The sequence below is a fragment of the Serratia sp. LTN-2 genome, assembly GCF_059740205.1.
Map to the genome: position 1 here is coordinate 52,583 of NZ_JCAXDO010000016.1, position 56,322 is coordinate 108,904.

At 60.4% G+C, this 56,322-nt stretch carries 53 protein-coding genes; 22 read left to right on the top strand and 31 right to left on the bottom strand.

Annotated elements, in window-relative coordinates; translation table 11 throughout:
* From AC6BYQ_RS22780 to rfaD, 6 genes are all read right to left on the bottom strand, one after another.
* On the bottom strand, positions 1 to 523 hold a 523-nt coding region (locus tag AC6BYQ_RS22780; RefSeq protein ID WP_498057570.1), incomplete at its 3' end, for an SDR family NAD(P)-dependent oxidoreductase.
* A gap of 19 nt (positions 524 to 542) precedes the next feature.
* Positions 543 to 1,775, bottom strand: a complete 1,233-nt coding sequence (locus tag AC6BYQ_RS22785) for an O-antigen ligase family protein (protein WP_498057571.1) — start codon at positions 1,773 to 1,775, stop codon at positions 543 to 545.
* Positions 1,772 to 2,935 (bottom strand): glycosyltransferase, encoded by a 1,164-nt coding sequence (locus AC6BYQ_RS22790; protein ID WP_498057572.1) that lies wholly within the window; start codon positions 2,933 to 2,935, stop codon positions 1,772 to 1,774. Before AC6BYQ_RS22790 ends, AC6BYQ_RS22785 begins: the two co-directional genes overlap by 4 nt.
* Complete coding sequence (rfaC, locus tag AC6BYQ_RS22795; RefSeq protein WP_498057573.1) at positions 2,932 to 3,897, bottom strand: lipopolysaccharide heptosyltransferase RfaC; 966 nt, start codon at positions 3,895 to 3,897, stop codon at positions 2,932 to 2,934. Before rfaC ends, AC6BYQ_RS22790 begins: the two co-directional genes overlap by 4 nt.
* 2 nt (positions 3,898 to 3,899) lie before the next feature.
* Positions 3,900 to 4,946 (bottom strand): ADP-heptose--LPS heptosyltransferase RfaF, encoded by a 1,047-nt coding sequence (gene rfaF / locus AC6BYQ_RS22800; protein WP_432525949.1) that lies wholly within the window; start codon positions 4,944 to 4,946, stop codon positions 3,900 to 3,902.
* Between the two features lie 22 nt (positions 4,947 to 4,968).
* Positions 4,969 to 5,898 (bottom strand): ADP-glyceromanno-heptose 6-epimerase, encoded by a 930-nt coding sequence (gene rfaD, locus AC6BYQ_RS22805; protein ID WP_063918322.1) that lies wholly within the window; start codon positions 5,896 to 5,898, stop codon positions 4,969 to 4,971.
* A gap of 240 nt (positions 5,899 to 6,138) precedes the next feature.
* On the opposite strand from rfaD, the gene kbl reads away from it, so the two are divergent.
* Complete coding sequence (kbl, locus tag AC6BYQ_RS22810) at positions 6,139 to 7,335, top strand: glycine C-acetyltransferase (RefSeq protein WP_498057574.1); 1,197 nt, start codon at positions 6,139 to 6,141, stop codon at positions 7,333 to 7,335.
* Between the two features lie 9 nt (positions 7,336 to 7,344).
* The gene (gene tdh, locus AC6BYQ_RS22815) at positions 7,345 to 8,370 is read left to right on the top strand and encodes an L-threonine 3-dehydrogenase (RefSeq protein ID WP_016929697.1); all 1,026 of its coding nucleotides are present in this window, start codon (positions 7,345 to 7,347) and stop codon (positions 8,368 to 8,370) included.
* Positions 8,371 to 8,410: 40 nt separating this feature from the next.
* Here tdh and AC6BYQ_RS22820 read toward each other — a convergent pair whose 3' ends face one another.
* The 3 genes from AC6BYQ_RS22820 to gpmM are packed head-to-tail and all read right to left on the bottom strand — an operon-like array spanning position 8,411 to position 12,255.
* Positions 8,411 to 9,364, bottom strand: coding sequence for a divergent polysaccharide deacetylase family protein (locus AC6BYQ_RS22820; protein WP_309530744.1), 954 nt, complete (start codon positions 9,362 to 9,364; stop codon positions 8,411 to 8,413).
* A 2-nt stretch (positions 9,365 to 9,366) separates the two neighbouring features.
* Positions 9,367 to 10,701 (bottom strand): murein hydrolase activator EnvC, encoded by a 1,335-nt coding sequence (envC, locus tag AC6BYQ_RS22825; protein ID WP_498057575.1) that lies wholly within the window; start codon positions 10,699 to 10,701, stop codon positions 9,367 to 9,369.
* A gap of 9 nt (positions 10,702 to 10,710) precedes the next feature.
* Complete coding sequence (gpmM, locus tag AC6BYQ_RS22830) at positions 10,711 to 12,255, bottom strand: 2,3-bisphosphoglycerate-independent phosphoglycerate mutase (RefSeq protein ID WP_019452216.1); 1,545 nt, start codon at positions 12,253 to 12,255, stop codon at positions 10,711 to 10,713.
* Positions 12,256 to 12,552: 297 nt separating this feature from the next.
* Here gpmM and AC6BYQ_RS22835 point away from each other — a divergent pair, with 297 nt between their 5' ends.
* The 5 genes from AC6BYQ_RS22835 to cysE all read left to right on the top strand — a co-directional run bounded on the left by AC6BYQ_RS22835 (position 12,553) and on the right by cysE (position 15,736).
* Entirely contained in the window at positions 12,553 to 12,987 is a 435-nt protein-coding gene (locus tag AC6BYQ_RS22835; RefSeq protein ID WP_015379424.1) for a rhodanese-like domain-containing protein, read from the top strand.
* 28 nt (positions 12,988 to 13,015) lie between these two features.
* Positions 13,016 to 13,264, top strand: a complete 249-nt coding sequence (grxC, locus tag AC6BYQ_RS22840) for a glutaredoxin 3 (RefSeq protein ID WP_019452217.1) — start codon at positions 13,016 to 13,018, stop codon at positions 13,262 to 13,264.
* A gap of 57 nt (positions 13,265 to 13,321) precedes the next feature.
* On the top strand, positions 13,322 to 13,792 hold the full coding sequence (gene secB / locus AC6BYQ_RS22845) for a protein-export chaperone SecB (RefSeq protein ID WP_004931139.1): 471 nt from the start codon (positions 13,322 to 13,324) through the stop codon (positions 13,790 to 13,792).
* Positions 13,792 to 14,811 carry an NAD(P)H-dependent glycerol-3-phosphate dehydrogenase gene (gpsA, locus tag AC6BYQ_RS22850; RefSeq protein ID WP_019452219.1) on the top strand — a complete coding sequence of 340 codons (1,020 nt, stop codon included), beginning with the start codon at positions 13,792 to 13,794 and terminating at the stop codon, positions 14,809 to 14,811. The genes secB and gpsA overlap by 1 nt, the downstream gene beginning before the upstream one ends.
* A 103-nt stretch (positions 14,812 to 14,914) precedes the next feature.
* A complete protein-coding gene (gene cysE / locus AC6BYQ_RS22855) occupies positions 14,915 to 15,736 on the top strand; it encodes a serine O-acetyltransferase (protein WP_004931135.1) in 822 nt (273 codons plus the stop codon).
* Positions 15,737 to 15,797: 61 nt separating this feature from the next.
* Here cysE and AC6BYQ_RS22860 read toward each other — a convergent pair whose 3' ends face one another.
* From AC6BYQ_RS22860 to cpxR, 5 genes are all read right to left on the bottom strand, one after another.
* Entirely contained in the window at positions 15,798 to 16,469 is a 672-nt protein-coding gene (locus AC6BYQ_RS22860) for a DUF3313 domain-containing protein (protein ID WP_498057576.1), read from the bottom strand.
* Between the two features lie 104 nt (positions 16,470 to 16,573).
* Positions 16,574 to 17,347, bottom strand: coding sequence for a CHAD domain-containing protein (locus AC6BYQ_RS22865; RefSeq protein WP_498057577.1), 774 nt, complete (start codon positions 17,345 to 17,347; stop codon positions 16,574 to 16,576).
* Between the two features lie 61 nt (positions 17,348 to 17,408).
* Positions 17,409 to 17,882 (bottom strand): tRNA (uridine(34)/cytosine(34)/5-carboxymethylaminomethyluridine(34)-2'-O)-methyltransferase TrmL, encoded by a 474-nt coding sequence (gene trmL, locus AC6BYQ_RS22870; RefSeq protein WP_019452222.1) that lies wholly within the window; start codon positions 17,880 to 17,882, stop codon positions 17,409 to 17,411.
* Between the two features lie 43 nt (positions 17,883 to 17,925).
* The gene (gene cpxA, locus AC6BYQ_RS22875) at positions 17,926 to 19,320 is read right to left on the bottom strand and encodes an envelope stress sensor histidine kinase CpxA (protein ID WP_019452223.1); all 1,395 of its coding nucleotides are present in this window, start codon (positions 19,318 to 19,320) and stop codon (positions 17,926 to 17,928) included.
* Entirely contained in the window at positions 19,317 to 20,015 is a 699-nt protein-coding gene (gene cpxR / locus AC6BYQ_RS22880; protein ID WP_004931124.1) for an envelope stress response regulator transcription factor CpxR, read from the bottom strand. The genes cpxA and cpxR overlap by 4 nt, the downstream gene beginning before the upstream one ends.
* Positions 20,016 to 20,163: 148 nt before the next feature.
* Between cpxR and cpxP the strand changes: the two genes are divergently transcribed.
* From cpxP to AC6BYQ_RS22900, 4 genes are all read left to right on the top strand, one after another.
* A complete protein-coding gene (gene cpxP / locus AC6BYQ_RS22885) occupies positions 20,164 to 20,643 on the top strand; it encodes a cell-envelope stress modulator CpxP (protein ID WP_063918327.1) in 480 nt (159 codons plus the stop codon).
* Between the two features lie 133 nt (positions 20,644 to 20,776).
* A complete protein-coding gene (gene fieF / locus AC6BYQ_RS22890; protein ID WP_154747628.1) occupies positions 20,777 to 21,679 on the top strand; it encodes a CDF family cation-efflux transporter FieF in 903 nt (300 codons plus the stop codon).
* A gap of 231 nt (positions 21,680 to 21,910) precedes the next feature.
* Positions 21,911 to 22,873 carry a 6-phosphofructokinase gene (pfkA, locus tag AC6BYQ_RS22895; RefSeq protein ID WP_004931116.1) on the top strand — a complete coding sequence of 321 codons (963 nt, stop codon included), beginning with the start codon at positions 21,911 to 21,913 and terminating at the stop codon, positions 22,871 to 22,873.
* A gap of 186 nt (positions 22,874 to 23,059) precedes the next feature.
* Positions 23,060 to 24,049 carry a sulfate ABC transporter substrate-binding protein gene (locus tag AC6BYQ_RS22900; protein ID WP_025160374.1) on the top strand — a complete coding sequence of 330 codons (990 nt, stop codon included), beginning with the start codon at positions 23,060 to 23,062 and terminating at the stop codon, positions 24,047 to 24,049.
* Positions 24,050 to 24,114: 65 nt separating this feature from the next.
* Here AC6BYQ_RS22900 and tpiA read toward each other — a convergent pair whose 3' ends face one another.
* Together tpiA and AC6BYQ_RS22910 are read right to left on the bottom strand one after the other, a co-directional pair.
* Complete coding sequence (tpiA, locus tag AC6BYQ_RS22905) at positions 24,115 to 24,882, bottom strand: triose-phosphate isomerase (protein ID WP_025160373.1); 768 nt, start codon at positions 24,880 to 24,882, stop codon at positions 24,115 to 24,117.
* A gap of 127 nt (positions 24,883 to 25,009) precedes the next feature.
* Positions 25,010 to 25,594 carry a DUF1454 family protein gene (locus tag AC6BYQ_RS22910; RefSeq protein ID WP_019452228.1) on the bottom strand — a complete coding sequence of 195 codons (585 nt, stop codon included), beginning with the start codon at positions 25,592 to 25,594 and terminating at the stop codon, positions 25,010 to 25,012.
* A 199-nt stretch (positions 25,595 to 25,793) separates the two neighbouring features.
* Here AC6BYQ_RS22910 and AC6BYQ_RS22915 point away from each other — a divergent pair, with 199 nt between their 5' ends.
* Positions 25,794 to 26,213 (top strand): DUF805 domain-containing protein, encoded by a 420-nt coding sequence (locus AC6BYQ_RS22915; protein ID WP_019452229.1) that lies wholly within the window; start codon positions 25,794 to 25,796, stop codon positions 26,211 to 26,213.
* A gap of 12 nt (positions 26,214 to 26,225) precedes the next feature.
* On the opposite strand, the gene fpr is transcribed toward AC6BYQ_RS22915, so the two are convergent.
* The gene (gene fpr, locus AC6BYQ_RS22920; RefSeq protein WP_019452230.1) at positions 26,226 to 26,972 is read right to left on the bottom strand and encodes a ferredoxin--NADP(+) reductase; all 747 of its coding nucleotides are present in this window, start codon (positions 26,970 to 26,972) and stop codon (positions 26,226 to 26,228) included.
* Between the two features lie 3 nt (positions 26,973 to 26,975).
* Positions 26,976 to 27,587, bottom strand: coding sequence for a helix-turn-helix transcriptional regulator (locus AC6BYQ_RS22925; protein WP_019452231.1), 612 nt, complete (start codon positions 27,585 to 27,587; stop codon positions 26,976 to 26,978).
* Between the two features lie 297 nt (positions 27,588 to 27,884).
* On the opposite strand from AC6BYQ_RS22925, the gene emrD reads away from it, so the two are divergent.
* The gene (gene emrD, locus AC6BYQ_RS22930; RefSeq protein WP_074053582.1) at positions 27,885 to 29,069 is read left to right on the top strand and encodes a multidrug efflux MFS transporter EmrD; all 1,185 of its coding nucleotides are present in this window, start codon (positions 27,885 to 27,887) and stop codon (positions 29,067 to 29,069) included.
* Positions 29,070 to 29,099: 30 nt separating this feature from the next.
* On the opposite strand, the gene glpX is transcribed toward emrD, so the two are convergent.
* The 3 genes from glpX to AC6BYQ_RS22945 all read right to left on the bottom strand — a co-directional run bounded on the left by glpX (position 29,100) and on the right by AC6BYQ_RS22945 (position 32,634).
* A complete protein-coding gene (gene glpX / locus AC6BYQ_RS22935; RefSeq protein ID WP_197668375.1) occupies positions 29,100 to 30,110 on the bottom strand; it encodes a class II fructose-bisphosphatase in 1,011 nt (336 codons plus the stop codon).
* Positions 30,111 to 30,237: 127 nt separating this feature from the next.
* Positions 30,238 to 31,746, bottom strand: coding sequence for a glycerol kinase GlpK (gene glpK, locus AC6BYQ_RS22940; protein ID WP_019452234.1), 1,509 nt, complete (start codon positions 31,744 to 31,746; stop codon positions 30,238 to 30,240).
* Between the two features lie 42 nt (positions 31,747 to 31,788).
* Entirely contained in the window at positions 31,789 to 32,634 is an 846-nt protein-coding gene (locus tag AC6BYQ_RS22945; protein ID WP_025160371.1) for an MIP/aquaporin family protein, read from the bottom strand.
* A 523-nt stretch (positions 32,635 to 33,157) separates the two neighbouring features.
* On the opposite strand from AC6BYQ_RS22945, the gene zapB reads away from it, so the two are divergent.
* Positions 33,158 to 33,397, top strand: a complete 240-nt coding sequence (gene zapB, locus AC6BYQ_RS22950; protein ID WP_004931092.1) for a septal ring assembly protein ZapB — start codon at positions 33,158 to 33,160, stop codon at positions 33,395 to 33,397.
* 60 nt (positions 33,398 to 33,457) lie between these two features.
* On the opposite strand, the gene rraA is transcribed toward zapB, so the two are convergent.
* The 7 genes from rraA to priA form a co-directional block, all read right to left on the bottom strand.
* Positions 33,458 to 33,943 (bottom strand): ribonuclease E activity regulator RraA, encoded by a 486-nt coding sequence (rraA, locus tag AC6BYQ_RS22955; protein ID WP_019452236.1) that lies wholly within the window; start codon positions 33,941 to 33,943, stop codon positions 33,458 to 33,460.
* 75 nt (positions 33,944 to 34,018) lie between these two features.
* Complete coding sequence (locus tag AC6BYQ_RS22960; protein ID WP_498057578.1) at positions 34,019 to 34,936, bottom strand: 1,4-dihydroxy-2-naphthoate polyprenyltransferase; 918 nt, start codon at positions 34,934 to 34,936, stop codon at positions 34,019 to 34,021.
* Between the two features lie 96 nt (positions 34,937 to 35,032).
* Positions 35,033 to 36,367 carry an ATP-dependent protease ATPase subunit HslU gene (hslU, locus tag AC6BYQ_RS22965; RefSeq protein ID WP_004931086.1) on the bottom strand — a complete coding sequence of 445 codons (1,335 nt, stop codon included), beginning with the start codon at positions 36,365 to 36,367 and terminating at the stop codon, positions 35,033 to 35,035.
* 12 nt (positions 36,368 to 36,379) lie between these two features.
* Complete coding sequence (gene hslV / locus AC6BYQ_RS22970) at positions 36,380 to 36,910, bottom strand: ATP-dependent protease subunit HslV (RefSeq protein ID WP_004931085.1); 531 nt, start codon at positions 36,908 to 36,910, stop codon at positions 36,380 to 36,382.
* 102 nt (positions 36,911 to 37,012) lie between these two features.
* Entirely contained in the window at positions 37,013 to 37,948 is a 936-nt protein-coding gene (gene ftsN / locus AC6BYQ_RS22975; protein ID WP_063918330.1) for a cell division protein FtsN, read from the bottom strand.
* Between the two features lie 65 nt (positions 37,949 to 38,013).
* The gene (gene cytR, locus AC6BYQ_RS22980) at positions 38,014 to 39,042 is read right to left on the bottom strand and encodes a DNA-binding transcriptional regulator CytR (RefSeq protein WP_019452238.1); all 1,029 of its coding nucleotides are present in this window, start codon (positions 39,040 to 39,042) and stop codon (positions 38,014 to 38,016) included.
* A gap of 291 nt (positions 39,043 to 39,333) precedes the next feature.
* On the bottom strand, positions 39,334 to 41,529 hold the full coding sequence (priA, locus tag AC6BYQ_RS22985; RefSeq protein ID WP_025160369.1) for a primosomal protein N': 2,196 nt from the start codon (positions 41,527 to 41,529) through the stop codon (positions 39,334 to 39,336).
* A 200-nt stretch (positions 41,530 to 41,729) separates the two neighbouring features.
* On the opposite strand from priA, the gene rpmE reads away from it, so the two are divergent.
* Positions 41,730 to 41,945, top strand: a complete 216-nt coding sequence (gene rpmE / locus AC6BYQ_RS22990) for a 50S ribosomal protein L31 (RefSeq protein ID WP_004931078.1) — start codon at positions 41,730 to 41,732, stop codon at positions 41,943 to 41,945.
* Positions 41,946 to 42,022: 77 nt separating this feature from the next.
* Here the strand turns inward: rpmE and metJ are convergent, their stop codons facing one another.
* Positions 42,023 to 42,340 (bottom strand): met regulon transcriptional regulator MetJ, encoded by a 318-nt coding sequence (gene metJ / locus AC6BYQ_RS22995; RefSeq protein WP_004931076.1) that lies wholly within the window; start codon positions 42,338 to 42,340, stop codon positions 42,023 to 42,025.
* A 304-nt stretch (positions 42,341 to 42,644) separates the two neighbouring features.
* Here metJ and metB point away from each other — a divergent pair, with 304 nt between their 5' ends.
* From metB to metF, 3 genes are all read left to right on the top strand, one after another.
* Positions 42,645 to 43,805, top strand: a complete 1,161-nt coding sequence (metB, locus tag AC6BYQ_RS23000) for a cystathionine gamma-synthase (RefSeq protein WP_060441468.1) — start codon at positions 42,645 to 42,647, stop codon at positions 43,803 to 43,805.
* A 2-nt stretch (positions 43,806 to 43,807) separates the two neighbouring features.
* On the top strand, positions 43,808 to 46,243 hold the full coding sequence (locus tag AC6BYQ_RS23005) for a bifunctional aspartate kinase/homoserine dehydrogenase II (RefSeq protein WP_025160368.1): 2,436 nt from the start codon (positions 43,808 to 43,810) through the stop codon (positions 46,241 to 46,243).
* A gap of 228 nt (positions 46,244 to 46,471) precedes the next feature.
* Positions 46,472 to 47,368 (top strand): methylenetetrahydrofolate reductase, encoded by an 897-nt coding sequence (gene metF / locus AC6BYQ_RS23010; RefSeq protein ID WP_019452242.1) that lies wholly within the window; start codon positions 46,472 to 46,474, stop codon positions 47,366 to 47,368.
* 112 nt (positions 47,369 to 47,480) lie between these two features.
* Here metF and ppc read toward each other — a convergent pair whose 3' ends face one another.
* Together ppc and argE are read right to left on the bottom strand one after the other, a co-directional pair.
* Positions 47,481 to 50,117 carry a phosphoenolpyruvate carboxylase gene (ppc, locus tag AC6BYQ_RS23015; protein ID WP_063918421.1) on the bottom strand — a complete coding sequence of 879 codons (2,637 nt, stop codon included), beginning with the start codon at positions 50,115 to 50,117 and terminating at the stop codon, positions 47,481 to 47,483.
* Between the two features lie 259 nt (positions 50,118 to 50,376).
* Complete coding sequence (gene argE / locus AC6BYQ_RS23020) at positions 50,377 to 51,522, bottom strand: acetylornithine deacetylase (protein WP_019452244.1); 1,146 nt, start codon at positions 51,520 to 51,522, stop codon at positions 50,377 to 50,379.
* 216 nt (positions 51,523 to 51,738) lie between these two features.
* On the opposite strand from argE, the gene argC reads away from it, so the two are divergent.
* The 4 genes from argC (at position 51,739) to argH (ending at position 56,225) form a co-directional block, all read left to right on the top strand.
* Positions 51,739 to 52,743: an N-acetyl-gamma-glutamyl-phosphate reductase gene (gene argC, locus AC6BYQ_RS23025; protein ID WP_498057579.1), complete on the top strand. Its 1,005-nt coding sequence runs from the start codon at positions 51,739 to 51,741 to the stop codon at positions 52,741 to 52,743.
* Between the two features lie 20 nt (positions 52,744 to 52,763).
* Positions 52,764 to 53,537 (top strand): acetylglutamate kinase, encoded by a 774-nt coding sequence (argB, locus tag AC6BYQ_RS23030; RefSeq protein ID WP_498057580.1) that lies wholly within the window; start codon positions 52,764 to 52,766, stop codon positions 53,535 to 53,537.
* Between the two features lie 25 nt (positions 53,538 to 53,562).
* Positions 53,563 to 54,783, top strand: coding sequence for an argininosuccinate synthase (locus AC6BYQ_RS23035; protein WP_019452247.1), 1,221 nt, complete (start codon positions 53,563 to 53,565; stop codon positions 54,781 to 54,783).
* Between the two features lie 68 nt (positions 54,784 to 54,851).
* Positions 54,852 to 56,225, top strand: a complete 1,374-nt coding sequence (gene argH, locus AC6BYQ_RS23040) for an argininosuccinate lyase (RefSeq protein WP_043140965.1) — start codon at positions 54,852 to 54,854, stop codon at positions 56,223 to 56,225.
* Positions 56,226 to 56,322 lie beyond the last annotated feature (97 nt).

The following is a 56,322-nucleotide window of genomic DNA, read 5'->3' on the forward strand; positions in this document are numbered from 1 at the left end:
GGATGGTGATGGCGAAATCCGGTTCCGCTTTCGCGAAATCCTGCAGGATCTGCTCCACCATCAGTTTGGAAGTGCCGTAAGGGTTGGTGGTGCCCCCGGTGCGTGACGTTTCACGCAGTGGAACCTGTTCCGGCGTACCGTAGACCGTGGCGGAAGAGCTGAAAATAAACTGGTGCACGCCGGCCTGGCGCATTTCATCCAGCAAGACCAGCGTGCCGCCGAGGTTATTCTGATAGTACTCCAGCGGTTTGGCAGTGGATTCCCCGACCGATTTCAAGCCGGCGAAATGGATGACGGAAGAGATGTCATGCTCGGCGAAGATGCGCTTTAGCGCCGTTCGGTCCTGAACATCATCAGGATAGAAAATGGCTGCTTTGCCCGCGAGCTCCGCAACGCGCTGCAGCGAAGCCGCAGAGGCGTTCGCCAGGTTATCCAGCACCACGACGTCTTCATTGCGTTCCAGCAGCGCCAGCACGGTATGCGAACCGATATACCCGGCGCCGCCAGTCACTAAAATAGCCATTGAGCCTCCTTCACGTTGATTATTTTTCGTTTGGGCCTGCGTTCGCGGTTGCTGAAGGCGACAGGCACAGGTAAATGGCCAGCAGCAACGTCAAGTTGGTCACATAACGGTGATCGATGAACAAGCTATCCACCATGCCAATCACGACCGTAGGCAGCAGCACCAGCAGCAAGATGGGCCGCGCCGTGGCGCCAAGGCGGCTGGCGTAAAACGTCAGCAGGTAAAACAGGACGACTGCCGCCAGACCGATGAGGCCTTGTAGAGAGCCCGCTTCAATCACATCGTTATGCAGGTGGAACACCAGGTTGCGCAACGCTTCAGGGTTACCGCCTTCGTTCCGGTTGATGTAATCGGTGGCCGAAGCCAAACGGGTGGCAGTGCTTTGGCCGTTAGGGTGCTGGAGGATCGCGTCGATGCCCGCTTTCCACATGCTGATGCGTGAACCCACTGACGAGTTGCCGTCGCCTTTTTGATAGTTGCCCAGCTCGGTAGCGGTGCCAATCAGCCGGTCAGTGGCATTGCTGAAGAAATGGTTGGTGATAACGGCGGCGAGCAGCGCAATGACGCAGGCGATCGCCATCGTGCGGAGTGAGATATGGTGTCTGCGGCCAAACATCATCAACAGAATGACTGGGTAAAGCAACAGTGAAGAGCGCGTTTCGGTCAGTAAAATCAGCCCGAGAGTGATCAAAATGACCGCCGCGATGACCAACGATTTGCGGCGCAGGTTCAACGATGCAATGACATGTATCGTCAGCAGCGACTGCAAAACGTAAATGTAGGCGGTCATGGTGGAAACCGTCTTGATTTCCAAACGTACGCTCGGGTTTTTCAGGTAGTAATACAGCCCCATGTATGAGGTGTAAAAGAAGCCGACGACGATCAGCACCTTAACCATAAGCAGCGTTTTTCGGCCCCAGCTGTCGCGCAGCGTACCCAGCGCCAATATCAGCGCTGCGCCCACCATCAGCCGCAGCGATGTGGTGAGGTAGTCCTCATCGGCCTCCATCATGCTGACGGCCGGAAAACGCCAATGCCAGAGGAGTTGGCTCAGCCCGACGATAAACACGCCAAGCGCAACTATCGCTGCTTCACGCGGAATGCTGCGTGGGCGGCGTATAAGCAGGGTAATGACGGCAATGAGCGCGGACAGATAAAACGCGTTGCGGTTAAGCGTGGTGTCAGTCAGGGGGGTTGAGACCGCGATGGCGGCTAAAACGAATGCAAGCGTCATGGCATTGATGGTTTTCATTTGGCGAAGCATGCGAAACCTCGCTCCAGTGCCTGGACGAACTGAGCGTAATCAAAATGATCGCGGGCGTGTTGCAGCGCGTTGTTGCTCATGGTCAGGTACTGGTTTTGCGTCAACACGGCGGCAATTTCGCGCGCACACGCCTGCGGTGACAGCACCAGAGGATCCATCATGCGTTGGGTCACTGCGTTGAACACCTGATGCGGGAAGTCGATGTCGATGCCGGTCAGCGACTGATACTGCGCGAAAGTCAGCGTGGGGGTGATGCCGATGCCGCATTTACCGTCGGGGATCACTTCCGGCTGGCCATCGATCAGCGGGAATATCACCGGGACGCCGTGGAATAGCGCCTCCATGCAAGACAAGCCAAAAGGTTCGGTGACCGGCGAGCTGATATAGAAATCGATTTTCGCGAAGAATTCCGTCAGGTCCTGGCGGAAACCGAGGAAGCGCACCTGCTGTTGCAGGCCTAATTTTTCTATCAGCGCTCGCAGCACGTCCTCATCGGGCCCTTTGCCGGCGATATGGAGTTCTGCGTCAATGTTCATTTTCAGCAACGCCTGCAGCGTCAGGATAGATACGCCGATGCCTTTGAGAGAAACCAGGCGAGAGGCGGTACCCAGGCATATCCGTGGGCCGGGCGGTTGCGTTTTGGGCGTTACGGCGGCGGGTGGCGGCACGCAGTTGCTGACAATCTCGATCGGGCAGGTGAGCTTGAAGCGCTCTTCCATCACGCGTTTCGAGGCGTGGCTGACGGCGATGCAGCCGTCCACTTTTTCAAAGAAGCCGAGTGTTTTTCGGGTTAACGGATAACGCCATGAGCAGCCATGATCGTAATAAAGGGTTTGGCTGCCGCGGATTTTACGCGCCAGATTGGGGACGAAATCCCAGAAGATCACCAGGTCGGCTTGCTGCCGTTCGATTTTTCGCAACAGCGCCGCTTTACGCATAAATACAGGGTATTTCAGCGAGCTGCCGCTGACGATCCGGTTGGCGAACGTCAGCGGCGTATCGCCCAGTTCACGCGCGATCTCTGCGCCGATCTTGTTGCTGATGCACAGGATGCTGTCGCTGCCTGAGGTGGTGTTGGCCAGGAATTGCAGAAATATTTTCTCAGCCCCGCCCATTTTTTCCAGATTGATAACGTGCAGCCGTTTCATAGCGTTTGTTCCTGCAGCAAAACGAATACCTCGTGGGCGGAGAGGGATCCCATATGGCGATCGTTGGCAACGAGCGACCGTTGATTCTGCCCGTAGCCGCCGATCAGGCCGGGATCGGTCGGCCCGAACAGCGTGATGTTCGGTTTGTCGAGCGCGGCGGTCAAATGGCTTAGCCCGGTGTCGACCGAGACCACCCCTTTGGCGCCGGCCAGCACTTCGGCCACCTGCTGCAGGCTGAGCTTCGGCAGCACCTCGACATGTGAAAAACCTTCCGCCAACCGCAGCGCGCGCTGATGTTCATGCTCTGCGCCCCACGGCAGTTTGATCTTCAGTCCGCTGTCGGCCGTCAGCGCGATCAGCTCACGCCAGTTTTGCTCCGGCCAGTGTTTATCGTCACGGGTCGTAGCGTGCAAAAACACCAAATACTGTCCGGCATCGGCCGGCGGACTGCTGAGAAAACGCGCGGCGATGGCGTAATCGCCGTAGCTGCCCGGTTTGTCGTAACCGAGGCTTTTGGCGAACAGCTCGCGCGTGCGTTCCACCGCGTGCTGCTGTTTGTCTATCTCATGGCGAACGTTGTAGAACCAGCTGGCGAACGGCTCGCGTGCGCTCTTGCAGTCGGGGCCATGCTTGTTGCCCTTGGCGATGCGCGTGATCAGCGCGGCGCTTTTGATCAGGCCCTGTGCGTCGATCACCACATCGTAGCGGCGTTCTTGCAGCGCGCGCTTGAAGTCGCAGCGCTGCTGCCGGGTGTCGTTGCCGAACCAGTTTTTACGCCAGCGGCGAATGGCCACCGGGATCACGCGGTCCACCGCCGGGTGCCAGGTGGGGATTTGGCTGAAGCCTTCTTCCACCACCCAGTCGAAGCGGATATCGGGAATGGCCTGCAGTGCGTCGGTCAGGGCGGGCAGCGTATGCAGCACGTCCCCCATCGAGGAGGTTTTTACGATTAACACCTGCATGACTATTCCTCGCTGGCGACAAGCAACGGCGTCAGCGCGTCCAACACTTGCTGCGGCTGAATATCGATCAAACTTTGGTGGTATCCCTGATCGGCATCGCCTTTACGCACCTTGTGGTAGCCGCTGATCAAACGGATAACGCGCGCCTTGTCGGAGAGCGGCGGCGTGAAGTCGGGGCTACTTGGGCCGTACAAGGCTATCAGCGGTTTGTTCAACGCGGCGGCAACGTGCATTAAACCGGAGTCGTTGCTGACCACCGCCCGACAGGCCGCGATCAGGATAACCGCCTGCTCCAGCTGGGTTTTCCCGGCCAGGTTGAGGCAGAAATCGCGCGCGTCGTCCTGCAATGCGGCGCGGATCTGTTCACCGGCTTCGTGGTCTTTCGCCGAACCGAACAGCGCGACCTGATAGCCGCTCTCGATCAGCTGCTGAGCCAGCGTTGCGTAGTGATAATGCGGCCAGCGCTTGGCGGGGCCGAACTCCGCGCCCGGGCAGAAGCCGACGATCGGTCGGCTGTCGGTCAGGTTAAAGGCAGAAGTGGTTTCGGCGATCTCTTCGTCGCTCACCTGCAGCTGCGGCCACAGCAGCGGCTGCGGCAGATCGTCGGCGCGCTGAATGCGGCCTTTGTCATAGGCCAGCGCCACGTAGCGCTGCACCATCAGCGGGAAGGCCGCCTTGTCGAGCACGCGGACGTCGTTCAGCAGGCCGTAACGCATTTCGCCTCGCCAGCCGGTGCGCTGCGGGATATCGGCGAAGAAGGGCACTAGCGCGGATTTGAACGAGTTGGGCAGAACGTAAGCGCGATCGTAACGGTTGGCGCGCAGGGCGCGCCCCAGGCGGCGGCGCTCGCCGAGCCCCAGCGCGCCGTGGCCCAGCGGCATCGCCAGCGCCTGATTGACTTCCGGCATGCGCGCCAGCAGCGGGCGGCACCAGGCCGGCGCCATCACATCGATCTCCGCCGACGGGTATTCGGCCTTCAGGGTGCGATAGAGACTTTGCGACATCATCATGTCGCCAACCCAAGAAGGGCCGATAACCAGTATTTTCATACCCAGCGTTAGTTCCTTCAGCTTATGCGGTGCGGTTCAACCAGGCCATGTACTCTTTCACGCCTTCGGCGACCGTTTTGAACGGTGCGTCGTAGCCGGCGGCGCGCAGCTTGGTCAGATCGGCCTGGGTGTACGCCTGATAGCGGCCCTTCAGCTTCTCCGGGAACTCGATGTATTCCACCGCGCCCTTCTGGTGGAAGTCCACCACCGCGTCGGCCACCGCCTGGAAGGTTTCCGCCCGGCCGGTGCCGCAGTTGAAGATGCCGGATTTGCCGGTTTCCCAGAACCACAGGTTGACCGCCGCCACGTCGCCGACGTAGATGAAGTCACGCTTGAAGTTTTCGCTGCCGGCGAACAGTTTCGGGTTTTCGCCGCGGTTGATTTGGGTGTTCAGGTGGAAGGCGACGCTGGCCATGCTGCCTTTGTGGCCTTCGCGCGGGCCGTAAACGTTGAAGTAGCGGAAGCCGCAGATCTGCGAGTCCGCTTCCGGCAGGATCTCGCGCACGTACTGATCGAACAGGAATTTGGAGTAGCCGTACACATTGAGCGGCGCTTCATATTGGCGCTCTTCGATGAACTCTTCGCGGCCGCCGTAAGTGGCGGCGGAGGAGGCGTACAGGAACGGAATTTCGCGATCCAGGCAGTAGTGCAGCAGGTCTTTGGAGTACTGATAGTTATTGTCCATCATGTACTTGCCGTCCCACTCGGTGGTCGCGGAGCAGGCACCTTCGTGGAAGACCGCTTCGATATCACCCAGATCGTCGCCGGCCACGATGCTGGCGATAAAGTCTTCTTTATCGACATAGTCGGCGATGTCCAGATCGACCAGGTTGACGAATTTGGTGCCGTCTTTCAGGTTATCCACCACCAGGATATCGCGATATCCCTTGTCGTTCAGTGCCTTAATGATGTTGCTGCCGATCATGCCGGCGCCGCCTGTGACGATAATCATTGGGTTACCCCTGCTAAGCTGCCTGGTGGAGCACAATGCCCCACGCTCAATGGCGGTTATCATAGCATTTCATGCCGCGGCAAACAGCGTAAGGGCTCCGAATATCCCGCATTGCCATTGAAGTCCGCTTTTTGCCGTGATATCTGCTGCAATTTTAATATTCTCTCCCGCGCATTCTCGTCAGTTTGGTTACAAATCAGTAAAATATGCCGCAAATAGCCCAATCCTGGAGATAACCGAATGTCAGCGTCTTTTTATCAGCAGTTGGAACAACAGCTTGCCGCCACTCGTAGTGAAGGGCTGTTCAAGGAAGAACGTATCATCACCTCCGCGCAACAGGCGGATATCGCCGTCGCCGACGGCAGCCATGTGATCAACTTCTGCGCCAATAACTACCTGGGCCTGGCCAACCATCCGGCGCTGATCGCCGCCGCCAAGTCGGGGATGGACAGCCACGGTTTCGGCATGGCGTCGGTGCGCTTCATCTGCGGCACCCAGGACAGCCACAAACAGCTGGAACAGAAACTGGCGGCCTTCCTGGGCATGGAAGACGCGATCTTGTACTCCTCCTGCTTCGACGCCAACGGCGGGTTGTTCGAAACCCTGCTTGGCCCGGAAGACGCCATTATCTCCGATGCGCTGAACCACGCGTCGATCATCGACGGCGTGCGCCTGTGCAAGGCCAAGCGCTATCGCTACGCCAATAACGACATGACCGAGCTGGCCGCGCAGCTGAAGCAGGCTAAAGCCGACGGCGCGCGTCACATTCTGATCGCCACCGACGGCGTATTCTCGATGGACGGCGTGATCGCCAACCTGAAAGGGGTGTGCGATTTGGCGGACGAATATCAGGCGCTGGTGATGGTGGATGACTCCCACGCAGTAGGCTTTGTCGGCGCCAACGGGCGCGGTACTCATGAATACTGCGAAGTGATGGGCCGCGTCGATATCATCACCGGTACGTTAGGCAAGGCGCTGGGTGGCGCTTCCGGCGGCTATACCGCCGCCAAGAAAGAAGTGGTGGAGTGGCTGCGCCAGCGTTCGCGCCCGTACCTGTTCTCCAACTCGCTGGCGCCGGCGATCGTCGCCGCGTCGATCAAAGTGCTGGAACTGCTGGAAGAGGGCGATGCCCTGCGCGATCGCCTGTGGGCCAACGCGCGGCTGTTCCGCGAAAAAATGACCGCCGCCGGCTTCATCCTGGCCGGCGCCGATCACGCCATCATCCCGGTGATGCTGGGTGAGGCGAAGCTGGCGCAGGAGTTCGCCAATGCGTTGCTCAAGGAAGGCATCTATGTGACCGGTTTCTTCTATCCGGTGGTGCCGAAAGGCCAGGCGCGCATTCGTACCCAGATGTCCGCCGACCACACCCCGGAGCAAATCGAACGCGCAGTGGCGGCGTTTACACGTATCGGTAAGGATCTTGGCGTTATTGCATAAGGTAAAACCATGAAAGCACTGTCAAAACTGAAAGCGGAAGAAGGGATTTGGATGACCGACGTGCCTCAGCCGGAGCTGGGCCACAACGACATCATGATCAAAATCCGCAAAACCGCGATCTGCGGCACCGATGTGCATATCTACAACTGGGACGAGTGGTCGCAAAAAACCATTCCGGTCCCGATGGTGGTCGGCCATGAATACGTGGGCGAAGTGGTGGCGATCGGTCAGGAAGTCAAAGGCTTCAGCATCGGCGATCGCGTGTCCGGCGAAGGGCATATCACCTGCGGCCATTGCCGCAACTGCCGCGGCGGCCGCACACACCTGTGCCGCAACACCGTCGGCGTGGGCGTGAACCGTCCGGGCAGCTTCGCGGAATACCTGGTGATCCCGGCGTTCAACGCCTTCAAGATCCCGGATAACATCTCCGACGAACTGGCGTCGATCTTCGATCCGTTCGGTAACGCGGTGCACACCGCGCTGTCGTTCGATCTGGTCGGGGAAGATGTGCTGGTGTCCGGCGCCGGCCCGATCGGTATCATGGCGGCGGCGGTGTGCAAACACGTCGGTGCTCGCCATGTGGTGATCACCGACGTTAACGAATACCGTCTGGAACTGGCGCGCAAGATGGGCGTGACCCGTGCGGTGAACGTCAGCAAGGAAAACCTCAGCGACGTGATGGCCGAACTGGGCATGACCGAAGGGTTCGACGTCGGCCTGGAAATGTCCGGCGCGCCGCCGGCCTTCCGCACGCTGCTTAATGCGATGAACCACGGCGGCCGCATCGCCATGCTGGGCATTCCGCCTTCGGATATGTCGATCGACTGGAACCAGGTCATCTTCAAAGGGCTGTTTATCAAAGGGATTTACGGTCGCGAAATGTTCGAGACCTGGTACAAGATGGCGGCGCTGATCCAGTCCGGCCTGGATTTGACCCCGATCATCACCCACCGTTTCTCGATCGACGAGTTCCAGCAGGGCTTCGACGCCATGCGCTCCGGCAAGTCGGGCAAAGTGGTGCTGAGCTGGGATTAATCTCGGCAGACGTGAAAAGGGCCGGAATTCCGGCCCTTTTTTATGCTTGCGGTTTGGCTTGCGTCCAGTGCTGCCAATGACGCTTGATGAAGGTCACCGGTGGCGAAGTGGCGATGCTGTCGGCGATGACGCCCAGCGCGGTGCCGGCGTTGGTACTTTCCTTCGGCGGTTTGACCTTGCACTGCTTGATGCCGCCGCTGAACGGGTTCTTCGGCTGCGGTTTCTGCGGTTTAACCGGCGGTGGGACGTAGCTGCCGCCGCCGTTGCCCTGCGGTTCGTTCAGCAGTGCGCTCGGCTTGACCAGCACGATATCGGCGGGCAGCGACGGCAGCATCTGCTGCAGCACTTTCACCGTCGCCGGGCGCGGGTGGCCAATGGCGATGGCGGAGCCGTTGCGCCGCGCCAATTCGACCGCGCGGTTGAACTGACGGCGGATGTCGGCCTCGTTTGCGGTATCGTCGAGGAACACCTTGCGTTTGATCACTTTCACGCCGGTGCCGGCCGCAGCGCGGGTTGCCTGACTGCTGCCGATGGTCATGCTGTCGAGGAAATACAGACGATAGCTTTCGAGCGCCTGCATCACTTTCTGCATGCCCGGCAGGCTGGAGGTCATGGCGCTGCCCATGTGGTTGTTCATGCCGACCGCATAAGGCACGTTGTTCACCGCGTTGCGGATGATGCGCTGGATCTCTTCGCTGCTCATGGAGGGCTGCAGAGTATCGCGCTCCAGCGGCTGCTTGCTGAGCGGCGCCATCGGCATGTGGATCAAGACTTCGCGGCCCTGGCTGTGGGCGCGGGTGGCCATCAGGCGGGCATGTGGCGCGTTGGGCAACACCGCGACCGAGATCGCCGTCGGCATTTGCAGCACCGCGTTTTCTTCGTGAGGGCGGTAGCCCACGTCATCGATGACGATGGAGAGTTTCCCTGCCTGCGCAGCGTAAACCTGCAGCAGACAGCCGATTAACAGAGCTGTACGGGTTTTGACATAGCGCAAATCTATCTTCCCAACCACGGCAGTGGGTTAACCGCCTGTCCCTGACGACGGATTTCGAAATAGAGCGACGGCGTTCCCTGGCCGCCGCTGGTGCCTACCAGAGCGATCGGCTGGCCGGCGCGCACCTGCGCCCCGACGTTGACCAACGCGCTTTGGTTGTAGCCGTACACGCTCATGTCGCCTTTACCGTGTTCGACCACCACCATCAGGCCATAGCCTTGCAGCCAGTCGGCCAGCAGCACGCGGCCATCGGCGACGGCTTTCACTTCGCTGCCTTCGCGGGCTTCAATCACCATGCCTTTCCAGCGTAGCTCGCCCTGCTGCGGTTCGCCAAAGCCGTGCAGCGTGCGGCCGCGCACCGGCCACATCAGCTGGCCGGCCGGACGACCGAGGCCGCCGGTACGCGCCATCAGCGAGCGATCGGCTTCGCTCGGTTTGTAGGTGGTGCCGGTTTTCTTCGCCTGCTGTTCCTTGATGCGCACCTGTTCGCGCACCTTGGCCGCTTCACGCGCTTCGCGTTCGGCGCGCGCACGGGCTTCGCGCTCCGCCCGGGCGATCTTGTCGCGCATGCGGGCTTCGTTCTGGCGCAGTTCCACCAGGCGTTGTTGGTCTTTTTCCAGCGAGGCTTCCAGCGCGGTCAGCGTTTGCTTGCGGGCGCCGCGCGCCTGCTCCAGCTTCTGCTGCTGCGTCTGTTGCTCGCCCAGGAGGGATTTTTGCTGGCCCTGTTTGGCCACCAGCGTGGTTTTTTGCTTCGCCAGTTCAGCGCGGGTCTGCTTCAGCTCTTCGATGGTTTTCTGACGCGCTTCGTTCAGATAGCCGAAATAGGCCAGAATACGTTCGCTGCGCTGGCTTTCTTCACCGCTGAGGATCAGCTGCACGGCGCTGTGCTGCCCTTGCCGGAAGGCGGCGTCGAGCTGTTTGGCGAGGAGGTTTTGTTGGGTCGACTGCTGCTTTTGCAGCTTGGCGATCGAGGCGTTCAGGCCGGAAATGTCCTTGCCCAGCTGGGTGAGCGTGCCCTGGGTGTCGCGCAACTGGCGGCTGGCCTGGGCGATGGTTTTTTCCTGCTGACGCAGCTGATCTTGCAGCGAGCTGCGCTGCTGTTGCTGCTGCTTCACCGCTTTTTCTTTCTCGGCGATGCTCTGCTGGATGTCTTTCAGCTGGGATTTATTGTCTTCCGCCGCCTGGCCGGCGAGCGGCAACAGCAAGACGCCAGCGCAAAATACGCTGGCGCACATGGCGGTGAACGTCCTTGGCGCGGTGCGTTCAGGCAGCGTTCGGCTGCCTGCGTTTGCGCTTCGGGTTACCCTTGATAGTGCAAAAAACGCCTTCTCCCTCATGGAGAAGGATTATTCCACGATGAACAGCGGCTTACCAGTCATCTCTTGCGGGATTTCCATTCCCATCAGTGTTAGCAGGGTTGGCGCGATGTCCGAAAGCTTGCCGCCTTCGACCGCCCGCGCCGGTTTGCCGACGTAAATCAGCGGCACCGGCAGGCTGGTGTGGGCGGTGTGCGCCTGCCCGGTGGCCGGATCGCGCATCTGTTCGGCGTTGCCGTGATCGGCGGTGATCAGCAGCTGGCCATCGACGTCGCGCACGGCGTCAACCACCTGAGCGATGCACGCGTCCAGCGTTTCCACCGCTTTGACCGCCGCTTCATACACGCCGGTATGCCCCACCATGTCGCCGTTCGGGTAGTTGCAGATAATGGCGTCGTATTTGCCGCTGCGGATGGCGCTCAGCAGCTTGTCGGTCAGCTCGGCGGCGCTCATCTCCGGCTGCAGATCGTAGGTGGCGACCTTCGGCGAGTTGACCAGCACGCGGTCTTCGCCCTTGAACGGCGCTTCCACGCCGCCGTTATAGAAGAAGGTGACGTGGGCGTATTTTTCGGTTTCCGAGATGCGCAGCTGGGTTTTGTCGTGCTTCATCAGCCATTCGCCGAAGGTGTTGGCCAGCGACGCCGGCGGATAGGCGCAGGCGGTCGCGATGTCGGCAGCGTACTCGGTCAGCATCACGAAATCGCCGAACTGCACCCGCTTGGCGCGCGGGAAACCGTCAAAATCCGCGTTCACGAAGGCGCGGGTGATCTGGCGCGCGCGGTCGGCGCGGAAGTTCATGAAGATCAACGCGTCGCCGTCCTGCATCGCGGCATCGGCCTCACCGGCGGCGCGAATGACGGTCGGTCTGACGAACTCGTCGTTTTCACCGCGTTCATAGGCGGCCTGCAAGCCGGCAGCCGCATCGTCGGCCAGGTAGTCGCCTTTGGCCGCGGTCAGCAGGTCATAGGCCAGCTGCACGCGATCCCAGCGGTTGTCGCGGTCCATCGCGTAATAACGCCCGATCAGCGAAGCGATGCGCCCGACGCCCAGCGCGGCGAAGGCATCGCGGCAGCGTTGCAGCGGGGCTTCGGCGCTGCGTGGCGGGGTGTCGCGCCCGTCGAGGAAGGCGTGCAGATAGATGGCTTTGGCGCCGCGCTGGGCGGCCAGCTTGATCATGGCCAAGATGTGCTCGTCGTGGCTGTGCACGCCGCCCGGCGACAGCAGGCCCATGATATGCACCGCCTTGCCGGCCGCCACTGCCTTGTCGACGGCGGCAGTCAGCACCGGGTTGGCGAAGAAGTCGCCGTCGGCGATCGCTTTGTCCAGCCGGGTCAGATCCTGATACACGATGCGCCCGGCGCCCAGGTTGACATGACCGACTTCGGAGTTGCCCATTTGCCCGTCGGGCAGGCCGACATCCAGCCCGGAAGCGGCGATCAGCGTATGCGGCTGCTCCTTCCACAGGCGATCCATCACCGGGGTGCCGGCGTTCAGGATCGCGTTGTCCTCCCGCTCTTCACGGTGGCCGTAACCGTCCAGGATCACCAGTACCATCGGTTTTTTGTTGCTCGACATTGCATTGACCTCTTATGAACTTTTTAAGCTGCGAATAGCCATGCGCCCGCCGCAAGCATGGCTATTCGCCCTCGAAAAACCGGCTGATTTTACACCGCCGCCGGCGATAAATAGCCCAAAGAGATCAAGGTTGCGGCGAATCGCGCGGGCTTTTATGCTCTAACGTCGGGAATTTCTCAGCGCAGCCCGCAGTTTCTACAATCGCGCTTGCTTATTGGCTGTATTTGCCGCACTCGGCAGGTATACTCTGGAACCTTGACTTATTTATCCCTTAACTGACGGGAGTTGTTACACCCCATGCTGCAAGAAATTATGCCATTCGTAAGCAGACACCCTATTCTGAGCCTGGCTTGGATCGCTCTGCTGGTCGCCGTGATCGTCATGACGTTCAAAAGCCGTTTCTCCAAGGTCAAAGAGATCGCCCGCGGTGAAGCTATTCGCCTGATCAACAAAGAAGAAGCCGTGGTGGTCGACACCCGCAGCCGCGACGATTTCCGCCGTGGTCACCTGGCCAACGCCATCAACCTGACCGCCAGCGAAATCAAAAACGGCAGCCTGGGCGAGCTGGAAAAACACAAAGCGCAGCCGATCATCGTCGTGTGCGCCAACGGCACCGCCTCCCGCGAGCCGGCGGAGAACCTGAGCAAGGCCGGTTTTGAAAAGGTGACTATGCTGAAAGACGGCATTGCCGGCTGGAGCGGAGAAAACCTGCCGCTGGTGCGCGGTAAGTAACCGTTTAACCTATTTGAGGTGGCAATCCATGGCTAACATTGATATCTACACCAAAGCGACCTGCCCGTTCTGCCATCGCGCCAAGGCGCTGCTGAACAGCAAGGGCGCGGCGTTTAACGAGATCGCCATCGACGGCGATAGCGCCAAGCGCGAAGTGATGATCGAGCGCAGCGGGCGCACCACCGTGCCGCAGATTTTCATCGACGGCCGGCATATCGGCGGCTGTGATGATTTATATGAACTCGATGCTCGCGGCGGCCTGGATCCGCTGCTTTAAGCCGCTTGCCGGTTCATCGAGTGTCAATAAGGACGTTTAACCAAGGGTATTACTCACATGTCAGAACAAAACAGCACTGAAATGGCTTTCCAGATCCAACGTATTTATACCAAGGACATCTCCTTCGAAGCGCCGAACGCGCCGCAGGTTTTCCAGCAGGAATGGCAGCCGGAAGTTAAACTTGATCTGGATACCGCGTCCAGCCAGCTGGCTGACGAAGTGTATGAAGTGGTACTGCGCGTAACCGTGACGGCGACCCTGGGCGAAGAGACCGCGTTCCTGTGCGAAGTGCAGCAGGCGGGCATCTTCTCGGTAGCAGGCATCGAAGGCACGCAGCTGGCGCATTGCCTGGGCGCGTACTGCCCGAACATCCTGTTCCCGTATGCGCGTGAGTGCATCACCAGCCTGGTTTCCCGCGGTACCTTCCCGCAGCTGAACCTGGCACCGGTCAACTTTGACGCGCTGTTCATGAACTATCTGCAGCAGCAGGCGGAAGGCGAAGGTGCCGCACCACATCAGGATGCCTGATGAACACCGTCAATGCTTCAATGACTGTCATCGGTGCCGGCTCGTACGGCACCGCATTGGCCATTACGCTGGCGCGTAACGGCCATCCCGTGGTGTTGTGGGGACATAACCCCGCGCAAATTCAAACGTTGCAGCACGATCGCTGCAATCAGGCGTTTCTGCCCGACGTTCCTTTCCCCGATACGCTGTTGCTTGAAGCCGATTTGGCGCGTGCGCTGGCTGCCAGCCGCGACGTGCTGGTGGTGGTGCCGAGCCACGTGTTCGGCGACGTGCTGCGCCAGCTGAAGCCGCATCTGCGCCCGGACGCCCGCATCGTATGGGCCACCAAAGGGCTGGAGGCGGAAACCGGCCGCTTGCTGCAGGACGTGGCGCGTGAAGCGTTGGGCGAGGCGATCCCGCTGGCGGTGCTCTCCGGGCCGACGTTCGCCAAAGAGCTGGCCGCCGGCCTGCCGACGGCGATCGCGCTGGCGGCGACCGATGCGCAGTTCGCCGACGATCTGCAACGGCTGCTGCACTGCGGCAAGAGCTTCCGCGTCTACAGCAACCCCGATTTCATCGGCGTGCAGCTTGGCGGCGCGGTGAAGAACGTGATCGCCATCGGCGCCGGCATGTCCGACGGCATCGGTTTCGGCGCCAACGCTCGTACCGCGTTGATTACACGCGGGCTGGCGGAAATGAGCCGTCTGGGTTCTGCGCTGGGCGCCGATCCTTCGACGTTCATGGGCATGGCGGGGCTGGGGGATCTGGTGCTAACCTGCACGGACAACCAATCGCGCAACCGCCGCTTCGGCATTATGCTGGGGCAGGGCAAAGGCGTGCAGGAAGCGCAGGACAGCATCGGTCAGGTTGTCGAGGGCTATCGCAATACCAAAGAGGTGTTGGCGCTGGCGCAGCGGCACGGCGTGGAAATGCCGATCACCGAACAGATTTATCAGGTGCTTTACTGCCATAAAGACGCCCGCGAAGCGGCGCTGAGCCTGCTGGGGCGCGCCCGAAAGGACGAAAAGCCCAGCGTGTGACATAAAACGATATGCCGGGGCAGCATGCTGACCCCGCAAATGACCTGGGCCGCTTCGCGCTACCGTGTGAAGCGGCCCGTTTGGCAAGGCAGAGGGGAATGTGATGTCGTCAGAAGAGTTGGAACAGGTCTGGAACAGCATTAAATCAGAAGCGCGAGCACTGGCTGATTGTGAACCGATGCTGGCCAGCTTTTTCCATGCGACGTTGCTCAAGCACGAGAATCTGGGCAGCGCGCTCAGCTATATGCTGGCCAACAAGCTGGCGACACCGATCATGCCCGCGATTGCGGTACGCGAGGTGGTGGAAGAGGCCTATAAGTCCGACAACCAGATGATCGTTTCGGCGGCGCGCGATATCCTCGCGGTGCGGCTGCGCGACCCGGCGGTCGATAAGTACTCCACGCCGCTGCTTTACCTGAAAGGGTTCCATGCGCTGCAGGCTTACCGCATCGGCCACTGGCTGTGGCAGCAAGGTCGGCAAGCGCTGGCTATCTACCTGCAAAATCAAATTTCCGTCGCCTTCGGCGTGGATATCCACCCGGCGGCGACCATCGGCTGCGGCATCATGCTCGACCACGCTACCGGCATCGTGATCGGTGAAACGGCGGTGGTGGAAAACAACGTCTCTATCCTGCAGTCGGTCACTCTGGGCGGCACCGGTAAAACCAGCGGCGACCGTCACCCGAAAATCCGCGAAGGGGTGATGATTGGCGCCGGCGCCAAAATTCTCGGCAATATCGAAGTGGGCAAGGGCGCGAAGATCGGCGCGGGCTCGGTGGTCTTGCAGGCGATTCCGCCGCACACCACCGCCGCCGGGGTGCCGGCGCGCATCGTCGGGCGGCCGGAGAGCGATACGCCGTCGATGGACATGGACCAATACTTCAACGGCACCAATCACGGTTTTGAGTACGGCGACGGCATTTGAGCGCCGCTGGCTGAGCCATTCAGGGGGAGCTTCGGCTCCCCCTGTGTTTTTCAAACGGCGTTCAGCCCTGTTTCGGGAAGTTGGTGATATCGGTGACGATGTCGTCGATCGCCGCCTTGACGTCTTCCGCCGTGACCGGTGAGCTGTCGTTGCTAACGGTTTTGCCGTAGGCCTTGCGCACCACTTCCATCACCGTTTTACCGGTATCCTGGTCGATCAACTCACCTTCGATATACAGCGTGGTGTTTTGCGTCCGGTGGCCGGTGGCGGCCATGGTGCTGGCGACCACGGCGGCGACAGGCACCACTTCATAGAACTTCATGTCTTCGTTTTCGGCTGAAACGGCAGTGATGGCGAGCTTGGCCACCAGTACGCGCGAGCCAGCCGGGCTTGGCAGAATGGTAAAGCGGTTCTGCAGCGCAGTTTTAATTCGCTGGGTCGCATACGCCTTAATCTTGTTCAGCGTTTCCTGGCTGACTCGCGCCGTGGGTTTCTCCGCCGGGAAATAGACCACCGGTTGGAAGTAGAGGCCGCGATAGTTGGATTCCTTGTAGCTTGGGTCTATCCAGCGCAGCGTTTTATGGCCGCTTGGCGAGGTGGTTTCCTGCAGTTTGCTGTAATCGGACAAGAAGCCCGAATATTGAGATGTCTGGGTGACTTTGGACGAACAGCCCGCCAGCAACAGGCCCGCTGCCAGAACCGTCATGGCAACGCCCAAGCGTGGTTTCTTCATATGCTTTCCTATGATGAGTGGTGATTACCCTTAAAAAACATAGCGCATTATCTGCGCCGCAGCGGGCGTTTTCGGGGCCGGGCGTGCCCTGTCGCGGACTTTTATCAGGATCGTGATACGCCGCCGGTTTTCGCCGCTAGCGCCGGTGATAAGGCGGCGAGTACGGCATCCGCTCTGGCCAGTGCCTGGCGTTGCTCGGCTTGCCACTGGGGCAACAATGGCCAGAGATCCGCCTGGTGTTCGGCCTGCAGGCACCAGACTTCTCGGTCGTGCCACTCGCCGAGGGCGTTTTGCGCCGCTTTCAGACTTGCCGCTGCGCAGGGAGAGAGGGGGAGGCGTTGCGGATAGGCTTCGGCCGCGTAGCGCAGGCGTTTGATCAGCAGCCGCAGGCGGTGGCGATCGTAGCCTGTATCGGCCAACGCCCGGCGCAGTTGTCGTTGCTGGCGCTGCAGGCGTCGGTTCAGACGGTGTTTGGCGGCGGGCCGCGCAGTGCTTCGAAAGCGGCGCGGCCAGGCATGCAGCAGCGAGGGAAAATCGATGAGCTGCGGATGGGCGAGCAGTTGGCGGCAGCGGGCCTGAAAATCGCTCTGGCGCGCGTTCGCCTGCCAATCCAGGCGATGGCGCACCAGTTCGGAGATCAGCACCTCGAGATCGCGCAGCGGCGTCGTGAGCCTGCTTAACTCGGCGGCGGCCCGATCGAGCCGCGTTGCGCCGGGGCTGCCGCGCAAAGGGCGCAACAGGCTGCGAATGCGCCGCAGACAGACGCGCAAGTCGTGCAGCGCTTCGCTGTCAGGCGCTTGCTGCAGCCGCAACAGCGCCGCGTTCAGCGCCAGCTCGAGCCGACGAAGCTGGGTGACAATATCTTCGACGAAAGCCATGTACCGTTCCTGGAAAGAGCATCGCAGCGATGCCACTTCCAGTATGGCGCGTCGTCGCGGATTACGCCTTGATCAACGCGCCGGCATAGTCCAGCTGCCGCCAGGCCTCATAAACCACCACCGCGACGGCATTCGACAGGTTCATGCTGCGGCTTTGCGCCTGCATCGGGATGCGGATTTTTTGCTGCGCAGGCAGCGCATCAAGGATATCGGCGGGCAACCCGCGGGTTTCCGGGCCGAACAGCAGGTAGTCGCCGGCCTGATAGCTGACGGCGCTGTGCGCCGGGGTACCCTTGGTCGTGAGGGCGAACAGCCGCTGCGGATTTTCGGCGGCGAGGAAGGCGGCGTAGTCGGCATGACGGCGGACGCGGGTGAACTCATGGTAGTCCAGCCCGGCGCGGCGCAGGCGCTTGTCGTCCCACGGAAAACCCAGCGGTTCGATCAGGTGCAGATTAAAGCCGGTATTGGCGCACAGGCGGATGATATTGCCGGTGTTGGGTGGGATTTCAGGTTCAAATAAAACGATGTTCAGCATGTTGCAGGCCCCTCGTGAACGAGGGGCGCAGGATAGCAAACTCTTACTGTTCTGTCTTAGCCGATAGGCGTTGATGATGCAGCGGCAGCCACAGCACCAGCCTCAGCCCGCCCAGTGGGCTGTCTTCCGCCTTCACCCAGCCGCGATGCTGGTTGACCGCTGCCTCGACGATAGCCAGGCCGAGGCCGGTGCCGCCGGACTCGCGGTCGCGCGCTTCATCGGTACGGTAGAACGGACGGAAAATCTGCTCGCGATCTTCGGCGCTGACGCCGGGGCCGTCGTCATCCACTTCAATGGTTACGCCCTGATTGTCGGCGCTGAACGCCACGGCGATGCGGGTATGCGAATAACGCAGGGCGTTGCGCACGATGTTTTCCAACGCGCTGTCGAGCGCACTCGCGTTGCCGAACAGCGTCCACGGGCCGGGCGGTGCGACGATCTCCAACTGTTTGCCCATCTGTTCCGCTTCGAAACGGGCGTTGTCCAGCACGTCGGCCCACAGTTCGTTGGCCTTCAGCTGTTCGCGCGCCAGTTCGCCCTTCTGCTGTCCGCGCGACAGCGCCAGCAGATCGTTGATCATCGAATCCAGCCGCTGCGCTTCGGTTTCGATGCGCGCCAGCTCGTGGCCTTCACCGTGACGGCGGCGCATCAGCGCGGTGGCCAGCTGCAGGCGCGTCAGTGGCGTGCGCAGCTCGTGCGAGATGTCCGAGATCAGCCGTTGCTGGGCGTTCATCATGCGTTCCAGCGCGCTGACCATCTGGTTGAAACTGGCGCCGGTGGCCAGGAATTCCTGCGGGCCGGCCTCCAGCTCCGGGTGCTGCTTCAGGTTGCCGCGCGCCACGTCATCGGCGGCGTTCTTCAGCTTGCGCGCCGGTTTCGCCAGACTCCAGGCCAGCCACAGCAGCAGCGGGGCGCTGATCAGCATGGTGACGATCAGCAGCAGCAGCGGCCGGTCGAACATCAGGTTGATGAAATCGGATTGCGGGCTGTTGGCGGGGCGGATCAGGTACAGCTGGTAGTTGTCTTCGCCGTCGCGCACTGCGAACGGCCCCACCAGCTCGACGCGACCGTACTTTTTCTTCTTCGGATGATCCGAGTTGTCGGATTGGCCGATGAAATTGCGGACGATCTGCATTTCGTTGCGCTGCGCGCCGATCACCCTGCCTTCGCTGGTGACCAGCAGCAGGCGCTGGCCCGGCGGCGCCCATTTGTCGATGGCGCGGAACAGGCGGCGCCACCACATCAGATCGTTGGCCGGATCGTTTTGCAGTTCGGCCTCGACGTGTTGTTCCAGCATCAACCCCTGCCGCTGCTCGCTGTCGAGCAGCGAGGTCATTTGGCGGGAGTCGAGCTTGGGCACCATCAGCACCAGCATTAGCACCAGGGCTAACGTGAACCAGAAAATGGCGAAGATGCGTGCCGTCAAACTATTGATCATGTTGCAGATACCATCAAATAACCGCGCCCGCGCAGGGTTTTGAACCACGGATGCCCGTCTTTGCGATCCGGCAGCTTACGCCGCAGGTTGGAGATGTGCATGTCGATGGCGCGATCGAACGGGGTCAGGCGTTTGCCTAACACTTCCTGGCTCAGCAGTTCGCGCGACACCACCTGGCCAAGATGCTGCGCCAGCAGGTACAGCAGGGTGAATTCGGTGCCGGTCAGATCCAGCACCTGGCCGTCGAAGCTGGCCTCCTGGCGGCCGGGGTTCAGCTGCAGGCCATCGACATCCAGCGTCGGGGCGCCGCTGTCGACCTGCTGTTGCTGTTCGCTCCAGTTGGAACGGCGCAGAATGGCGCGGATACGCGCGACCAGTTCGCGATCGTTGAAGGGTTTCGGCAGGTAATCATCGGCGCCCAGCTCCAGGCCCAGCACGCGGTCCAGCTCGCTGCCGCGCGCGGTCAGCATGATGACCGGCGTCTGGTGATGCTGGCGCAGTTCTTTCAGCGTATCGATGCCGTTTTTTTTCGGCATCATGATGTCGAGCAGCAGCAGATCGACGGAGCTGTCCAGCAGCGACAACGCCTGCTCGCCATCGTGCGCGACGACGATATTAAAACCTTCCATTTCAAGCAGTTCTTTTAACAGCGAGGTCAACTCGCGGTCGTCGTCAACTAACAGAATCTTGTTCATTATGATTTACCTCCAGACGCAAAATACGTCATCAACTGTTGCCATTCCATGACTTTACGTAGTTTTACATGCACTGACGCAGGTTTTCAGGTGTAGCGGTACACTGCTCCTCGTTGATTCGCAAAGTGAGAAAGCTTGAGGAGTTGAAATGCGTAAGGCGACCGCATTAGTTATGGCATCACTGCTGGCAATTGGTTCGACCGCTGCCTTCGCTGCCGACACTATACCGGATGCAGCCCAACCTCCCGGCAACGACGCGATGACCCGAATACCCGGCCAGCACCACATGTTTGACGGTGTCAGCCTCAGCGAACAGCAGCGCCAACAAATGCGCGATTTGATGCGCCAGGCCCGGCACGATCTGCCTGGTGTCAATGTAGCTGAAATGGAAGCCATGCATAAACTGGTGACCGCAGAGAAATTTGATGAAGCCGCCGTGTATGCCCAGGCGGAAAAGATGGCCCAACAGCAGGTCAAGCGCCAGGTGGAAATGGCCCGGGTGCGCAACCAAATGTATAACCTGCTGACGCCAGAGCAAAAAAGTGTTTTAGACCAGAAACATCAGCAGCGTATGCAGCAGATGGAGCAACAAATTTCTGGTTTGCAACAAGCTTCTGCCCAGAAGTGAAGTACGACTGAGTAGTCCCCTGTTTTTCCTTGCCATAGACACCATCCCTGTCTTCCCCGCCATGATGGCGGGGTTTTTTTTATCCGGCATTTCGCTATATTGAGCGCCACACCTTTTGACCGGGGCCCCCATAATGGAACAGCGCTATGCACGCCTGGTGAAGTCCGCTGCGTTGGCCGCTACCGCGCTGGCGTCGTCGCTGCTGTTGATCAAAATCGTCGCCTGGTATCACACCGGTTCGGTCAGTCTGTTGGCGGCGCTGGTGGATTCGCTGGTCGATATCGCGGCATCGCTGACCAACCTGCTGGTGGTACGCTATTCGCTGCAGCCGGCCGATGCCGAACACACGTTCGGCCACGGCAAAGCGGAGTCGCTGGCGGCGCTGGCGCAAAGCATGTTTATTTCCGGTTCCGCCCTGTTTCTGTTCCTCACCGGCTTTCAGCATCTGTATGCGCCGCAAACGCTGCGCGATCCCGGCATCGGCGTCGTCGTGACGGTGATAGCGCTGGTCAGCACCCTGATTTTGGTGACTTATCAACGCTGGGTGGTCAGAAAAACGCGCAGTCAGGCGGTGCGCGCAGATATGCTGCATTATCAGTCAGATGTCATGATGAATGGTGCTATTCTTATCGCTCTTGGGCTAAGCTGGTACGGCTTCCAGCGGGCGGATGCGCTGTTCGCGCTGGGCATCGGCGTTTACATCCTCTATAGCGCGCTGCGCATGGGCTATGAAGCGGTGCAGTCGCTGTTGGATAGGGCGTTGCCGGATGACGAGCGCCAGGCGATTATCGAAGTGGTTTCTTCCTGGCCCGGGGTGAAAGGCGCGCACGATCTGCGCACGAGGCAGTCGGGGCCGACGCGTTTCATCCAGCTGCATCTGGAGATGGACGACACGCTGCCGCTGCGCGAGGCGCATCGGTTGGCCGATCAGGTGGAACAGGCGTTGCGGCACCGTTTTGCGGGGGCAGACGTCATCATTCACCTGGATCCGTGCTCCGTGGTGCCGCCGGGTAGGCGGGGGCATTGGGAGCTATAATCAGATAGAGGCACAGATCGAAGTATTATCATGAATATCTGAGTTAGCTCAGCGTGCCATGCGGTGTTTTTACCGTTATATTGCGTGACTTGAATCAATTCAGCTGGGTGTTTTTGATATAATATCCAGCAATAAGCCGTAAAGCTGGTTTTCTGCAGCCGGAGAGGTTCCAAGACGATCGGCGGAGACAGAATTCTTAAGAAATTGCATCTACACAGTTCAGAGGTAGTCATGATCAAGAAAATCGGTGTACTGACGAGCGGCGGTGATTCGCCGGGTATGAACGCTGCAATCCGCGGCGTTGTGCGTTCTGCGCTTTCAGAAGGTCTGGAAGTTTTTGGTATTTACGATGGCTACCTTGGCTTGTACGAAGATCGCATGGAGCAGCTGGACCGCTATAGCGTGTCTGACATGATCAACCGCGGCGGCACCTTCCTCGGCTCGGCCCGCTTCCCGGAATTCAGGGATGAGAACGTGCGCGCCAAGGCGATTGAAAACCTGAAGAATCGCGGCATCGACGCGCTGGTGGTTATCGGCGGCGACGGTTCCTACATGGGCGCCAAGCGCCTGACGGAAGAAGGTTTTCCGTGCATCGGCCTGCCGGGCACCATCGATAACGACGTTGCCGGCACCGACTACACCATTGGTTACTTCACCGCGCTGGAAACCGTGGTGGAAGCGATCGACCGCCTGCGCGATACCTCCTCTTCGCACCAGCGTATCTCCATCGTGGAAGTGATGGGCCGTTACTGCGGCGATCTGACGCTGGCGGCGGCGATTGCCGGCGGCTGCGAATTTATCGTGCTGCCTGAAATCGAATTCAACCGCGAAGACCTGGTCTGCGAAATCAAGGCCGGTATCGCCAAGGGTAAAAAACACGCCATCGTGGCGATCACCGAGCACATCTGCGACATCGATGAGCTGGCGCGCCACATCGAGCAGGAAACCAAGCGTGAAACCCGCGCCACCGTGCTGGGCCACATTCAGCGCGGCGGTTCGCCGGTCGCTTATGACCGCATCCTGGCCTCGCGCATGGGCGCCTACGCCATCGAGCTGCTGCTGCAGGGCTACGGCGGCCGCTGCGTCGGTATCCAGAACGAAAAAATGGTGCACCACGACATCATCGACGCGATCGAAAACATGAAGCGTCCGTTTAAGGGTGACTGGCTGGAAACGGCGAAAAAACTGTACTGATACGCCGCTCACCGCACGACAAAAAAGCCTCCGCTCGCGGGGGCTTTTTTATGTCCGTCGGCGATATATTCCGGAATCATCTATCCCACAATTTTTTATTCTTTAATTGCCGAGACAGTTTCTGGCAGGCTCTGATGCTAAATCAACCGATTGAGGTTGCGCTTAATTTTCTGGGAGAGCCTGTCGATGCGTAAATGGGGTGTAGGTCTGACATTGGTGCTGTTGGCGTCCGGCGCCATGGCGAAGGATATTCAATTGCTGAACGTGTCATACGATCCGACGCGTGAGTTCTATCAGGCTTACAACACAGCGTTCAGTAAGCACTATCAGGCGGAAACCGGCGACAAGGTGACGGTGCGCCAGTCGCACGGCGGCTCCGGCAAACAGGCGACCTCGGTGATCAATGGCATCGAGGCCGACGTGGTGACGCTGGCGCTGGCCTATGACGTCGACGCCATCGCCGAACGCGGGCGCATCGAGAAAGACTGGATCAAACGCCTGCCGGACAATTCAGCGCCTTACACCTCGACCATCGTCTTCCTGGTGCGCAAAGGCAACCCGAAACAAATTCACGACTGGCCCGATTTGCTCAAGCCGGGCGTGTCGGTGATCACCCCGAACCCGAAAACCTCCGGCGGTGCCCGTTGGAACTACCTGGCCGCCTGGGGCTACGCGTTGCACCACAACAACAACGATAAGGCCAAGGCGCAGGACTTCGTCAAAAACCTGTACAAGAACGTCGAAGTGCTGGATTCCGGCGCGCGCGGCTCGACCAACACCTTCGTTGAGCGCGGCATCGGCGACGTGCTGATCGCCTGGGAAAACGAAGCGCTGCTGGCGGAGAAAGAGCTGGGCAAAGACAAGTTCGAGATTATTACGCCGAGCGAATCGATCCTGGCCGAACCGACGGTGTCGGTGGTGGATAAGGTGGTTGATAAGCGTGGTACCCGCGACGTGGCGACCGCCTACCTGAAGTATCTGTATTCGCCGGAAGGGCAGACCATCGCGGCGCAGCACTATTACCGTCCACGCGATGCGGCGGTGGCGGCCAAGTTTGCCGGGCAGTTCCCGCAGCTGAAGCTGTTCACCGTGGATGACACCTTCGGCGGCTGGACCGAAGCGCAGAAGGTGCACTTCGCCACCGGCGGCGTGTTCGATGAGATCAGCAAACGCTGATGCCGGTTGAGCGGCAATAAAAAACCCCGGCAAGCCGGGGTTTTTTTATGGCAAGCCTAAGGCAATCAGGCTTTTTTCGCTGCGGCAGCGGCTTTGACGATCACGGCGAAAGCGTCGGCTTTCAGCGAGGCGCCGCCAACCAGCGCGCCGTCGATGTCCGGCTGAGAGAACAGCTCCGCGGCGTTCTTGTCGTTCACCGAACCGCCGTACTGGATGATGATTTCAGCGGCAACCGCGGCATCGTGCTTGGCGATGTGATCACGGATAAATTTGTGCACGGCCTGCGCCTGCGCAGGGGTAGCGGACTTGCCGGTACCGATGGCCCAGACTGGCTCATAGGCGATCACGGTGCCTTTCATCGCCGGTGCGCCCAGCGTTTTCAGCACGGCGTCGATCTGGCGCGCGCACACTTCTTCGGTTTTGCCCGCGGCGTTTTCCGCTTCGGTTTCACCGATGCACAGCACCGGGATCAGGCCGGCTTCTTTCAGCACGGCGAATTTCTCGGCGATGACTTCGTCGCTTTCTTTGTGGTAGGTGCGACGCTCGGAGTGGCCGATGATGATGTACTGGGCGCCGACGTCTTTCAGCATGTTGGCGGAAACTTCACCGGTGAAGGCGCCGGACAGGTTAACGTCCACGTTCTGCGCGCCCAGCGCGATGCGGCTGCCGGCCAGCGCGTGCTTGGCCTGATCCAGATACATCACCGGCGGGGCGATGGCGACGCCACAGCCGTCAACGCTGCTCAGCTCATGGCGCAGGCCGGCGATCAGTTCGTTGACCATGTGGGTGCTGCCGTTAAGCTTCCAGTTACCCATAACTAATGGATGACGCATGTTTTTTCCTCCAACTAGAAAACGCGAGAGTCGAAATGACAACTGCCGGACCGGCAGTTTACCTGCCCAACAGTATAGAGATCATTAAGCGCGAAGGCTTTGCTTTTCGTCATTAAATACCGCGCCGTTATGGCTCGGAAAGCGCCAGCTTAATCGGTTCAACTGCGAAGGTTACCCCTTTATCGCCGTTGTCCGAGACGACATAGCGAATGGCGCCGACCTGCTGTTGGTAAAAGCGCGATCCTTTGCCTTTTTCCAGCAGGTTGTTCACCTTGTTCTGGCTCTGTTCCACCGTCAACGCCGGTTCGAACTGGCGCATCAGCGCCGCCATGTAGTTGATGGCGATGGCGCGCGCGGCTTTTTCTTCATTGGCCTGCTGCAGCGGCAGGTGAGTGATCTGCAACGTTTTGATTTTACCGGTACCTTTCTCCAGCGCGGTGGAGGCATACAGGTTTTCGTTGAGTTTGCTGGCAGCGCGCGTCAGCAGCGGCGAATCATCTTCGGCCGAGGGAATGGCGCGGAATTCGCCAATCGGCAGCTTGGGATTGTCGCGATTGTATTTCTCGCGGAACTTGACCACCGTCAGATCGAAGGTCGGCGCTCCGGCCAACAGGTAAGGCGCGGTGGGCTTCGTTTCGCCTGCCGGCGGGTCGGCCCAGGCAGTGGCGGCCGCCTGCAGCAGGCAGGCGATGACGAGGGTTTTTCTCAGCATGGCGTATGGCATCAAGGACAAAGATGGCTCCGATTAAAGCGATAACCCGCAGGCCTTGTCAAAGATCCCACGCCATTATCGGTTCGCTGACGAGAAAGCTGTGCGGCGCGCCGCGTTATGCAGGGCGAAAAACTCGGCCCGGCAGCGCCTATGTTACACTGCGGCGCAGAATATGGGCAGGCTTAGAGCGCAGGAATAGATGACGTTACAACAGTGGTGTTTTTCTTTTAAGGGCCGCATCGGGCGGCGCGACTTCTGGATCTGGATGGGGCTGTGGCTGGTGCTGATGGCGGCGGCGTTTACGTTGGCCAATTATCAGCTGGTCGCCATTCAATCCATCGCCTTCTTTATCGTTGCGCTGCTGTGGCCGACGGCGGCGGTGCTGGTCAAGCGGCTGCACGATCGCAACAAGGCCGGCTGGTGGGCGCTGCTGCTGATCCTGGCGTGGATGCTGGCGGCGGGCAACTGGCAGATGCTGGCGCCAATCTGGCAATGGGGCGTCGGGCGTTTCATCCCGACGCTGATTATCGTGATGATGATGATCGATCTGGGCGCCTTCGTCGGCACGCCGGGGGACAATCGGTTCGGCCCGGAAGCCGAACCGGTGAAGTTCCGCTGATCTTCCGCCGGGTTACCAGTAGTGTTCGCTGGTGATATGGCCCGGCTTGCGGCGCAGGTGCTTGCGCATCTGGCGGTGGTCTTTCAGCGTTTGCTGGGTGTCCCGCACCATTTGTGGGTTGCCGCACAGCATCACGTGGCTGGTTTCGGCGTCGATGGTCAAGCCGATCGCCGCTTCCAGCCGGCCGTCCTCGATCAGCGCCGGTACGCGGCCGGTCAATGAACCGGGCGCCTCTTCGCGGCTGACGACGGTCTGGATACGCAGCTTGCCGTTGTAGCGCTGCTGCAGTTGCTGCATCAACGGCAGGTAGCTCAGGTCGCGCGCAAAGCGCGCGGCGTGCACCAGCACTAGGTTTTTAAAGCGCTCCAGGCCGGCGCCCTGTTGCAGAATCGATAAATAGGGGCCGATGGCGGTGCCGGTCGCCAGCATCCACAGCGTGTCGCAGTCGGGAACCTCGTCCAGCACGAAGAAGCCGGCGGCTTCTTTGGTTACCATCACCTCTGAGCCCGGCTGCAGCTGATTGAGGCGCGGGCTCAGTTTGCCTTCCGGTACGGTCACCAGATAGAACTCCAGATTGGCATCATCGGGGGCATTGACGTAGGAATAGGCGCGCTGCACCCGTTCGCCGTCGATTTCCAGCGCCAGCTTGGCGAATTGCCCGGCGGTGAAAGGATCGATGGGGGCGTTGACCACCAGGCTGAACAGCCCGTCGGTCCATTGTTTTACCTGCGTAACCTTGCCGTTTACCCATTCAGCCATACTCTAAAGCTCCCGTGGTCGAATCAAATAAGCACAATGTCGTGAGCCGGAAATGGCGTGCGCGGTGCGCTCTACCCGGTAATCGTTGCCGAACAGGCGGTGAAACAGCTGCAGCTCGGAATTGCACAGGCTGCTGCAGCTGGAACCGGCTACGCCGATTGGGCAGTGGTTTTCCACCAACAGCGCGCCGTGCGGATGTTCGATCAACTCGGCCATGTAACCGTCGTGTTGCCGCAGCCGCACCAGGCGGGTTAATCGGTCCTGATGGCTGCGCTCGGCGGACAGCTCTTCGGCATAGCGCAGATAAAGCTGCTCTTCGCGCGCATTGAGCAAGGGTTCCACCCCGGCGCCGCCAAACAGCTGCAACGCGGATTCTCGCAGCCTCTCCTGATCGGCGGCAGCAAAGGCGTGCCCCCGTTCGGTCAGCGACCAGTAGCGCGTCGGGCGGCCGACCTTGCTGCGCGCTTCTTCGTAACAAACCAGCTCACGTTTTTCCAGGGATTGCAGATGTTGTCGGATGCCCATCGGCGTGATGTCCAGACGCTCCGCCAGCATTTTGGCCGAGTGCGGGCCGAGAGCCTTTAACTGCAATAAAATCAGCTCAGGTGTTTTCATGAACCAAATCCCTATGGTGTTATTTTATTTCAAGTTGATGAAAAGAATTATCGATTAAATGCTAAAGCGCGGCTACTGCAAGCACGCAATTTTTAACTCCAAAGCGTTAGTCGTACAGTTTAATTTACGAGCCTGGTCGGGTTTGCTGCCAGTGTGACCTGGATCAATATCTGTCTGAAACTCGCTAAAAAAATCAGATTTGATTAGTTTATGCCGCCATAGAGGGCTGCTCGCCGTTCTGGCTGCTGCAACGGCCATACCGGGACGCTGTGACGAGTTGAAACGTTAACGAAGATAATGAGAAAACTAGAGAATTTTCACCTGCTGGTGATGCTTGTTCTGTTGGTCGCCGTCGGCCAGATGGCGCAAACCATTTATGTTCCCGTTATTGCTGATATCGCTCACGATCTGTCGGTGCGCACCGGCGCCGTGCAGCGGGTGATGGCGGCGTATCTGCTGACCTACGGTTTTTCCCAGCTGATTTACGGGCCGATATCGGACCGTATCGGGCGCCGTCCGGTGATCCTGACCGGCATGATGATCTTCCTGGTCGGTGCGCTGGGCGCGCTGCTGTCCACCAACCTGACGATGCTGGTCGCCGCCAGCGCGATTCAGGGCATGGGCACCGGCGTGGCGGGCGTGATGGCGCGCACCATGCCGCGCGATCTGTATGCCGGTACTGCGCTGCGTTACGCCAACAGCCTGCTGAATATGGGGATTTTGGTCAGTCCGTTGCTGGCGCCGGTGATCGGCGGCGCGCTGGCGATGGTGTTCGGCTGGCGTGCCTGTTACGCCTTCCTGCTGGCGCTGTGCGCCTGCGTCGCCTTCGCCATGTTCCGCTGGCTGCCGGAGACCCGTCCGGTACAGACGGAAAAACGCCGCATGCTGGCCAGTTTCCGCCAGCTGCTGGGCGACAGCACCTTCAGCTGCTATCTGGTGATGCTGATCGGTGCGCTGGCGGGAATTGCGGTATTCGAGGCCAGCTGCGGCGTGTTGATGGGCGGCGTGTTGGGGCTGAGCGGCCTGACCGTCAGCATCCTGTTCATTCTGCCAATTCCGGCGGCGTTTTTCGGCGCCTGGTACGCCGGGCGCGACGGCAAGACCTTCCACACGCTGATGTGGCATTCGGTGATTAGCTGCCTGCTGGCGGGAGCGATGATGTGGATCCCGGGCTGGTTCGGCGTGATGAACATCTGGACGCTGATCGTGCCGGCCGCGCTGTTCTTCTTCGGCGCCGGCATGTTGTTCCCGCTGGCGACCACCGGAGCGATGGAGCCGTTTCCTTACCTGGCCGGCGCGGCGGGCGCGCTGGTGGGCGGCATGCAGAACATGGGGTCTGGTCTGGCGACCTGGCTGTCCGCCATGTTGCCGCAAACCGGGCAGTTCAGCCTCGGGCTGCTGATGTTCGCCATGGCGCTGTTGATCCTGCTGTGCTGGTGGCCGCTGTCCAACCGGATGCAGCATCAGGGTCATACCGCATAACCACAGGGCGCCATTCGGCGCCCTGTTTCGTTACAGCAGAAATTCGTGCAGCGCCGGGTCTTTGCGATCCAGATAGTGGGTTGAACGAATACGGCGGATGGTGCGCGATTTACCGCGGATCAACAGGGTTTCGGTGGTGGCCATGTTGCCTTTGCGGCTGATGCCTTCCAGCAGATCGCCTTTGGTGATGCCGGTGGCGGAGAAGATCACGTTGTCGTTGCGCGCCATTTGATCCAGACGCAGCGCCTGACCGGCTTCGATGCCCATCTCCCGACAGCGCGCCAGCTCCTGTTCGCCGATGCGGCGGTTTTCGGTGCTGTCGCCTTTCACTTCATGGCGCGGCAGCAAACGCGCCTGCATGTCGCCGTCCAGCGCGCGGATCACCGCGGCGGAGATCACCCCTTCCGGCGCGCCGCCGATGCCGTACATCACATCGACCTCGCTTTCCGGCATGCAGGTGAGAATGGAGGCCGCCACGTCGCCGTCAGGAATGGCGAACACCCGCACCCCCAACTGCTGCATCTGCGCGATGACGCCGTCGTGGCGCGGTTTGGCCAACACGATCACCGTCAGCTGCGACAAGGGTTTACCCAGCCGCGCGGCGACGTTCTGCAGGTTCTCCGCCAGCGGCAGGTTGATATCGATGGCGCCGCGCGCCGCCGGGCCAACCACCAGTTTCTCCATGTACATGTCCGGCGCGTGCAGGAAGGTGCCGCGATCGCCCACCGCCAAGACCGCCAGCGCGTTGGACTGGCCCATGGCGGTCATGCGGGTGCCTTCGATCGGATCGACCGCGATGTCCACCGCGTCGCCCTGGCCGGTGCCGACCTGCTCGCCGATATACAGCATCGGCGCTTCGTCGATTTCACCTTCGCCGATCACGATGCGGCCATCGATATCCACTTTGTTGAGCATGATGCGCATGGCGTGGACCGCCGCGCCGTCGGCGGCGTTCTTGTCGCCGCGTCCCAGCCATTTGTAGCCCGCCAGCGCGGCGGCTTCGGTAACGCGGGAAAATTCGATGGCTAATTCACGTTTCATGGCAAACCTGTCTGTGAGAAAGGGAAGAAAATATCGGCAAAGTTTATCACAGCGCGGCGGCGGCGGGGCGGGGCAAAAAAAAGCGCCGCCCGCAGGCAGCACTTGTTGGAGGGCAACGGAAGCGGGATTACTCGTGATCTTCCCACGCCTGAGCGCGAGCCACCGCTTTTTTCCAGCCGCTGTAACGGTAGTTGCGTTCGGTGGTTTCGATGCTTGGGCGGAATTCGCGCTCAATCACCGCTTTGCTCTTCACCTCATCCAGATCGTTCCAGTAGCCGATGGCCAGGCCCGCCAGGAACGCCGCGCCCAGCGCCGTCGATTCACGCACTTCAGGGCGCTCTACGCGGGTGCCGAGGATATCGGACTGGAACTGCATCAGGAAGTTGTTGGCGACCGCGCCGCCGTCCACGCGCAGCGATTGCAGGCGGGTGTTGGCGTCGGCTTGCATCGCGTCCAGCACGTCGCGGGTCTGGAAGGCGATGGATTCCAGCGTGGCGCGGATGATGTGGTTGCTGTTGGCGCCACGGGTCAGACCGAAGATGGCGCCACGGGCATACGGATCCCAGTAGGGCGCGCCCAGGCCGGTGAAGGCCGGCACCACATAGACGCCGTTGCTGTCTTTCACCTTGGTGGCGAAGTATTCGGAGTCGGCGGCGTCGCTGATCAGTTTCAGCTCGTCGCGCAGCCACTGGATGGACGCACCGCCGATGAACACCGCGCCTTCCAGCGCATAGTTCACTTCGCCGCGCGGGCCGCAGGCGATGGTGGTCAGCAGGCCATTTTTCGAGCGCACCGCTTCTTTGCCGGTGTTCATCAGCAGGAAGCAGCCGGTGCCGTAGGTGTTCTTCGCCATGCCCGGTTGAACGCACAGCTGGCCGTACAGCGCTGCCTGCTGGTCACCGGCGATACCGGCGATAGGAATACGCGTGCCGCCTTTACCGCCGATGTTGGTCTGGCCGTACACTTCTGAGGAAGGACGGACTTTCGGCAGCATGGCGCGCGGGATATCCAGCACTTCCAGCATGCGCTCGTCCCAGTCCAGCTCGTGGATGTTGAACATCATGGTGCGTGAGGCGTTGGTGTAATCGGTAACGTGCACGCGTCCTTGGGTCATCTTCCACACCAGCCAGGTGTCGACGGTGCCGAACAGCAGTTCGCCGCGCTTGGCGCGTTCGCGGGCGCCTTCGACGTTGTCCAGGATCCACTTCACCTTGGTGCCGGAGAAGTACGGGTCAACCACCAGGCCGGTGTTGTGACGGATGTACTCTTCCAGGCCGTCGCGCTTGAGCTTCTCGCAGATGTCGGCGGTGCGGCGGCACTGCCAGACGATGGCGTTATAGATAGGCTTGCCGGTCTCTTTTTCCCAGACGATGGTGGTTTCGCGCTGGTTGGTGATGCCGATGCCGGCAATCTGATCGGAACTGATGTCGGCCTTCGCCAGCACTTCTACCAGCGTCGAGCTTTGCGACGCCCAGATCTCCATCGGGTCGTGCTCAACCCAGCCGGCTTTTGGGTAGATCTGCGGGAATTCGCGCTGCGATACCGCAACGATGTTGGCGTCGTGATCGAGCACGACGGCGCGTGAGCTGGTGGTCCCTTGGTCGAGTGCGACAATGTATTTTTTTTCTACAGTCATGGTAATTATCCTGCTGTTGTTAACCGTTTAAAACTGCACCAATCACGCTTTACGCTGCTGAGCCTTGGCGTCGGACTCTTCTTCCGTCACACAGACGTCGCACGGCAGGTGGCGGCCAATCAGCGCGCGGTAACCGAAGGCGCCCAGGCCGCAGCCGACGATAGGCGCGAAGATCGGCACCAGGAAGTACGGGATGTCGCGTGCGCCGGTGAAGGCGACTTTGCCCCAGCCGGCCAGGTAGGCGAACAGTTTTGGCCCGAAGTCACGCGCCGGGTTCAACGCAAAGCCGGTCAATGGTCCCATGGAGGCGCCGATCACGGCAATCAGAATACCGATCAGCAGCGGCGCCAGCGGGCCGCGCGGAATGCCGTTGCCGTCGTCGGTCAGCGCCAGGATCAGGCACATCAGAATGGCGGCGATCACCGTTTCCACCAGGAAGGCCTGGCCGACGGAGATGTGCGCGTTAGGGTAGGTTGAGAAGATGCCGGCCAGTTCCAGGCTTTCGTTGCTGCCGCGCACCATATGGTGAGCCGCTTCGAAGTCGAAGAACAGGTTGTAGTACAACCCGTAGACCAGCGCGGCGGCGCAGAAGGCGCCGGCGACTTGCGCAATGATGTATGGCACCACTTTGCGTCCGTCGAAGCAGGCGAACAGCCACAGCGCGAGGGTGACCGCCGGGTTGAGATGCGCGCCGGAAATGGCGGCGGTCAGGTAGATGGCCATGGCGACGCCCAGGCCCCAAATGATGCTGATTTCCCACTGGCCGAAGCTGGCGCCCGCCAGCTTCAGTGCGGCAACGCAGCCTACGCCAAAGAAGATCAGCAGCGCCGTGCCGAGGAACTCGGCGATGCACTGGCCTTTTAATGTCGGACTGGTGGTTTGGCTCATAATGTTGGTGTCCTGCAAAACGGCGGTTGTTGGTTTATAGGCTCAGTTGGGTATACATCCGGCCTATGGGCACAGTTTTTTTCATCTCGTCCAATTATTGAATAAGGACGTGATGTAAATTTATCGTTAACGAACATAAACGAGAAATAGCGAAATCAAAATGTGTGTGGCGCGTCATAAAATTGAGCGATTTCGCGTCGTTTAGTGTTCTTTCTGAGCCATAAAAGTGTGATCTGACCAGTGGTTTGGCGAGGGTTGTTAACAACTCGCGGCGACGGCGGCGGGGATTTTCAGTTTTTGCTGATGGCGGGGGCAGGAAAATTGCAACAGACTGCGCGATGATCCGGTATGTTGCTAGACAGGCGGAGACTGGCTACTTACAATCGTTTTTAACGAATCGAGACTGCGCGCCTTCCGTAACGGCGCGCGTCACTGAGCGCGATGCAATATTCGCAGTCGCTGCAGCCGACGTTGCGGCCGCTACTTATAGATGTACGCCTTGCTATCATGAGGGGACTGAAGCATGTCATTTGAAGTATTTGAGAAACTGGAAGCAAAAGTACAGCAGGCGATTGATACCATCACTCTGTTGCAGATGGAAATTGAAGAGCTGAAAGACAAAAACAACTCTCTGTCGCAGGAAGTTCAGGCTGCCTCCGGCAACCACGAAGCGTTGGTGCGCGAAAACCAACAGCTGAAAGAAGAACAGCACGTATGGCAAGATCGCCTGCGCGCGCTGCTGGGCAAGATGGAAGAGGTCTGATTCCTCACGCCATGCAGCAACGAAAAGGGCGCCTCAGGCGCCCTTTTTCATGACCGAAAATCACTCGATGTCGAGCGGGTCTTCGGAGAGGATGATGCCGGTGTTGTCGGCATACAGATGGTCGCCGGAGAAGAAGGTGACACCACCGAAGTTGACGCGGATATCGCTTTCGCCCACGCCTTCGCTCACGGCTCCCGCCGGGATCGCCGCCATCGCCTGAATGCCGATATCGAGCTCTTCCAGATCGTCCACCTGACGCACCGCGCCGTACACCACGATGCCTTCCCATTCGTTCTGGGCGGCCAGGCGCGCCAACTCGGCGTTGACCAGCGCCCGGCGAACCGAACCGCCGCCGTCGACCAACAGCACGCGGCCGCGGCCGTTTTCTTCAAGCAGATCGAACAACAGGCCGTTATCCTCAAAGCATTTCACCGTGGTGATCTGCCCGCCAAATGAAGTACGCCCGCCAAAATTGGAGAACAGAGGTTCAACAACGTTCACCTCTTCATGATAGATGTCGCAAAGTTCGGAAGTATCGTATTTCATAGGATTTTACGTCTGTTTGCCGCTGGAATGTTCAGTATATCCCTTTATTCGCCCTGTTGGCAAAATCATCAGTTTTTAACTGAGCGCCACGCCGATGGCGAACAGCAGGTTGGTCAGCAGCGCCGCCTTGACCATGTGCTCCAGCATCGGCCGCATGCCGACCGGTGTCGGATCGCGCAGCACGCGCAGGCCGTGACGCACCAGCAACGGGATCGCCAGCACGAACAGCCAACCCCACGGGCCGTGGAGATTGAACAGCGTAAACAGCGCGAAACACAGCACCGCGCCGCCGAGCAGCAGGGCATGGTAAATGCGCGCCTTGTGCGGGCCGAGACGCACCGCCAACGTGTTCTTGCCGTTTTCGCGATCGCTCTCGATATCGCGCAGATTGTTGATGTTGAGCACCGCCGTCGCCAGCAGGCCGCAGGCGGTGGCCGGCAGCATCACGACGCTGTCGAAAGTGTGCGTTTGCAGATAGTAGGTGCCGGCCACGCTCAGCCAGCCGAAGAATACCAACACCGAGATGTCGCCCAGCCCCAAATACCCGTAGGGCTTGTTGCCGACGGTGTAGGTGATGGCCGCCACGATGGACAGCCCGCCCAGCACCAGGAAGCCCACTACGTCGCTGGGTTGCTCGCAGGCGACGGCGATCAGCGAACAGCCGGCGAGGGCAATCAGCACCACCGTCACCACCAGCGCCCGTTTCATCTGCGCCTGGGTGATCATGCCTTTTTGCATGCCGCGCAACGGCCCGATGCGATCTTCTTTGTCGCTGCCTTTGACCGCATCGCCGTAGTCGTTCGCCAGGTTGGAGAGGATCTGCAACAGGCCGGCGGTCAACAGCGCCAGCAGTGCCACTTCAGGTTTCAGGCTGCCGTGCCAGGCGGCGATCGCCGAGCCGACCACGATGGAGGCAAAGGCCAGCGGCAGGGTGCGGGGGCGTAGACTTTCCAGCCAGGCGGAGATCGGGGTGGTGGAGGTTGATGAGCTCATGTTTCGCTTCTGTCAGTAAGTTGCGGTGTCCGTTAGAAATAATTGTGGGAGGCAATGCCTCCCACACAGATGACTGACAAGACAATGATTGAGCGATTATAGGATAAAACGACTCAAATCTTCATCCGCCACCAGTTCATCCAGATGACTGCGCACGTAATCCGCATCAATTGTAATGGATTGGCCATTAATTTCACTCGCATCGTAGGAAATATCTTCCATCAGACGCTCCAGCACGGTGTGCAGACGACGCGCGCCGATGTTCTCGGTGCTTTCGTTGACCTGCCACGCGGCTTCGGCGATGCGGCGGATGCCGTCGGCGGTGAACTCGATATTGACGCCTTCGGTGCCCATCAGCGCTTTGTACTGCTCGGTCAGCGACGCGCTCGGCTCGGTCAGGATGCGTTCGAAGTCTTCGGTGGTCAGCGCCTGCAGCTCAACGCGAATCGGCAGACGGCCCTGCAGTTCCGGGATCAGATCCGACGGATTGGCGGTCTGGAACGCGCCGGAAGCGATGAACAGGATGTGATCGGTCTTCACCATGCCGTGCTTGGTCGACACGGTGCAGCCTTCCACCAGCGGCAGCAGATCGCGCTGCACGCCTTCGCGCGAGACGTCCGGGCCGGAGCTTTGGCCGCCGCGCTTACAGATTTTGTCGATCTCGTCGATAAACACGATGCCGTGCTGTTCAACCGCTTCGATCGCCTGCTCTTTCAGCTCTTCCGGGTTCACCAGCTTGGCGGCTTCTTCTTCCACCAGCAGCTTGAAGGCTTCTTTGATCTTCAGCTTGCGCGGTTTTTGCTTCTGGCCGCCGAGGTTCTGGAACATCGACTGCAGCTGGTTGGTCATCTCTTCCATGCCCGGAGGCGCCATGATTTCCACGCCCATCGGCGCGGCGGCCAGATCGATCTCGATCTCTTTGTCGTCCAGCTGGCCTTCGCGCAGTTTCTTGCGGAATGCCTGGCGGGCGGCGGACGGCTCCTGGTTTTCTTCCGGCTGGCCCCAGTTGTTCTTGGCCGGCGGGATCAGCACGTCGAGAATACGCTCTTCGGCCAACTCTTCGGCGCGGGTGCGGTTTTTCTCGATCGACTGCATGCGCACCATCTTGATGGCGGCATCGGTCAGATCGCGGATGATGGAGTCCACTTCTTTGCCCACATAGCCCACTTCGGTGAACTTGGTGGCTTCAACCTTGATGAACGGCGCGTTAGCCAGCTTCGCCAGGCGGCGGGCGATTTCGGTTTTACCGACGCCGGTCGGGCCGATCATCAGGATGTTTTTCGGGGTCACTTCGTGACGCAGCATCTCGTTGAGCTGCATCCGGCGCCAGCGGTTGCGCAGGGCAATGGCGACAGCGCGTTTGGCCTTGTTTTGGCCAATGATGTAGCTGTCCAGTTCGCTGACGATCTCGCGCGGAGTCATTTCAGACATGGTATTCGATCCTTACGCTTTGGAAGGCAATTCTTCAATGGTGTGGAAATGGTTGGTGTAAATACAGATGTCGCCGGCGATGTTGAGGGATTTCTCAACGATGTCGCGGGCGCTCAGCTCGGTATTTTCCAACATGGCGCGGGCGGCGGCCTGAGCGTACGGGCCGCCGGAGCCGATGGCGATCAGATCGTTTTCCGGCTGCACCACATCGCCGTTGCCGGTGATGATCAGCGAAGCGGTTTCATCGGCGACCGCCAACAGCGCTTCGAGCTTGCGCAGCATGCGGTCGGTGCGCCAGTCTTTCGCCAGCTCGACGGCGGCTTTCACCAGGTGGCCCTGGTGCATTTCCAGTTTGCGTTCAAACAGTTCAAACAGCGTGAAGGCGTCAGCGGTGCCGCCGGCGAAACCGGCGATCACTTTGTCGTTATACAGGCGACGCACTTTCTTGACGTTCCCCTTCATCACCGTATTACCCAGGGTTGCCTGGCCATCACCACCGATGACGACCTGGCCGTTGCGGCGTACGCTTACAATTGTTGTCACGAGCAGACCCTCGTTAAAGACGGAAAGAAGTCCCCGCAGCGCCTGCTTTCGCAGACGCTACGAGGCATATTGACAGTATAGATGGGGGGGGATTGACGCTTTTCAACCCCCAACGGAGAGGGGAATGCAACTCGACATGCCGACGCCCTTCAGGCGTGAAAGGGTTTTATCCGCGGCGGCGCGGCTGCTGTACGGGCCGAGCACCACGCGATTCCAACCGCCGCCGGCGGTGATGCGGCTCTCTATGCCCTCGAACGCCAGGCGCGCCCGCACGGATTCAGCCTGATCGGTGGCGCGGAACGAACCGCATTGCACCATCCACTTCTGTTTCGATTCCGGTTTAGTTTCCTGCTTGGCCGTTTCCTGCTTCACTTCCGGTTTGGGCTCCGGCTTCGGTTGCGGCTTCGGCTCAGGCTGTTTCACCTGTACCGGTTGCTGGGTGGCCGGCTTCGGCTGCTGGTGCTGCTGCACCGGCGCAGTGGTGGCGCCGTTGTTGAACGGGTTGCGCGGCGCCTGGGTGACCTGCTGCGGTTGCTGTACCGGCTGCTGCTGCATTTGCTGTTGTTGCATCTGCTGCTGCTGGCGATTGCTGCGCGCGTTGGCCTGGCCCGGATCGTTATACGGCACTTCGTTCAGCTGCGTCGGGCGCTGCTGCATGTCGGCCTGCATCTGCTCCAGCAGTTGCCGTTGTTCGGCGGTCAGCTGAGTTTTGGAATTGAGCTCGCCGCCGGCCGTCGGCTCGGTCGGGGTTTGCACGCCGATCTGCCGGTTTTCCAGCTCTTTGATATAACGCCAGCGCTCTTCCGGCTTCGGCGGCAGGCCGTTGCCCGGGCGCGTGGTGTGCGCAGGCAACAACGGCGCGTCTTCCGGCTTGTTGTGCGTAATGAAATAGAGGCCACCGACAAAGATAACCAGCAACGCGGCGGCTAACGCCAGCACGGTTTTGGAAACCTTCGGAGAACTGCGTTTTTTACGGCTGGGGGTTTTACGCTTAGCTCCTGCTGCGCGCCCACGGCTTACATAGTCTTTTTGTGCCACTATTATTCCGCTGTGTCCTGATGAGAGGATAAGTCCGTCATGTTACTGAACCCTAAAATATTTGACTAGCGTTTCGGGGCAGCGGTGCTGCCTCTGATAATCAATTCACTGTCCAATAGCCGGGAGCCGCTGGCCACCGTTTGGCCGTTCAACTGCTCCAGCAGCAGCAACATCGCCTGCTGGCCGATCTGGAAGCGCGGCTGCGCCACCGTGGTCAGCGGCGGATCGCAATACTGCGCCAGCTTGAGGTCGTCAAAGCCGACGATCGACAGATCCTGCGGTACCCGCAGCCCCATTTTTTTCGCCTGGGACAGCACGCCGATCGCCATGACGTCGCTGTGGCAGAACACCGCCGTCGGCGGTTTCGGCTGAGCCATCAGCATCGCCAGCGCTTGCGCGCCGGCTTCGTAGGTAAAATCACCCCGGGTAATATAGCTGCTTTCGACGGTAATGCCATTACGACGTAGCGCCTGAACGTAACCCTGCAGCCGATAATGGCTCAATGGCATCTGTTCCGGCCCGGCGACGCAGGCGATCTGCCGGTGGCCCAGCTGATGCAAATAATGTACGGCTTCAAAGGCGGCGGTCAGGTTGTCGATATGCACCGTCGGCAGCTCCAACTCGGGAGCGAACTCGTTGGCCATCACCATCGGCGGCAGGTTGCGCTGCTCTTCCTTGCTGGCGTCGAACGGCAGGTTGGAGCCCAGCAGCAGCATACCGTCGATCTGCTTGGTGATGATCAGATTGACGAAGGTGCGCTCTTGCTGGTTCTGCTGCGCGCAGTCGCCGATCAGCACCAGATAGCCTTGCTGGGCGGCGGTCTGTTCGATCCCCTGGATCACGTCGGCGAAAAACGGATCGCAGATGTCGGGTACGATCACCAGGATGGTGCGGGATTCGTTGCGCTTGATATTGCGTGACAGAGCATGAGGAGAATAACCCACGGCCAGGACGGCCTGTTCCACTTTCTGGCGCGTCGGCGTTGACACCTTTTCCGGGTTCATCAGCGCACGCGATACGGTAGCCGTTGAAACGCCCGCCATTTCGGCGACGTCTTTCATGGTCGCCATGGATAACTCTTTCTTGTGTTCCAACGCCTTTCTCCTTGCGTCAGCGCCATGCCGACGCCGCTACTGCTGTTTGCTCACAATGTCCGGCATGCGGTGGCGGGATTGTTGTCATTGAGCGCCACTCGCGTTCGGGCACTCCGTCGCGCTGCGATGTGGCGACAAAATTTGCCCTCGCAGACATTCTAAACAGAATACGCCCCGCCTTTGTTACCTAATTTGCATAAAAAATGTGACCTGAGAAGGTTTTTTAGCGTTCGCTCGCAATTTAAAGGGTAAACGTTTGCACTGCGGCAGCTAAATCGGACTTTTCCGGGATCAACTGTCGATCGGATCGACATCCAGCGTCCATTTCACCTTGCGCGTTTGCGGCAGGGTGCCGATCAGCGGCAGCGAACTTTTCATCAGCTGTTGCAGGACGCGCCGCGCAGGATGCTGCAGTAGCAGCTGCCAGCGGAAACGGCCGCCGCGTTTGGACTGCAGCGCCGGCACCGGGCCCATCACCCACAGCGAATCGTCCTTCAGCGGGCTGGCTTCCAGCAGGTTGCGCAGCTGCTGCAGGAACAGCGGGGCCTGCTGGTTATCGTGATCTTCGGCGCGCACGATGATGTGGCTGGTATAGGGCGGCAGGAACACGCTGTTGCGCTCCGCCAGCGTCTGTTTGGCGAAGGCGTCGTAGCCCTGTTGCAGCAGCACCTGCAGCAGCGGGTGCTCTGGATGGTGGGTTTGCAGCAGCACTTCCCCCTGTTTGCCCGCCCGGCCGGCGCGCCCGGAGACCTGGGTGTACAGCTGAGCGAAACGCTCGGCGGAGCGGAAGTCGGCGGAGAACAGCGCGCCGTCGACGTCCAGCAACGCCACCAGCGTGACGTCGGGAAAGTGGTGGCCCTTGGCCAGCATCTGCGTGCCGATCAGAATGCGCGCTTCGCCGCGATGGATATCCGCCAGGTGCTGTTCCAGCGCCCCTTTGCGGCTGGTAGTATCGCGATCGATACGGGTGATCGGCGTGTCGGGGAACAGCGGCGCCAGCTCCTGCTCCAGCTGTTCGGTGCCGACGCCGACCGACACCAGGTGGGTCGAGCCGCATTGCGGGCACTGGTGCGGTACCGGCCGCTGGCTGTCGCAGTGGTGGCAGCGCAGCTGGCGCTGATGCTGGTGGAAGGTGTAGTAGTGATCGCAGCGTTGGCATTCGGCGATCCAGCCGCACTCGTGGCACAGCAGCGCCGGGGCGTAACCGCGGCGGTTAAGGAACAGCATCACCTGATTGCCGGCTTTTAAATGGTGCTGCATGCTTTTTAAAAGCGGCTGCGACAGGCCGACCTTCAGCGGCAGCCCTTTCAGATCGATCAGGTGCTGCGCCGCCGGTTTGGCGTTGCCCGCACGCTGGGTGAGCTTCAGCTGGCGATATTTGCCCAGCTGCACGTTGTGCAGCGTTTCCAGTGCCGGCGTGGCGGAGCCCATCACCATCGGGATGTCCTCCTCCCGGGCGCGGAATACCGCCAGATCGCGGGCGTGGTAGCGCCAGCCTTCCTGCTGTTTATAAGAGCTGTCGTGCTCTTCGTCGATGATGATCACGCCCAGCTGGCGGAACGGCGTGAACAGCGCCGAACGGGTGCCGATGACGATGGCGGCTTCGCCGCTGCGCGCGCGCAGCCAAACCGCTAGCCGCTCGCTGTCGTTTAGCCCGGAGTGCAGCACGTCCACCGGCGCGTTGAAGCGCTCGCGAAAACGGGCGATGGTTTGCGGCGTCAGGCCGATTTCCGGCACCAGTACCAGCGCCTGCCGGCCTTTGGCCAGCACGTTCTCCAGCACGCTGAGGTACACCTCGGTCTTGCCCGAGCCGGTCACACCGGCCAGCAGCCAGGCGGCGAACTGTTCATCCTCGCTTCTGATCGCCCCGACGGCGGTGGCCTGTTCGGTATTCAGCCGCAGCCGCTCGCCGAGTACCGCGAAGTTGGGGCGCCAGTCTTGCGTGTCCGCGACCTGAGCGCGCAGATCGATCAACCCTTTGGCGCGCAGCGCCTGCAGGGCGCTTTCCGTCAGCTCCAGCTGACTGACCTGATGGCGATAGACCGGGCGTTGCAACAGCGCCGCCAGCGCCTGCTGCTGTTTCGGCGCGCGTTTCAGACTGTCGGGCGGCGTGGCACGCCCCTGCTCGGTGGCGAACCACTGCCACAGCGGCGCGGCTTCGGCAGGTTTGCCTTGCCGCAGCAGGATCGGCAGCGCGTGGAACAGCACTTCGCCGATAGGATAATGGTAGTAATCGCTGGCCCAGCGCAGGATGCGCCACAGGCTGGGGGAGAACAGCGATTCGCTGTCGATCACGCTGTCGATCGGTTTGAGCTTGTCCAGCGGCAGTTCGCTGGTGTCGCTGCAGCCGGTGACGATGCCGATCGCATGCTGCCTGCCCCAGGGCACGCCTACGCGCGCGCCGGCCACCGGCTGCATGCCGGGCGGCAGCAGATAGTCGAAGGTGCGGGCGAGGGGGACCGGCAAAGCAACGTGTACGACGGGCATGATCTCATCCAAATTGAAAAAAAGAGGGCATCAGTTTACACGGCGCATCGGCAAATGTACGGTTCCGATTGCGCGCCCCGGCTAATGCTGTATAATTTGCCGCCTTTGGTATAATTCGATACCAAAATTCTATTATCAACCACGTGTGGTGTCTGGCGAAACAGGGCTGGATAGCGACACGGCCTTAACTGAGGTTTCCCATGAAACAAGGTATCCACCCAAAATACGAAGAAGTTACTGCTAACTGCTCTTGCGGTAACGTGATGAAGATCCGCTCCACCGTGGGCCACGATCTGAACCTGGACGTTTGTGGCGCATGCCACCCGTTCTACACTGGCAAGCAGCGTGACGTTGCTACCGGTGGCCGCGTTGACCGCTTCAACAAGCGTTTCAGCGTACCAGGCGCTAAGAAATAAGATTTCTTATCGTCCGATGAAAAAGGCGCCTTGGGCGCCTTTTTTCGTTTCTGCCGCCGGCGTTCGCCGGGCGGTTCTCAATATTCCCAGGTATCGGGATCGACACCCAGTTCGCGCATCAACGCTTTTGCGGCTTCCGGAATTTCATCGCTGCGCTCTTTGCGCAGGTCTTCATCATTCGGCAGCGGCTGGCCGGTAAAGGCATGCAGAAACGCTTCGCACAGCAGTTCGCTGTTGGTGGCGTGGCGCAGGTTGTTGACCTGGCGACGGGTCCGTTCGTCGGTGAGGATTTTCAGGACCTTCAGCGGAATGGATACCGTGATCTTTTTGACTTGCTCGCTTTTTTTACCGTGTTCAGCGTAAGGGCTGACATACTCGCCGTTCCACTCAGCCATGGGACACCTTAACTTTGTCAGAAAAATTACAAAATTCTAAAAACCGGGCAATTATGCCCGATCTTCACTGTTCTCACTAAATAAATGTCAATTTTACGCGACCAGGGTCACTGAATGCCCCGCTTCGGCCGGGCATTGTGGCTCAACATCTTATCGTCATGTCATATCGGCATAATTTTAGCGGGTATTGTGCCATTGCTCAATCTATACGCAGAGAAGTTTAGATGTCCAGATGTATTGACGTCTATCAATCCTGCGATTACTCTTTAGGCCTCATTCACCGAACCGAGAGCCGAGCGAGCCCATGACGCGTAAACCAGCCACGATTGCCGTACGCAGCGGCCTGAACGACGACGAACAGTATGGCTGCGTTGTCCCGCCGATTCATCTGTCCAGCACCTATAACTTTACCGACTTCAACCAACCCCGAGCCCATGACTACTCGCGCCGCGGCAACCCGACGCGCGACGTGGTGCAGCGCGCGTTGGCGGAGCTGGAAGGCGGTGCCGGCGCGGTCATGACCGGCAGCGGCATGTCGGCGATCCATCTGGTGACTACCGTGCTGCTGAAGCCCGGCGATCTGCTGGTGGCGCCGCACGACTGCTACGGCGGCAGCTATCGGTTATTCGACAGTTTGAGCAAGCGCGGCGCCTATCGGGTGCTGTTCGTCGATCAGGGCAATGAAGAAGCCCTGCAGCAGGCGCTGGCGCAAAAGCCCAAGCTGGTGCTGATTGAAAGCCCCAGCAATCCGCTGCTGCGGGTGGTGGACATCGCGGCGATCTGCACCGCCGCGCACGCGGCGGGTGCGTTGACGGTGGTGGACAACACCTTCCTCAGCCCGGCCCTGCAACAGCCGATCGAACTCGGCGCCGATCTGGTGGTCCATTCTTGCACCAAATACCTGAACGGACATTCGGACGTGGTGGCCGGCGCGGTGATCGCCAAAGATCCCGAGCTGGCGGTCGAACTGGCCTGGTGGGCGAACAACATCGGCGTGACCGGCGGCGCGTTCGACAGCTATCTGCTGCTGCGCGGCATGCGCACGCTGTCGCCGCGCATCAAGGCGGCGCAACAAAACGCCGAAGCGATTGTCGGCTATTTACAGCAGCAACCGTTGGTGAAAAAGCTGTATCATCCTTCCCTGCCGGAAAATCCGGGGCATGAGATCGCCCGCCGGCAGCAGCGCGGTTTCGGCGCGATGCTGAGTTTTGAACTGGACGGCGATGAAGCGGTGCTGCGCCGTTTTCTCTCTGCCCTTGAGCTGTTTACTCTGGCAGAATCGCTGGGCGGCGTAGAAAGCCTGATCTCGCATGCAGCGACCATGACCCACGCCGGTATGGCGGCGGAGGCGCGGGCAGCGGCCGGCATCTCCGAGAGCCTGCTGCGCATTTCCGTGGGTATTGAAGACAGTGAAGATTTGATTGCCGATCTGGAACGCGCTTTCCAGGCGGCGGCAACGAGGTAAGCATGAATGCAATTGCTGTAGCAGGGCCGGTGAGCGGGCGTCAACTGCACAAGTTTGGCGGCAGCAGTCTGGCGGATGTGAAGTGTTATCTGCGTGTGGCCGGGATTATGGCGGAATACAGCCAGCCGGGCGACATGATGGTGGTATCGGCCGCCGGCAGTACCACCAACCAGTTGATCAACTGGCTGAAGCTCAGCCAGAGCGATCGCCTGTCTGCGCACCAGGTGCAGCAGACGTTGCGTCGTTATCATAGCGATCTTATCGGCGGCCTGCTGCCGCCGGAAAGCGCCGAGCCGCTGATCGCCGAATTCATTCAGGATCTGGAACGTCTGGCGGTGCTGCTGGACGGCAAAGTCGACGACGTGTGCTATGCCGAAGTGGTCGGGCACGGCGAGATCTGGTCGGCGCGCCTGATGGCGGCGGTGCTTAATCATCTGGACATGCAGGCGGCCTGGCTGGATGCGCGTGACTTCCTGCGCGCCGAGCGCGCCGCGCAGCCACAGGTGGATGAAGGCCGTTCTTACCCGCTGCTGCAACAATTGCTGGCCCAACATCCGGGCAAACGCCTGGTGGTGACCGGCTTCATTTCGCGCAACGACGCCGGGGAAACCGTGCTGTTGGGGCGTAACGGCAGCGACTACTCCGCCACTCAGGTCGGCGCGCTGGCCGGTGCTGCGCGCGTCACCATCTGGAGCGACGTAGCCGGGGTATATAGCGCCGATCCGCGCAAGGTGAAAGACGCCTGCCTGCTGCCGCTGCTGCGTCTGGACGAAGCCAGCGAGCTGGCGCGTCTGGCTGCGCCGGTGTTGCACACCCGTACCCTGCAGCCGGTCTCCGGCAGCGATATCGATCTTCAGCTGCGTTGCAGCTACCAGCCGGAACAGGGCTCGACGCGCATCGAGCGCGTATTGGCTTCCGGCACCGGCGCCAAGATTGTCACCAGCCACGACGATGTGTGCCTGATTGAACTGCACGTCGCCGCTCAGCATGATTTCAAACTGGCGCAGAAAGAGTTGGATCTGGTGCTCAAGCGCGCGCAGATCAAACCGCTGGCGGTGGGGATCCACCCTGACCGCAACCTGGTGCAGCTGTGCTACACCTCCGAGGTGGTCAATAGCGCGCTGGCGACGCTGCAGGCCGCAGCGCTGCCGGGCGAGCTGCGCCTGCGCGAAGGGTTGGCGCTGGTGGCGATGGTTGGCGCCGGGGTGTGCAAGAACCCGCTGCACAGCCACCGTTTCTATCAGCAACTGAAAGATCAGCCGGTCGAGTTTATCTGGCAGGCGGAAGATGGCATCAGCCTGGTGGCGGTATTGCGCCAGGGGCCGACCGCGCTGCTGATCCAGGGGCTGCACCAAAGCCTGTTCCGTGCCGAGAAACGCATCGGTCTGGTGCTGTTCGGCAAGGGCAACATCGGCTCGCGCTGGCTGGAGCTGTTCGCCCGCGAACAAACCAATATTTCTGCGCGCAGCGGCTTCGAATTTATCCTGGCGGGGGTGGTGGACAGCCGCCGCAGCCTGCTGAATTACGACGGGCTGGACGCCAGCCGCGCGCTGGCGTTCTTTGAGGACGAAGCGCAGGAGCTGGACGAAGAGTCGCTGTTCCTGTGGATGCGCGCGCACCCGTTCGACGATCTGGTGGTGCTCGACGTGACCGCCAGCGAAGAGCTGGCCGGGCAGTATCTGGACTTCGCCAGCTACGGTTTCCACGTGATCAGCGCCAACAAGCTGGCGGGTGCCTCGTGCAGCGCGACCTATCGCCAAATTCGCGACGCCTTCGCCAAAACCGGCCGCCACTGGCTGTACAACGCCACCGTCGGCGCCGGCCTGCCGGTCAACCACACGGTGCGCGATCTGCGCGACAGCGGCGACAGCATTTTGGCGATCAGCGGCATCTTCTCCGGTACGCTCTCCTGGCTGTTCCTGCAGTATGACGGCACGGTGCCGTTTACCGAGCTGGTAGATCAGGCCTGGCAGCAGGGGCTGACCGAACCGGATCCACGGGTCGATCTCTCTGGTCAGGACGTGATGCGCAAGCTGGTGATCCTGGCGCGCGAAGCGGGCTACGACATCGAACCGAACCAGGTGCGGGTCGAGTCGCTGGTGCCGGCGGGCTGCGAGCTGGGCTCCGTCGATCAGTTCTTCGAGAACGGTGAGGCGCTGAACCAGCAGATGCAGCAACGCTTTGAGGCCGCCAGCGAAATGGGCCTGGTGTTGCGCCACGTGGCGCGTTTCGACGCCAACGGCAAGGCGCGGGTCGGCGTTGAGGCCGTGCGTCCTGAGCATCCGCTGGCCTCGCTGCTGCCGTGCGACAACGTGTTCGCCATCGAGAGCCGCTGGTATCGCGATAATCCACTGGTGATCCGCGGGCCGGGCGCCGGCCGCGATGTCACCGCCGGGGCGATCCAGTCAGACCTTAACCGGTTGGCGCAGCTGCTTTAATCCTCTGCGGGCGCGGGTTCACCGCGCCCCTTTGCTTTTCCTGCCATACTTATCCTTGTCGCTATCATGAAATTCCCTCTTTGAGCGGGTGAGGATTAATCATCTTATTCCCCTCATTTTCCTGTTGACTCTTTAGCCAACATGCGGCATTTTCTATCTAGACGTCTAAACGTATAGACGCTCATCAAGATGAAATAAAAACAGTGATCGAGAAGAGGTGAGCAGGGTATGAGTTTTTTCCACGCAAACCAGCGGGAAGCGCTGAATCAGAGTCTGGCGGAGTTGAACGGCCAGATTAACGTATCATTCGAGTTCTTCCCGCCACGCACCAGCGAGATGGAAGAGACCCTGTGGCAGTCGATCGATCGTCTGAGCATCCTCAAACCTAAATTCGTTTCCGTCACCTACGGCGCCAACTCCGGCGAGCGCGATCGCACCCACAGCATCATCAAGGGGATCAAGGAGCGCACCGGCCTGGAGGCTGCGCCGCACCTGACCTGCATCGACGCCAGCCCGGCTCAGTTGCGCGACATCGCGACCGACTACTGGAACAGCGGCATCCGCCATATCGTGGCGCTGCGCGGCGATCTGCCGCCGGGCGGCGGTAAGCCGGACATGTATGCGACCGATCTGGTGGCGCTGCTGAAAGACGTGGGCGACTTCGATATTTCCGTCGCCGCCTACCCGGAAGTGCACCCGGAGGCGAAGAGCGCGCAGGCAGATTTGATCAACCTGAAGCGCAAGATCGACGCCGGCGCCAACCGCGCCATCACCCAATTCTTCTTCGACGTTGAGAGCTACCTGCGCTTTCGCGACCGCTGTGTCGCCGCCGGCATCGACGTGGAAATCGTGCCGGGCATTCTGCCGGTGTCCAACTTCAAGCAGCTGCAGCGCTTCGCCACCATGACCAACGTGCGGGTGCCGAGCTGGATGACCAGCATGTTCGAAGGGCTGGACGACGATGCGGAGACCCGCAAGATGGTCGGCGCCAACATCGCCATGGACATGGTGAAGATCCTCAGCCGCGAAGGAGTGAAGGATTTCCACTTCTATACCCTGAACCGCGCCGAAATGAGCTACGCCATCTGCCACACGCTGGGCGTGCGCCCGGTGGCTGCCGCCTGACACTGGCAGGCCTGTACCCATGAAGAAAGGGCGTCGCTTTACCGCGGCGCCCTTTTTTGTGGGGGAAGGCATAAAAAAACGGCCCCGATAAACGGGGCCGCGATTTGGCTCACTAGCCGGTGTTGCGCATCCCGGCGGCGACGCCGGCGATGGTGACCATCAGCGCCTGCTCCACGCGGGCGTCGGGCTGTTCCTGCTGACGCGAACGGTGCAGCAGTTCGGCCTGCAGGACGTTCAGCGGGTCGGTATAAACGTTGCGCAGCGCGATGGATTCGGCGATCCACGGCAGGTCTTCCATCAGGTGCGCGTCGTTGGCGATGGTCAGCACCACCTTGATGTCGCTTTCCAACTGATCGCGCAGCTGCTGGCCCAGCGGCCACAGCGATTTATCCACCAGGCGCTGATCGTAGTATTCCGCCAGCCACAGGTCGGCCTTGGCGAACACCATTTCCAGCATGGCGATGCGGGTGGAGAAGAACGGCCAGTCGCGGCACATCGCCTCCAGCTCCGCCTGTTTGCCGGCCTTCACCGCTTCCTGCAATCCGGCGCCGGCACCGAGCCAGGCCGGCAACATCAGGCGGTTCTGCGTCCAGGCGAAGATCCACGGAATGGCGCGCAGGCTCTCCACGCCGCCGTTCGGTTTGCGTTTGGCCGGGCGCGAGCCCAGCGGCAGTTTGCCCAACTCCAGCTCCGGCGTAGCCGCGCGGAAATAAGGCACGAAGTCCGGGTTTTCCCGCACATAGCCGCGATACATCCGGCAGGAAGTCTCGGACAGATCGTCCATCAGCGCGCGCCACTCTTTCTTCGGTTCCGGCGGCGGCAACAGGTTGGCCTCGAGGATCGCGCCGGCATACAGCGCCAGGCTGCTGATAGTGACTTCCGGCAGGCCGAACTTGAAGCGGATCATCTCGCCCTGTTCGGTGACGCGCAGACCGCCCTTGAGGCTGCCCGGCGGCTGCGACAGCAGCGCCGCATGCGCCGGTGCGCCGCCGCGGCCGATGGAGCCGCCGCGGCCGTGGAACAGCGTCAGCGCCACGCCGGCTTTTTCACAGGTTTTGATCAGCGCGTCCTGCGCGCGGTATTGCGCCCAGGAAGCGGCCATCACGCCGGCGTCTTTCGCCGAGTCGGAATAGCCGATCATCACCATCTGTTTGCCCTGAATAAAGCCGCGATACCAGTCGATGTTCAGCAACTGGGTCATCACGTCGTCGGCGTTGTTCAGGTCGTCGAGGGTTTCGAACAGCGGAGCGACCGGCAGCGCGAACGGGCAACCGGCCTCTTTCAACAGCAGGTGCACCGCCAGCACGTCGGACGGCGTGCGCGCCATTGAAATCACGTAGGCGGCGATCGAGCCCTGCGGCGCTTCGGCGATTACCCGGCAGGTTTCCAGCACTTCCAGCGTATCGGCGCTCGGCTCCCACTTCAGCGGCACCAGCGGGCGTTTGGAGTTCAGTTCGCGGATCAGGAACGCCTGTTTATCGGCTTCCGACCAGCTTTCATAGTCGCCCAGCCCCAGATAGCGGGTCAGCTCGGCGATGGCCTCGGTATGGCGGGTGCTCTCCTGGCGCACGTCGATGCGCACCAGCGGCACGCCGAAGCAGCGCACGCGGCGCAGAGTATCCAGCAACTGGCCGTTGGCGATGATGCCCATGCCGCAGGCCTGCAGCGATTGGTAGCAGGCATACAGCGGCTCCCACAGCTGTTCGTTGTTCACCAGCAGATCGTGCGGTTTCAGCACGCGCTCGCCCTTCAGGCGGCCTTCCAGATAGGCCTGGGAGCTCATCAGCTGGCTGCGCAGCTGCTTCATGATTTCGCGGTACGGTTCCTGCACCTCGTCACCGCCGGCGCGGGCGCGCAGCTCCGGGGTGCACTCGGTCATCGACAGCTCGGAGACCAGCACCTGAATATCGCGGGTGAACAGGTCGCAAGCTTTCCAGCGGCTGAGCAGCAGCACATGGCGGGTAATTTCGGCGGTCACGTTCGGGTTGCCGTCGCGATCGCCGCCCATCCAGGAGGTGAAGCGCACCGGCACCGCTTCCGCCGGCAGGCTGTAATCGATAGAGTTTTCCAGCTGTTCATTGAATTCGCGCAGGAACGCCGGCACGCCTTCCCACAGGCTGTTTTCCACCACCGCGAAGCCCCATTTGGCTTCGTCGATCGGCGAAGGGCGGTGTTTGCGAATTTCATCGGTGTGCCACGATTGGGCCACCAGCTGGCGCAGGCGGCGCATGATCTTGTTGCGCTCGTAGTCGGCCAGATCGTTGTGATCGAGCTGGCTGAGGCAGGTGTTGACCTCCACCAGCTTGTGGATCAGGGTGCGGCGGGTGATCTCCGTCGGGTGCGCCGTCAGCACCAGCTCGATGGAGAGTTGCGAGACTGCGTGTTGCAGCTCTTTGTCGCTGAGCTTTTTGTCTTTGAGGCGGCTGAACAGTTGGGCCAGCGCCTCCGGATTGCTGGCGGCTTCGCCGTTGGGCGAAATGCTGTGGTACTGCTCGGCGACGTTGGTCAGGTTGAGGAACTGGCTGAAGGCGCGCGCCACCGGCAGCAGCTCGTCGTTGGACAGGTTCTGCAGGGTGGAGAGCAGTTCCTGGCGATGCGCTTCGTTGCCGGCGCGTGAGGATTTGGAAAGCTTACGGATGGTCTCTACGCGATCGAGAATATGCTCGCCCAGCGCTTCTTTGATGGTATCGCCGAGCAATTTGCCGAGCATACTGACATTACTGCGCATTGCCGAATATTGTTCGTTCATATAACCCCTGACCCAGTTCTGTATGATTTTTATCTTGTAAATAAATTTCACGCGTCAGGCGCAGACCGCCTGCCTGATCCCACCGCGTTCCTGTCCAGTCGTCCAATTGACACTATTTTTAGCAAAAAAACATCAAAATCGGCGCATTTTCTGAAATTTAATTACGGCACGTCGGTTATCAGCACGGCTTATTTCGCCGTCTACTACTTATTTGGAGTTAGGGGAAAGCATAAAGCATTTCCCCTGTTAAATGTCGGGTTTATTGCCGGCAAAAATGAGTGACCAGCTGGCCCAGCAGTTTACGCGTCGGTTCGATAAACGCGGTGTCGAGGTACTCGTCCGGCTGGTGGGCCTGGTCGATAGAGCCGGGGCCGAGCACTAACGTCGGACACACCTGCTGTACGAACGGCGCCTCGGTGCAGTAGTTGACCACCTGGGTGCGGGTGCCCAGCAGTTCCTCGATCACTGCCACCATGCGGTGGTCGGTTGGGCACTCGTAGCCCGGCACCGACGCGTGCAGCTCTTCGATGCTCAGGCGGCCCGGCCAGCGTTGGCTCACCGGCTCCAACGCCTGATGCATCAGTTCGTTGATGTTGTCGAGCGTCATGCCGGGCAGCGGGCGGATATCCAGGTGCAGCTCGCAGCAGGCGCAGATGCGGTTGGCCGCGTCGCCGCCGCTGATATGGCCGAAGTTCATGGTGGGATAAGGCACGGCGAACGCCGGGTTGTTGTAGCGCTCCTGCAGGGTTTTGCGCAGCGCCATCAGGTGGCTGATGGATTCGTGCATCAGATCGATGGCGTTGACGCCGCGCGCCGGATCGCTGGAGTGGCCGGACTGGCCGACGATGCGAATGGCGTTGGCCATGTGGCCCTTGTGCGCGCGGACTGGCTGCAGCGAGGTCGGTTCGCCGATGATGGCGAAATCCGGCCGAATGGCGGTGGAGGCGGCGAAATAGCGTGCGCCGGCCATCGTCGTTTCTTCATCTGCGGTGGCTAAAATGTACAGCGGCTTGGTCAGTTTGCTCGCGTCGATATCGCGCACCGCATCCAGAATAAAGGCGAAGAAGCCTTTCATGTCGGCGGTGCCCAGGCCGTAGAGCTTGTTGTCGTGCTCGGTCAGGGTGAAGGGATCGCGCGTCCAGCGGCCTTCGTCGTAAGGCACCGTATCGGTGTGGCCGGCCAGCAGCAGGCCGCCGCTGCCTTCGCCGATGCTGGCCAGCAGGTTGAATTTGTGGCGCGAATCCGGCACCGGCTGCACGTCGACGCGAAAGCCCAGGTCGGCAAACCATTCGGCCAGCAAGTTGATTAACGCCTCATTGCTCTGATCGAGGCCGGCATCGGTGGCGCTGATCGACGGTGTGGCGATCAACGCCCGGTACAGCTCAATAAATGGAGGTAATTTCATCTTCACTGTTGACAGCCTTTGGTTAGGATAGTATCAATATTCATGCATTTATTTTGAATAAAAATACAGTAAGCCGAAGCGTAAGGGAACCCGATACCCGGATGTTTATAAAAGCATCAACGCCTGGCTCCGTGGGTGAACGGCGCAACAACGCTGGCTAGCCCTGTTACCTGGGTCGAAAACGACCGCACGTCAGTTGAGAAGGTGAAAGGCCACATGTTGAATACGCTGATCGTTGGTGCCAGCGGTTACGCCGGAGCGGAGCTCACGGCTTACCTGAATCGCCACCCACACATGAACATAACCGCTTTAGCGGTTTCAGCGCAAAGTGCAGATGCAGGAAAGTTGCTTTCCGATCTCCATCCCCAGTTGAAAGGCATCGTCGATCTGCCGCTGCAGCCGTTGACCGACGTTGCACAGGCGGCGCAGGGCATCGATGTGGTGTTCCTCGCCACCGCCCATGAAGTCAGCCACGATATTGCACCGGCTTTTCTGGCGGCGGGTTGCGTGGTGTTCGATCTTTCCGGCGCCTTCCGCGTGCAGGACGCCGGTTTTTATAGCCAGTACTACGGTTTCGAGCATCAGCATGGCGCTCTGCTGGAGCAGGCGGTGTACGGCCTGGCGGAGTGGCAGAGCGACAAGATCAAACGGGCGCAGCTGATCGCGGTGCCGGGCTGCTACCCAACGGCGGCGCAGTTGGCGCTCAAACCGTTGATCGAAAAGCAGCTGCTGAACCTGGACCAGTGGCCGGTGATCAACGCCACCAGCGGCGTCAGCGGCGCCGGGCGCAAGGCCAGCATGACCACCAGCTTTTGCGAAGTGAGCCTGCAGCCATACGGCATTTTCACTCACCGGCACCAGCCGGAGATCGTTGCGCACCTGGGCGTGCCGGTCATCTTTACGCCGCACCTGGGCAATTTCCCGCGCGGCATTCTTGAAACCATCACCTGCCGCCTGAAAGCCGGCGTGACCGCGCAGGACGTGGCTGCCGCCTATCATGCCGCCTATGACGACAAGCCGCTGGTGCGGCTGTACGACCAGGGCGTGCCGGCGCTGAAAGCGGTGGTGGGGCTGCCGTTCTGCGACATCGGTTTTGCGGTGCAGGGCGAGCATCTGATCGCCGTGGCGGTGGAAGACAACCTGCTGAAAGGCGCGGCCGCACAGGCGGTGCAATGCCTGAATATCCGTTTCGGTTTCCCGGAAACCCAGTCACTCCTTTAAACCAGCGTGAGTAAACAGCAATGAACCCGTTAATTATCAAGTTAGGTGGCGTGTTATTAGACAGTGAAGAAGCGCTGGAACGTCTGTTTACCGCGTTGGACAGCTACCGGCAGCAGCATCAGCGTCCGCTGGTGATCGTGCACGGCGGTGGCTGCGTGGTAGACGAGCTGATGAAGCAGCTCTCTTTACCGGTGGTGAAAAAGAACGGCCTGCGGGTCACGCCGGCCGATCAGATCGACATCATCACCGGCGCGCTGGCCGGCACCGCCAACAAAACGCTGCTGGCGTGGGCGATTAAGCATCAAATCAACGCCGTTGGCCTGAGCCTGGCGGACGGCGGCAGCGCAGTCGTGACCCAGCTCGATCCGGCATTGGGTCACGTCGGCAACGCGCAGCCCGGCTCGCCCGCGCTGCTCAATACCCTGCTGGGCACCGGCTACCTGCCGGTTATCAGCTCCATCGGCATCACCGCCGAAGGGCAGTTAATGAATGTGAACGCCGATCAGGCGGCGACGGCGCTGGCGGCGACGCTGGGGGCGGATCTGATCCTGCTGTCGGACGTCAGCGGCATCCTCGACGGCAAGGGGCAACGCATTGCGGAAATGACGGCGCAAAAAGCGGAGCAACTGATCGCGCAAGGCATCATCACCGATGGTATGGTGGTGAAGGTGAATGCGGCACTCGACGCAGCCCGCACCCTCGGCCGCCCGGTGGATATCGCCAGCTGGCGCCATGCCGATCAGCTTCCTGCTTTGTTTAACGGCGTGTCGATTGGCACCCGGATCCTCGCTTAATTTTAGAATTAGAAAGGAATAGATCATGCAAAACCAAGGCATCAAAAAAATCGTTCTGGCGTACTCCGGCGGCCTGGATACCTCGGCCATCATTCCATGGCTGAAAGAGAACTACGGCGGCTGTGAAGTGGTGGCGTTCGTGGCGGACATCGGTCAGGAGCGCAGCGATCTGGAAGGCGTGGAGCAAAAAGCCCTGCAGTCCGGTGCCTCTGAATGTCACGTGGTCGATCTGCGTGAAGAATTTATCCGCGATTACGTTTATCCGGTGCTACAGACCGGCGCCCTGTATGAAGGCAGCTATTTGCTGGGCACCTCGATGGCGCGGCCGATCATCGCCAAGGCGCAGGTCGAGCTGGCGCTGAAAGTGGGCGCCGACGCGCTGTGCCACGGCGCAACCGGCAAAGGCAACGACCAGGTGCGTTTCGAGACCACCTACACCGCGCTGGCGCCGCAGCTGAAAGTAGTGGCGCCGTGGCGTGAATGGAACCTGCGTTCCCGTGAGGCGCTGCTGGATTACCTGAAAGAGCGCAACATCCCGACCACTGCGTCGCTGGAGAAGATCTACAGCCGCGATGAAAACGCCTGGCACATCTCCACCGAAGGCGGCGTGCTGGAAAGCCCGTGGAATGCGCCGAACAAGGATTGCTGGGTATGGACCGTCGATCCGCAGGAAGCGCCGGATCAGCCTGAACAGGTGACCGTTACCGTTGAGAAAGGCCGCGTTGTGGCGGTTAACGGTAAAGCGCTGTCGCCGTACCAGTGCCTGGAAACCCTGAATGCGTTAGGCGCCAAGCACGGCGTTGGCCGTATCGACATCGTGGAAAACCGTCTGGTAGGCATCAAATCCCGCGGCTGCTATGAAACCCCGGGGGGCACCATCATGGTGGCGGCGCTGCGCGCCGTCGAGCAGCTGGTACTGGATCGCGACAGCTTCAAATGGCGCGAGCAGCTGGGCCTGGAGATGTCTTATGTGGTGTACGACGGCCGCTGGTTCGCGCCGCTGCGCCGCTCGCTGCAGGCCTCTGCCGAAGCATTGGCTGAAGAGGTGAACGGCGAAGTGGTGCTGCAGCTGTACAAAGGCCAGGTGACGGCGACCCAGAAGAAATCCGCCAACAGTCTGTACTCCGAAGAGTTCGCCACCTTCGGCGAAGACGAAGTTTACGATCACAGCCACGCCGGCGGCTTTATCCGCCTGTTCTCTCTGTCTTCACGCATCCGCGCGTTGAACGAGAAAAAGAATAAATAATCGATTGGCGTGACTCTGCAAGGGCGCAGCATGCTGCGCCCTTTCGCATAAAAATTCAGGAGTAAGGTATGGCACTTTGGGGCGGACGGTTCACTCAGGCGGCGGATCAGCGGTTTAAGCAACTCAACGATTCGCTGCGGTTCGATTATCGCCTGGCGGAGCAAGATATCGTGGGCTCGGTGGCCTGGTCGAAGGCGCTGGTGACCGTTAATGTGTTGACGGCAACGGAGCAGCAGCAGCTGGAGCAGGCGTTGAATGCTTTGTTGACGGAAGTTCAGGCCGATCCTTTGGCGATCGTCCAAAGCGATGCGGAAGACATCCACAGCTGGGTGGAGCAGAAGCTGATCGAGAAGGTCGGTGATTTGGGCAAGAAGCTGCACACCGGCCGCAGCCGCAACGATCAGGTCGCGACCGATCTGAAGCTGTGGTGCAAACAGCAGATCGGCGATCTGCATCAGGCGATCGTCCAGCTGCAGCAGGCGCTGGTGGAGACCGCCGAAGCCAACCAGGATGCGGTGATGCCGGGGTATACCCACCTGCAACGCGCGCAGCCGGTGACATTTGCGCACTGGTGCCTGGCCTATGTCGAGATGCTGGCGCGCGATGAGAGCCGTCTGCAGGATACCCTGAAACGGCTGGACGTCAGCCCACTGGGCAGCGGTGCGCTGGCCGGCACCGCTTATCCTATCGATCGCGAGCAGCTGGCCGGTTGGCTGGGCTTCGCCTCGGCGACCCGCAACAGCCTGGATAGCGTATCCGATCGCGACCACGTGCTGGAGCTGTTGTCCAACGCCGCCATCAGCATGGTGCACCTGTCGCGCTTCGCCGAGGATCTGATCTTCTTCAACAGCGGCGAGGCGGCGTTTGTCGAGCTGTCCGACCGCGTGACCTCCGGCTCCTCGCTGATGCCGCAGAAGAAAAACCCGGACGCGCTGGAGCTGATTCGTGGCAAATGCGGCCGCGTACAGGGCGCGCTGACCGGCATGATGATGACGCTGAAAGGCCTGCCGCTGGCGTACAACAAAGACATGCAGGAAGACAAAGAAGGGTTGTTCGACGCGCTCGACACCTGGATGGACTGCCTGCAGATGGCGGCGTTGGTGCTGGACGGCATTCAGGTGAAGCGCCCGCGTTGCCAGGAAGCGGCGGAGCAGGGCTATGCCAACGCCACCGAGCTGGCGGATTACCTGGTCGCCAAGGGCGTGCCGTTCCGCGAAGCGCACCATATCGTCGGCGAGGCGGTGGTAGAAGCGATTCGCCAGGGTAAACCGCTGGAAGCGTTGCCGCTGGCGGATTTGCAGCAGTTCAGCGCGACGATTGGCGACGACGTTTACCCGATTCTGGCGTTGCAATCCTGCCTGGACAAGCGTGCTGCCAAAGGCGGCGTAGCGCCACAACAGGTAGCCGCGGCAATCGCCGCAGCGAAGCAGCGTTTGGCTTGATACATCGTTACTGACAAGGAGGTTTATGCCCTGCTTCTTTTTAATGCCCGTCTTTACCGATTTCTACATACGCAAGGCAGGGGCCAATCCGGCTTCT

Coding starts and splice junctions, on each gene's coding strand:
- AC6BYQ_RS22785 (WP_498057571.1), bottom strand. CDS start 1,775: ATGAAAACCATCAATGCCATGACGCTTGCATTCGTTTTAGCCGCCATC.
- AC6BYQ_RS22790 (WP_498057572.1), bottom strand. CDS start 2,935: ATGAAACGGCTGCACGTTATCAATCTGGAAAAAATGGGCGGGGCTGAG.
- rfaC (WP_498057573.1), bottom strand. CDS start 3,897: ATGCAGGTGTTAATCGTAAAAACCTCCTCGATGGGGGACGTGCTGCAT.
- rfaF (WP_432525949.1), bottom strand. CDS start 4,946: ATGAAAATACTGGTTATCGGCCCTTCTTGGGTTGGCGACATGATGATG.
- rfaD (WP_063918322.1), bottom strand. CDS start 5,898: ATGATTATCGTCACAGGCGGCGCCGGCATGATCGGCAGCAACATCATT.
- kbl (WP_498057574.1), top strand. CDS start 6,139: ATGTCAGCGTCTTTTTATCAGCAGTTGGAACAACAGCTTGCCGCCACT.
- tdh (WP_016929697.1), top strand. CDS start 7,345: ATGAAAGCACTGTCAAAACTGAAAGCGGAAGAAGGGATTTGGATGACC.
- envC (WP_498057575.1), bottom strand. CDS start 10,701: ATGAGGGAGAAGGCGTTTTTTGCACTATCAAGGGTAACCCGAAGCGCA.
- gpmM (WP_019452216.1), bottom strand. CDS start 12,255: ATGTCGAGCAACAAAAAACCGATGGTACTGGTGATCCTGGACGGTTAC.
- AC6BYQ_RS22835 (WP_015379424.1), top strand. CDS start 12,553: ATGCTGCAAGAAATTATGCCATTCGTAAGCAGACACCCTATTCTGAGC.
- grxC (WP_019452217.1), top strand. CDS start 13,016: ATGGCTAACATTGATATCTACACCAAAGCGACCTGCCCGTTCTGCCAT.
- secB (WP_004931139.1), top strand. CDS start 13,322: ATGTCAGAACAAAACAGCACTGAAATGGCTTTCCAGATCCAACGTATT.
- gpsA (WP_019452219.1), top strand. CDS start 13,792: ATGAACACCGTCAATGCTTCAATGACTGTCATCGGTGCCGGCTCGTAC.
- cysE (WP_004931135.1), top strand. CDS start 14,915: ATGTCGTCAGAAGAGTTGGAACAGGTCTGGAACAGCATTAAATCAGAA.
- AC6BYQ_RS22860 (WP_498057576.1), bottom strand. CDS start 16,469: ATGAAGAAACCACGCTTGGGCGTTGCCATGACGGTTCTGGCAGCGGGC.
- AC6BYQ_RS22865 (WP_498057577.1), bottom strand. CDS start 17,347: ATGGCTTTCGTCGAAGATATTGTCACCCAGCTTCGTCGGCTCGAGCTG.
- trmL (WP_019452222.1), bottom strand. CDS start 17,882: ATGCTGAACATCGTTTTATTTGAACCTGAAATCCCACCCAACACCGGC.
- cpxA (WP_019452223.1), bottom strand. CDS start 19,320: ATGATCAATAGTTTGACGGCACGCATCTTCGCCATTTTCTGGTTCACG.
- cpxR (WP_004931124.1), bottom strand. CDS start 20,015: ATGAACAAGATTCTGTTAGTTGACGACGACCGCGAGTTGACCTCGCTG.
- cpxP (WP_063918327.1), top strand. CDS start 20,164: ATGCGTAAGGCGACCGCATTAGTTATGGCATCACTGCTGGCAATTGGT.
- fieF (WP_154747628.1), top strand. CDS start 20,777: ATGGAACAGCGCTATGCACGCCTGGTGAAGTCCGCTGCGTTGGCCGCT.
- pfkA (WP_004931116.1), top strand. CDS start 21,911: ATGATCAAGAAAATCGGTGTACTGACGAGCGGCGGTGATTCGCCGGGT.
- AC6BYQ_RS22900 (WP_025160374.1), top strand. CDS start 23,060: ATGCGTAAATGGGGTGTAGGTCTGACATTGGTGCTGTTGGCGTCCGGC.
- tpiA (WP_025160373.1), bottom strand. CDS start 24,882: ATGCGTCATCCATTAGTTATGGGTAACTGGAAGCTTAACGGCAGCACC.
- AC6BYQ_RS22910 (WP_019452228.1), bottom strand. CDS start 25,594: ATGCTGAGAAAAACCCTCGTCATCGCCTGCCTGCTGCAGGCGGCCGCC.
- AC6BYQ_RS22915 (WP_019452229.1), top strand. CDS start 25,794: ATGACGTTACAACAGTGGTGTTTTTCTTTTAAGGGCCGCATCGGGCGG.
- fpr (WP_019452230.1), bottom strand. CDS start 26,972: ATGGCTGAATGGGTAAACGGCAAGGTTACGCAGGTAAAACAATGGACC.
- AC6BYQ_RS22925 (WP_019452231.1), bottom strand. CDS start 27,587: ATGAAAACACCTGAGCTGATTTTATTGCAGTTAAAGGCTCTCGGCCCG.
- emrD (WP_074053582.1), top strand. CDS start 27,885: ATGAGAAAACTAGAGAATTTTCACCTGCTGGTGATGCTTGTTCTGTTG.
- glpX (WP_197668375.1), bottom strand. CDS start 30,110: ATGAAACGTGAATTAGCCATCGAATTTTCCCGCGTTACCGAAGCCGCC.
- glpK (WP_019452234.1), bottom strand. CDS start 31,746: ATGACTGTAGAAAAAAAATACATTGTCGCACTCGACCAAGGGACCACC.
- AC6BYQ_RS22945 (WP_025160371.1), bottom strand. CDS start 32,634: ATGAGCCAAACCACCAGTCCGACATTAAAAGGCCAGTGCATCGCCGAG.
- zapB (WP_004931092.1), top strand. CDS start 33,158: ATGTCATTTGAAGTATTTGAGAAACTGGAAGCAAAAGTACAGCAGGCG.
- rraA (WP_019452236.1), bottom strand. CDS start 33,943: ATGAAATACGATACTTCCGAACTTTGCGACATCTATCATGAAGAGGTG.
- AC6BYQ_RS22960 (WP_498057578.1), bottom strand. CDS start 34,936: ATGAGCTCATCAACCTCCACCACCCCGATCTCCGCCTGGCTGGAAAGT.
- hslU (WP_004931086.1), bottom strand. CDS start 36,367: ATGTCTGAAATGACTCCGCGCGAGATCGTCAGCGAACTGGACAGCTAC.
- priA (WP_025160369.1), bottom strand. CDS start 41,529: ATGCCCGTCGTACACGTTGCTTTGCCGGTCCCCCTCGCCCGCACCTTC.
- rpmE (WP_004931078.1), top strand. CDS start 41,730: ATGAAACAAGGTATCCACCCAAAATACGAAGAAGTTACTGCTAACTGC.
- metJ (WP_004931076.1), bottom strand. CDS start 42,340: ATGGCTGAGTGGAACGGCGAGTATGTCAGCCCTTACGCTGAACACGGT.
- metB (WP_060441468.1), top strand. CDS start 42,645: ATGACGCGTAAACCAGCCACGATTGCCGTACGCAGCGGCCTGAACGAC.
- AC6BYQ_RS23005 (WP_025160368.1), top strand. CDS start 43,808: ATGAATGCAATTGCTGTAGCAGGGCCGGTGAGCGGGCGTCAACTGCAC.
- metF (WP_019452242.1), top strand. CDS start 46,472: ATGAGTTTTTTCCACGCAAACCAGCGGGAAGCGCTGAATCAGAGTCTG.
- ppc (WP_063918421.1), bottom strand. CDS start 50,117: ATGAACGAACAATATTCGGCAATGCGCAGTAATGTCAGTATGCTCGGC.
- argE (WP_019452244.1), bottom strand. CDS start 51,522: ATGAAATTACCTCCATTTATTGAGCTGTACCGGGCGTTGATCGCCACA.
- argC (WP_498057579.1), top strand. CDS start 51,739: ATGTTGAATACGCTGATCGTTGGTGCCAGCGGTTACGCCGGAGCGGAG.
- argB (WP_498057580.1), top strand. CDS start 52,764: ATGAACCCGTTAATTATCAAGTTAGGTGGCGTGTTATTAGACAGTGAA.
- AC6BYQ_RS23035 (WP_019452247.1), top strand. CDS start 53,563: ATGCAAAACCAAGGCATCAAAAAAATCGTTCTGGCGTACTCCGGCGGC.
- argH (WP_043140965.1), top strand. CDS start 54,852: ATGGCACTTTGGGGCGGACGGTTCACTCAGGCGGCGGATCAGCGGTTT.